Genomic DNA, 56,381 nt, shown 5'->3' with positions numbered 1-56,381 from the left:
AAAGCGCGCCAATATCTTGGACGCAGAAGGCGCCCGCGCTTCCGAGATCCTGCGGGCGGAGGGGCAAAAGCAGGCGCGCATCCTGGAAGCCGAAGGACGCCGCGAGTCCGCATTCCGCGACTCGGAAGCACGCGAACGCGCCGCCGAAGCTGAAGCTCTGGCGACCCGCGTCGTCTCCGAAGCGATCGAGAACGGGGGAACCCAGGCGATCAATTATTTCGTCGCGCAAAAGTACGTGGAGGCGATCGGCAAGTTCGCGACCAGCCCCAATGCCAAGACGATCCTGTTTCCGGTAGAGGCGACGCAGCTGATCGGGACGCTGGGCGGTATCGGCCAACTCGCCAAGGAGGCGCTGGGCGACGTTTCCGCCAACGGCCCCGCTTCGGCCAAGCCGCAACCTGGCGTGACGGTGCCGCGGATCACCCGCGACCTGCCCGAATCGTGACGCTGGACGGGGTCGGCGGCGCGGGCGGGGCGTGGCTGATCGCCGCGCTCGCTCTCGGCATCGCGGAGCTGGTGGTGCCGGGCGTGTTCCTGGTGTTCCTGGCGCTTGCCGCCGCGATCACCGGTGCCCTCGCCTTTGCGGTGCCGGGCATCCCGGTGGCGGTGCAGCTCCTGTCGTTCGCGCTGTGGTCGACGGTGGCTGTGCTAATCGGCCGCCGCTGGTATCATGACTATCCCGTCGCCACCGACGATGCCTTGCTCAACGACCGGGCGGGCCGCCTACTCGGGCAGGTCGTGACGGTGGACGTCGCCATTGCCGACGGGCACGGCCGGGTGCGCATCGGCGATGGCTCCTGGGCGGCCGAGGGCCCCGACCTTTCCGTGGGTTCCCCCGCCCGCATTACCGCGGTGCAGGGCGGTGTCGTGATCGTGGAGCCCCTGCCTTCGCCCTCCCCGCCCCCAACGGCCAAAGGTTGAGGCCCGGGCAGCTTTGCCCTACCGCGACCGCCTGTGGAGGAGGATAGCGCAGGCATGACCGCAACGATTGCGCTGGTTGACGATGACCGCAACATCCTGACCTCCGTGTCGATCGCGTTGCAGGCCGAAGGTTTCCTGACCCGCGTCTATTCCGATGGCGAGACCGCGCTGAAAGCTCTGGTCGACAACCCGCCCGACCTCGGCATCTTCGATATCAAGATGCCACGCATGGACGGATTGGAACTGTTGCGCCGCCTGCGTGAGCGGAGCCAGATCCCCGTTATCTTCCTGACCAGCAAGGATGACGAGCTGGATGAGGCGCTCGGCCTCGCCATGGGCGCGGACGACTATATCGCCAAACCGTTCAGCCAGCGCCTTCTGATCGCGCGCATCCGGGCGATCCTGCGCCGGACGGAAGTGCCACAAGCGCCCGGTGACGCCGGCTCGGGTGACGGCACCCTCACCCGCGGCCAGCTTGCCATGGACCCCGCCCGCCATCGGACGATGTGGAAGGGGGAGCCCGTCACCCTCACCGTGACCGAGTTCATGATCCTCGAAACGCTGGCCCAGCGCCCCGGCATCGTGAAAACGCGCAACCAACTGATGGACGCGGCCTATTCAGACGACATTTATGTCGACGACCGCACCATCGACAGTCACATCAAGCGCCTGCGCCGCAAGTTCCGCGCCGTTGACCCCAGCTTTGACGCCATAGAGACGCTGTATGGCGCCGGCTACCGATTCTCCGAGGAATGAAACCCTGAGCGAGCTGCGGGAGGTCGGCCGCGACCTGGCGCTGCGCTGGTCGGGACAGATCTCGCTCACTCGCCGCATCCTGGCGATCAACATCATCGCGCTGCTCATGCTGGCCGGCGGGTTCTTCTACCTCGACTCGTACCGTTCGCGCGTTCTCGACGCCCGCGCCGCGCAGGCCGGGCGGGAAGCGCGTCTGATCGCAGAGGCTGTCGGCACCGTACCGCCGTCGGATCGCAACACCCTGCTGGCGAAGCTCGCCCGCGACACGGGCACGCGCATCCGTGTCTACGCTCGAAGCGGCGCCTTGCTGGCGGACAGTCGTGCCCTCGGTGTCCGAACCATGGTGCTGATGGATCCCGACAAGGACCCGGCGGGGCAGCGGATCGCGCGCTGGCTGGATGCCGGCATCGACATCGTGGTCGGGGCCGCCCGCGCGCCCTTGTACCGCGAACGCCGCAACGGGCGGCGCTGGCCGGACGTGGCGGGGGCGCTCGGGGGCGCCGTTTCCACCACCGTATGGCGGGCGCCCGATCGCACCCCGGTCATCACCGCCGCGGCCCCGCTCGACGGCGGCGCAGCGCTGATGACGGCCGTGAACGCGCGCGAGGTGACGAAGATCGTGCGTGTGGAGCGCTTCCGCCTGTCGGTGGTCCTCCTGATCACAACCCTTGTCTCCGTGCTGCTGTCGCTCTTCCTCGCCCGCACCATCGTCCGCCCGATCCGCCGCCTGGCACGCGCGGCCGTGCGGGTGCGGCTCGGCCGCGCGCGAGAGGTGGTGGTCCCCCGCCTGCCCGATCGCCGTGATGAGATCGGGATGCTCGCCCGCGCCCTGTCCGACATGAGCCTCGCCTTGCGCGCGCGCATCGACGCGACCGAGTCCTTCGCCGCCGACGTGACGCATGAGCTGAAGAACCCGCTCGCCTCGCTCCGGTCCGCCGTGGACGCGCTCGGCCGGGTGGAGGACCCAGGCCTTCGCGAACAATTGCGCGCGGTGGTCCGCGATGACGTTCGCCGCCTCGACCGGCTTATCACCGATATCTCGGACGCGTCGCGCCTCGACGCCCAGCTCAGCCGCGCACATTTCGACCCGCTGAACCTCGTCGCCCTGCTGCGCGGGCTGGTGGACCAACGCCTCGCCCGCGGGGTGGAACGCGGCATCCGGCTACGCTTCGACAGTCCGGGCGAGCCGGCGCTGGTCCCTGCGGAGGGCATGCGCCTCGAACGAGTGTTCGAGAACCTGATCGACAACGCCCTGTCCTTTTCCCCCGACAATGGCGTTGTCGCAATCGGCGTCCGGGTACAGGGCGACCAGGTCACCGTCAGCGTGGAGGATGACGGCCCGGGCGTGCCGGAAGAGGCGCGCGAAGCGGTCTTCCAGCGCTTTCATTCCATCCGCCCCGCCACGGAGATATTCGGCCAGCATTCCGGCCTCGGCCTTTCCATTGCGCGCACCATCGTCGAGGGGCATGGGGGAACGGTAATGGCCGAGTCCCGCGAAGATCGATTGAGCGGCGCGCGTTTCGTGGTGCGCCTGAGCCGCACCGAACCGGCGAGCGATCAATGATGGAGCCGCAGACTCTTCACCTCACCACCGTTGCCATTGATGGCCGTGCAGTGCTGATCGAGGGGCCTTCCGGGGCCGGCAAGTCGGACCTCGCTTTGCGGCTGATCGACCGGGGGGCAGAGCTGGTCAGCGACGATTACACCGTTCTCGCTCGTGACGGCGCGACCCTTGTCGCCAGCGCGCCACCCCGCATTGCCGGCGCGATCGAGGTTCGCGGCGTCGGCATCCTGACCTTGGCCTATCGCCTCAGCGCTCCTGCAGCCTTGCTGGTCAGCCTGCGTCCCGATCCCGACCGCTTGCCCGAGCCACGCTCGCGAGAGCTTCTTGGCGTCACGCTGCCCGAACTGACGCTCGCCCCCTTCCCTGCTTCGGCGCCGATCAAGGTCGAACTTGCGCTGTCCCATATTGGAACAGCCCCGTGAGCAACCGCCCCGACATCCTGCTCGTCACCGGCCTGTCCGGCGCCGGCAAGTCCACCGTGCTGAAGACGTTGGAGGATCTGCGGTGGGAGGTGGTCGACAACCTGCCCCTCAGCCTCCTCGAACGGCTTCTCGACGCGCCGCGCCCGCGCGGGGTGGAGGACGCCGCCCAGCCGCTCGCAATCGGCCTGGGGCCCAGAACGCGCGATTTCGACCCCGAGCGCGTCGTCGCCAGCGTGCGCGCCCTTCAGGAACGGCACGGGTGGCAGATCGGCACCCTGTTCCTGGACTGCAGCGATGCGGAGCTTGAGCGTCGCTACGCCGAAACGCGCCGTCGCCACCCACTTGCCGCCGATCACCCTGCCAGCGACGGGATCGCCGAGGAACGCGAACTGCTCGCGCCCTTGCGCGCCTGGGCCAGCCGGCTGATCGACACCACCAACTTGTCCGCCCACGCCCTCGCAGGGGAGATCCGTACCCTGTTCGGTGGAGAGGATGGGGGCGAATCGACGTTGCAGGTCATGAGCTTCGGCTTTTCGCGCGGCCTGCCCCGCCATGCTGACCTGGTGTTCGACATGCGTTTCCTGCGCAACCCTCACTGGGACCCGGCGCTGCGGCCGGGCACCGGCCTCGACCCAGACGTCGCCGCCTATGTCGCTGCGGACCCGGCCTATGAGGCGGCGGTTTCACGGATCGAGGAACTGATCGGGCTTCTCCTTCCCCGTTATCAGGCGGAGGGAAAGTCGTACGTTACCGTCGCCATTGGCTGTACCGGCGGGAGACACCGGTCGGTTCACGTCACCGAACGGATCGCGCAATGGTTGCGCGAACATGGTTTTTCGCCCACGGTTCTGCATCGCGATCTGGCCACCGCGCCTCAGGACTCGCGAGAAGGATTTGTTGCCGGCCCATGATGGGAAAACTTTACCGATGATCGGCCTTGTTCTGGTGACCCATGGTCATCTCGCCGATGAATTCGTCACTGCCATGATCCATGTGGTCGGCCCTCAAGAGGGCGTGGCCACCATTGCGATCGGGCCGGATGACGACATGGACCGACGTCGCGCCGACATCGCCCAGGCGATCGCTCGGGTCGACACCGGTCGCGGCGTGATCGTGCTGACCGACCTGTTCGGCGGCACGCCCTCCAACCTCGCGATTTCGTTGATGCAACGCGGGCGCGTCGAAGTGATCGCGGGCATGAACCTGCCCATGCTCATCCGTCTCGGTTCCGCCCGCAAGTCGATGAAGGTGGTGGAAGCTGTCGCCGCCGCGCGCGAAGCCGGTCGCAAATACATCTCCGTCGCTTCCGAGGTTCTGGGAGAAGCCGCCGCGTGACCGCTTCGCGTACCGTGCTGGTGAGCAATCGCCGTGGCCTTCACGCCCGCGCCTCCGCCAAGTTCGTCACCCTCGCTTCCTCGCAAAGCTGTGAGGTCAGCGTTGAAAAGGACGGCAGCGCCGTTGCCGGCACCTCCATCATGGGGCTGATGATGCTGGGCGCCGCCATGGGCGACTCGATCACGATCAGCGCGGCGGGCGATGGTGCCCCGGCTGCGGTGGACGCCTTGGCCGAACTGGTTGAAGCGAAGTTCGGGGAGGACTGATCCACCCGCGCGAACGCCTTGCGAAACGGATCGGCACGGAGCGGCGATGCTGGAGGTGATCCGTCAGGCGCTGGCCGCCAACAACAACGTGCTGATGGCACGCATCTGTTCGGCAGGGCAGAAGATCCCCAACGAACGCGCCATCATCGCCGCCGATGAAATCGGCATCGTGGTCTATGGCGGCACCGATGGTGAGTTCTACGCGCAGCCGTGGACCAGCATAGCTTGGATAGCAGTACCCTGATGTCCTAGGGGCTGCGTCATGCCCCGTCAGATCACCGCCTATTCCAACCCCTTGGTAAAGCAGGTCCGCGACCTGCGCGACAAACGCCACCGCCGCGAATCGGGCCAGTTCCTGGCCGAGGGGCTTCGCATCCTGACGGAGGCGCTGGAGACCGGCCGTGTTCCCGCGCTGCTGTTCTTCGCAGCCGCCAGCGCCGGCCATGAACGGGTGCGTGCCCTGGTCGATGCGGTCGAGCGGTCGGGCGGCGAGGCGATCGAGACCACGCCCGACATCCTGTCCAAATTGTCCGGGAAGGAAAACCCACAGGCAGTGGTGGGCGTGTTCGACGAATTCGATACCAACCTTTCCCACCTCGACCGGAACGCCTCGGGGATCTGGCTGGTCGCCGAACGCCTGCGCGATCCGGGCAATCTCGGTACGATCCTGCGGACGGGCGACGCGGTCGGCGCGGGGGGCCTGATCCTGATCGGCGAATGCGTCGACCCCTTTTCGGTCGAGGCTGTGCGCGCCAGCATGGGCGCGCTGTTCACAATCCCCGTCGTGCGGACCGAGTGGCAGCCCTTCCTCGACTGGCTTCGTGCGGGGCCAGGGCAACTGGTCGGGCTCAGCCTCGATACCGATATCGACTACCGCTCCGCCGCGTACCGAGGGCCCACTTTCCTTCTGACCGGCAACGAGGCGCAAGGCATGCCCGCCGACTATGCCGCCGCCTGCGACCTGCTGGTCAAGATTCCCATGCTGGGCAAGGCCGACAGCCTGAACGCCGCCGTCGCAACCGCCGTCATGGCCTATGAAGTCCTCGCCCAGCATCGCCGCTGACGTTGCGGGGCCCGTTTCGGGACAGCATGAACTTGGTCGCTTGGCGCAGGGGCCGAGAGATCCTCGTCCAGCAGAATAGCTGACGGTATCCGTTCCGTTCTTGAAAAGAGCGAGCGCGGTGACCAGCCGCGAGGGCCTGTAGCATTACGCACAGCTGAAGCTTGCGCTGCCAGAGCCGCCTCCTGAGACGGCGTGAACTTGGCCATCACCGCGATGCTTCGGCTAGTAGAGCATCACCAGCGGCGGCGGGCCTAAGAGTCAGTGCCCGCCGGCGCGGCTGAAATTCGAAACGTCTTCTTGATTGCCGCAAGAGCGATCGCCGACAGCGATGGCCTTGGACAACTCGCACAGCGGAAAAACTCAGGTCGCCAAAGCCGCATCCTGGAACGATGCAAACCCGGCCAGCAGCTGCAATGCGTCGCCGAGCAGGCAACCACCAGCTGGCTGGCCTTGAAACTCCTCGCCCGCCAGCGTTGCTGACGTCACCCGAGCCTACCGTCGAGCTCCCAGAGCTTGGCGCCTGCGGCGATGGCGCGTCCTCAAAGACCAGCGAAGCCAACGTCGCGGAGCCGCACCCTAGGATTGCGCGAAATCCAGACACCGATCGCCGGACCCTCGCGCAGCAGGGGTCATCGCCGGTGACAGCCTTTGGCCTCCCAATAACCAGCGCAGTGGATGTACCCGAGCGGCAATCTCGACCAGCGAGCCTGGTCACCAGCGGCGTTGACCTATGGGCCACTCGCGCGGCACCGCCGCTCAGATCGTCGGGCCGCATTCTCGAACAGCGCGGACCCGGCCCACTGACCGCGAGCTTTCACCCAGCGCCTCCGCGAGGCATTACTCCGCCGCGTCCTCCAGCAGCGCAAGCTTCGTCACCGGCCGCGCGCTTTGCTCGCTGACCGGCGGTGCCTCGATAGACTTGCCCGCCGTGTCGATGTCCAGCGCCTCGAACCGGCGAGCCTGGGTCAACACCTGCGACTCCAGGCTGCCCACGAAGCTGTTGTACGCGCCCATTGCCGTATCCAGGTTCTTGCCCAGCCGCGCGACATGGCCGCCCATGACTGACAACCTAGCGTACAGGTCCTTGCCGAGCGTGCCGATCTCGCGTGCCTGCTTTGCCAGCTTCTCCTGCCGCCACACAGCCGAGACGGTGCGGGCGATCGCAACGAGGTTGGTGGGGGTTGCCAGCAACACCCGCTTGTCAAAGGCGTATTGCCAAAGCTCGTGGTCATGCTCCAGCGCGGCGGACAGGAAATGCTCGCCCGGAATGAACATGATGACGTAATCGGGCGCGTCGTCGAACTGCGACCAATAGCTCTTCGCCGACAGGCCGTTGATGTGCGCGCGGATCGACGCCGCGTGGGCGCTCAGGCCCGAAAGCCGTGCCGCATCGTCGATCGCGCCGAACGCGTCCTGATAGGCGTTGAGCGACACCTTGGCGTCGATGATCAGCGACTTGCCGCCGGGCACGCGAACGATCGCGTCGGGGCGCAGGCGACCACCTTCCCCGTCCGCGACACTTACTTCCATGGCAAAGTCGGTGTGTTCCGACAGGCCGCACGACTCGAGCACGTTGCGCAATTGCTGCTCGCCCCAGCGCCCGCGTGCCTTGGGCGCGTTGCGAAGCGCGTTGACCAGCTTGGCCGCTTCGCTACGCACCGACTCCTGCCCGACGCGCATGTGCTCGATCTGACCCTTTAGCTCGCCAAAGGCGTCGCGGCGCTCCGCCTCGACCTTTGCGACCCCCTCCTCATACCGCTGAAGCCGCTCGTTGACCGGGGCCAGCAGTGCGGAGAGGCGTTGACCCTGCATCTTTTCGGCTTCGGAAAATCGGGCCTGGGCGCGCTCCAGAAACTGCGACTGCGCACCTTCCAGCGCCTTCGCCGCAGCCGCACCGAACTGCGCGTTCATTGCCTCGCGCGCTTCGTGAAGCTGCTGCAGCGTGGTGCGGTGCGCTTCGTCCCGCGCGGTCGCCTCGGCACGCAGCGCGGCCAGCTCGCGCAATTCCTCCTGAGCCGTCGCCAACTGCGCCGCTAGCGCACGCTGGGTCTCGCCCGATTGGCTCGACTGGGCGCGAAGTCCTGCCAGTTCGCGCAGCTCTTCCTGCGCCGTCGCCAGCTGCGCCGCCATAGCGCGCTGGGTCTCGCTTAGCTGACTAGATTGGGCGCGGAGCCCGGCCAGCTCGCGATGCGCCTCGTTGCGCTCGCGCTCCACGGCATCGCGGGCCTGGCGGATTAGTTCGGCGTCGGCTGCGCGGGTCTGCGCCACCGCCAGATCGCTCGCCAGGGCGGAATGGCGGCGTGACGCCACCAGCCACCCGACCAGCAGCCCTGCCGCAACGGCGAGCAGTGCGACCAGAACGAGCTCAGCCACCCCTACGATTCCGGCAAAACGACACTAGCGACGACCCCTTCTCACGCCGGGTATAATGCCCGGCAGAAAAGGAACATAGCCCGAACGCGGAGTGTAGGACAGCCTTTTTGTGAGCGCCGCGCGCTCAGGCTGCCTTGCGCTGTTTGTCGAGCTTCTTCAACAACATGGACCGTTTCAGCCGGGAAATGTGGTCGATGAACAGCACACCGTTCAGGTGATCGATCTCATGCTGCATGCAGGTCGCCAGCAGCCCCTCGAGCTCCTTTTCGTGAGACTCACCCGTTTCATCCAGCCAGCGGACGCGGCAGCGGGCGGGGCGGGCGACCTCCGCATACTGGTCCGGGATCGACAGGCAGCCCTCGTTGTAGACCGACAGCTCCTCTGAAACCTCAAGCACCTCGGGGTTGATGTACGCGCGCGGATCGCGGATCGGCTTGCCTTCCTCGTCCTCCTGCTCCTGCAGGTCGATGACGAGCACGCGGCTCTCGACGCCTACCTGGATGGCGGCAAGGCCGATGCCATGGGCGGCGTACATGGTCTCGATCATGTCGGACACCAGCTGGCGAACGGAGTCGTCCACGACGGGAACGGGTTGCGAAACGGCGCGCAGACGAGCGTCGGGCACCTCAACGATGGGAAGAACGGCCATGGCGCCGAGCTAGGTGGCGACGCTGGGAGCGTCAAGCAACCCGGCATCTGTTGCGGCCCGCCCCGGTGATGGCTAGGCGCGCCCGATGCGCTCTGCGTACCTCCAACCGGTGTCGGATTCGGGTTCGGGCGGAGTGCGCCGGCGGACCGTCTCGATTGCCCTCACGATCGCCGCGCATCTGTTGCTGCTCTGGGCCCTGCTGCGCCTTGGCCCGTCGCTCGACGAACCGCCCCGGGCGAAGACGCAAACGTCGTTCCAGTTGCTCCCCGATGCGGGGGAGCAGCCACAGGCGACCAAGCGCGCAACGCAAAAGCCGGCCAAGCGCAGCACGGCAAAGGCGGCGTCCGCTCCACCCCGCACGGCCGCCCTGCCTCCTCCGCCGATCCCCGTCACGGTTCCGACCCCGGCGCCGGCGACAGAGCCCTGGACCTACCTGCGCGAGGACTTCGACCTGGCAAAGGTGCCAAAGCGGGCCCGCGACTCCGATGACGATGCACAGGGCACGGCGGTGGCCGGCACCGACTCGGGCAGCGCGGGCGCGGGCTCCGCGGCAGTGGCGGGTCCCGGCGAAGGCCCTGGCGGGCAGCGCCTCTATCCGGCCGACTGGTATCGCGAGCCGACCAGCACGGAGATCAACGGCTACATCCATCGCGCCGTCGCGCCGGGCAGCTGGGTCACGATCGCCTGCCGCACGGTAGAGCGCTACCATGTCGAGGATTGCCGATCGTTGGGCGAATCGCCTGTCGGATCAGGGCTGGGCAACGCCATGCGTCAGGCGGCGTGGCAGTTCCTGGTGATCCCGCCGACCATCGGCGGCCGACGACTGGTCGGCACCTGGGTACGGATCCGGATCGATTTCACCGAACGCGGCGCCATCGCCAGCCGCTGAGTGGGTCAGGCGACCGGCCGCCGCGCTCTCAGTGCCTGTGCCAACGTTCCCTCATCAAGATAATCAAGCTCGCCGCCTACGGGCAGCCCATGGGCAAGCTGGGTGACACGCACCGGAAAACGCTCGATTCGCTCCACAAGGTAGTGGGCGGTCGTTTGCCCCTCAAGCGTCGCGTTCATCGCCAGAACGACCTCATCGATCCCGCCCGACTCGATCCGGCGCACCAGCGCATCGATGCTGAGATCCTCCGGCCGCACACCTTCCAGCGCCGACAGCCGCCCGCCCAGCACATGGAAGCGCCCCGGGAACAGCCGCGCCCGATCCAGCGCCCACAGGTCCGCCACTTCCTCCACGACGCATAGCGCACGGGCGTCCCGGCGCGGGTCGGCGCAGATCGCACAAGGGTTCGACGTGTCGACATTGCCGCACGTCGCGCAGGTCTCCAGCCGCTCGTCCACCGCCTCCAGCGCCGCACGCAGGGGCCCAAGCGCCCCTTCGCGCTTCTTGAGCAGATGCAGCACCGCGCGCCGGGCCGAACGGGGCCCCAGGCCCGGCAGGCGCGACAGGGCTTGGGTCAACGCCTCAATCTCGGGTGATGCCATGGGGAACAGATAGGGGGTTGCGCGGGGGTTCGCCAGCGTGGACAGCATTCCCGATGCGGATCGTCTTCATGGGAACGCCCCAGTTCGCGGTGCCGGCGTTGTGCGCGCTGGTCGATGCAGGGCACCAGGTGGTCGCCGCCTACACCCAGCCGCCCCGTCCCGGCGGGCGTCGTGGGCGCGAGCTGGTTCCCTCCCCGGTCCAGGTTCGGGCCGAGGCGATGGGCATCGAGGTTCGCAGCCCCGTTTCGCTGAAGGGCGCCGAAGCACAGGCGGAGTTCGCGGCCTTGGCTGCCGATGTTGCCGTGGTCGCCGCCTATGGCCTGATCCTGCCCCGCGCGGTGCTCGACGCGCCGACGCATGGGTGCGTGAACATCCACGCCTCTCTCCTGCCGCGCTGGCGCGGCGCGGCGCCGATCCAGCGCGCGATCATGGCGGGCGACGCTGAAACGGGCGTGTGCATCATGCAGATGGAGGCGGGGCTCGATACCGGCCCGGTGCTGCTCGATGGCCGAGTGACGGTGGACGGAAAGACGGCCGGTGACCTGACGGGCGAACTCGCATCGCTCGGCGCGGCGTTGATGGTCGAAACGCTCAGCCGGCTGGACCTTACGGTCGCAGAGCCGCAGCCGGACGAAGGCGTGACCTATGCCGCGAAGATAGACAAGTCAGAGGCACGGATCGACTGGTCGCGCCCGGCGGTCGAGCTTGAACGGCTGGTCCGCGCGATGAACCCGGCACCGGGTGCCTGGTTCGAAGTAGCGGGAGAACGGGTAAAGGTGCTGGCGGCCGAGTTGGTCGACACCGCTTCGGACCGCGCAGGTATTGTCATCGACGACCATTTGCTGATCGCCTGCGGTGAAGGAGGGCTCCTCCCGACCCAGGTCCAGCGTGCGGGGCGCGGGGTGACCTCTGCCGACGACCTGCTCCGCGGCTTTGCGATTGCGCCAGGAACGCAGCTGGCGTGACGCGCTTTTCCCTGCTGGTCGAATTCGATGGCCGGCCGTTCATGGGGTGGCAGCGTCAGGCGCATGGCCCCAGCGTACAGCAGGCCTTGGAGGAGGCGGTGCAGGCCGTCACGGGCGAGCAGGCTGTGTTGCACGCGGCCGGTCGCACCGATGCAGGGGTTCATGCGCTCGGAATGCGGGCCCATGTCGACATCGGCAAACCGATCGAGCCCTTCCGCCTCAGCGAAGCCCTGAACGCGCTGCTGCGGCCGGCGCCAGTCGCCGTGCTCGCTTGCGAGGTGGTGCCAGATGACTGGCACGCGCGCTTTTCATGCCGGGGTCGGGCTTACGAATATCGGATCCTGAACCGGCGCGCGCCGCTCACCTTTGAGAAGGGGTTGGTGTGGCAGGTGGGCCGGCCGCTAGATGCGGCCGCGATGCACGGGGCGGCGCAGCGCCTGATCGGGCGGCATGACTTCACCACCTTCCGCTCGGCCCATTGTCAGTCAGAAAGCCCGATCAAGTCGCTCGACCGGCTGGAGGTGGTGCGAGAGGGCGAACGCGTGCTCATCCGGGCGGCGGCGCGATCTTTCCTGCACCATCAGGTGCGCTCCATGGTAGGCGCGCTGGCGCAGGTCGGACTTGGACGCTGGACAGCCGATGACGTTACCGCCGCGCTGGAAGCGCGCGACCGGCAGCGGCTGCCGCTCAACGCACCGCCGGACGGGCTGTTCTTCGTGGACGCTATCTACTGAAGCGCGCGGCAAGTTCGACATGGGTGGACCAGCGGAACTGGCCCACCGGCTGAATCCAGTCGAGCCGCCAGCCGCCCTCAACCAATATCTGCGCATCTCGTGCGAAGCTGCTGGGATTGCATGACACATAGGCGATCACGGGCGCGCGCGTCACGGTGAGCGCTTCCATCTGATCGCGCGCGCCGGCACGGGGCGGATCAAGGACGACCGCGTCGAAGCGGTCGAGCTCGGCGGGAATGAGCGGCCGGCGGTACAGGTCACGATGCTCGCCAAAGATCAGCCGCTGGTTGGCATTCGCCGCCGCCTTCAGCGATCCGATCGCGTCGCGTGCGCCTTCTGCGGCATAGACCCGGCCGGGCAGCGCCAATGCAAAGGTGCCAAGGCCCGCGAACAGGTCCGCGGTTGCAGCAGGCGTGCCAACCGCCTCCAGCACCGCCGCGACCAGCGCCGCTTCCCCTTCCGGTGTCGCTTGCAGGAAGCCGCCGGGCGGAAACGGCACGGGTACGCCGCCCAGGGTCACGGTCGTCGGCTCGGGCTCCCAACGCGTTTCCGGGCCCAGGCCGTCATCTACCGACAACCGGGCAAGGCCATGGGTGCCGGCAAAGGCTGTGATCGCCTCCGCCGCTGCCAAGCCGTCGGGCGAGAAGCCCGCAATCAGAACATCCGCGCCGCGATCGGTCATGGTCAGCTGAACGTCGGCCCGTCGGCGCAGCCCCAGCCGCGCGAGCAGGGAGCGTAGTGGCGCGACCAACGCGAACAGTTCAGGCGCAAGGATGTGGCACTCGCGCATGTCGACGATCGCGTGGCTCTTCTCCTCCGTGAACCCCAGCGCTACGCGGCCGCCCTTGCCATCGGCGTGCAGCGTTGCGCGCCGACGCGTGCGGGGGAGCGACAGCGCAGGCGCGCGGATCGTGGTCGCGATGCCATGTGCATCGAGCGCGCTGGCGACACGGTCGATAATGAAGCCGCCCCATGTCTCATCGTCCAGGTGCTGCAACTGGCAGCCGCCGCATTCGGGGAAGTGGCGACAGGGCGGCGTCTGGTGGTGAGGACCGGGCACGACCCCGCCCGTTTCGGTCAGGGTGTCGCCGGGCGCGGCGAAGGCGGCGTGACGGCCGTCATCAGTAACACCGTCGCCACGGGCGGCAACGCGAACGATCATGCTCATGCGCCGGCCTGCGCGATGGCGGCCGGGAGCGCAAGGGTGAGATCGTCGGCGATCAGCGCCGGCCCTGCGATCCGCGCGGCTTCGGTATGAAGCCAGACCGCGCTGCTGGCGGCGGCCAGAGCCGTCGTGTCCGGTCCGGCAAGCAGGGCGCCGGTCAGGCCCGCGAGCACGTCGCCGCTGCCCGCCGTGGCAAGCCAGGGAACATGACGGGCAGCCAGGCGGACCTCTCCGGTCGGGGCGGCGATGATCGTGTCGGGACCCTTCAGCACTACCGTCGCCCCCGACTCTCCCGCAGCTGTACGTGCCCGGTCGATCTTGCTTCCCTTTACGTCAGGGAAAAGGTGCGCGAACTCACCCTCATGCGGCGTCAGGATCGCTGGCGACGCGCGCGATCGGAGCCGGGCCGGGTCAAGCAGGCGCAGGGCATCGCCGTCGATCACCAGCGCATGGTCGCTGGCCAGCGCGGCATTGAGCTTCGCCCTCGCCTCCTCGTCAGGGCCCAGGCCAGGCCCGATCACGACGGCGCCGATGCGCGGATCGAACAACGCGTCCTCCGCCCAGCGTCGGCGAACGATCGCATGCGGCAGGCGATCGGTCGCGCTGCCGATCAGGAGAACATAGCCCGCGACGCGCGCTGCGGCGGAGGCGGCAAGCGCACTCGCGCCGGGCATTCGGCCCGCGACGACCGCGACCATGCCACGGCTGAATTTGTGGGCATCCACCGCGGGTGAGCGCAGGGAAGCAACCGGCAGGACGGACGCCTGCGATCGGGCCGCTATGCCGATGTCCAGCACGCGCACCGTCCCACATAGCGGCGCGGCGGGGAGCAGGAGGTGGGCTGGCTTTGGCGCGCCCAGCGCCAGCGTGAGCGCCGCGCCGGGATAGGCCGACAGCAGCGCGCCACTGTCCGTCGCCACCCCGCTCGGCAGGTCGACCGCGATGGTCAGCACGGCCCGGATCGAGAGGGCGTGCAAGGATTCGACCACAGGTTCGTCGAGGCCTCGCGACAATCCGGTTCCGAACAGCGCATCGAGCAGCACGGGCGCGGCGCTCGCCTCGGCGATTGGCTCTACCGGGCCAGCCCACCCTGCCCTCGCTCGTCGCGCCAAGTCGGTACGCGGGTCGGACAGGGCGGCGACGCGAACCGGGATGCCGGCCTGCCTCAGCGCCGACGCCGCAACATAGCCGTCCCCGCCATTGTTGCCGGGACCGCACAGCACCAGCACTTCCTGTCCGCCACCGATGCGGCGAACGACCTCTGCGATGGCGGCGCCTGCCCGGTCCATCAACGCCGCTTCGTCAACGCCGCTCGCCTGTTCCGCAGTGCGCATCTCGGCCGCGGTCAGGACAGTCAGGCCGTCGATCGGTCTCAAACGCTCGTCCTCTCAGTCGTCTGGTAGGCGGTAATGCTCGTCCCCGATTACGACATCGTCGCCCTCACTCCGCAACGGCTCGGCACCATCTGCGGCTCCGATCTCGTTACCTTCGGCCCGCAGCCGGCGAAAGCCACCATCGGGGAAGCGGACCGTCCAGATCTCGCCCTGGCCACTCCGCTCCCGTGTCAGGGTGCAGACGGGCGCGAGCGAAGCCGCGCCACGTGCACAGGGAAGCTTGGGTCCGGCGACCGCCTCTGCCGACACTTCGGACGACTGACTGGTGGGACCGCAGGCGGCGATGGCCCCCGCCAAAGCGGGCGCGCAGAGCCACAACCCGCGTCGCCTTAAAACTTGGACAACCGCCGGTTCAGATATCCGCATACACGTGGCGTTCGGCCTTTGCGCCCGGATGAGTGACGGCGCCCTGATAGGCTGGCCCGACATTCTGGGCATAGCGCCACAATGCGCCCGAGCCATAGCCGTTATCGCGCCGCTTCCAGCGCGCGCGCCGCTCCGCCAGCACCTCCTCAGCAACGAGCAGGTCGATCGTTCCAGCTTCCGCATCGATGCGGATCGGGTCGCCGTCTTGCACCAGTGCGATCGGGCCGCCCTCTGCCGCCTCTGGTCCGACATGGCCGATGCAGAAGCCGCGCGTCGCGCCCGAAAACCGGCCGTCGGTGATCAGCGCGACCTTTTCCCCCATGCCCAGGCCATAAAGCGCGGCGGTGGTGCTCAGCATTTCACGCATGCCGGGGCCGCCCTTCGGCCCTTCGTACCGGATGATGACAACCTCACCTTCCACGATGGAGCGGCTCTCCACCGCGGCAAAGGCGTCCTCTTCGCAGTCGAAGCAGCGCGCCGGCCCTTCGAACTGGAGCCGGTGCATCCCTGCGACCTTCACGATTGCGCCATTCGGGGCCAGCGTGCCGCTCAGGCCGACCACGCCGCCGGTCGGGGTGATCGGGGTTGAGATATCGTAGATGACCTTCTGGTCGGGGTTCCAGGTGACCTGGTCGATGTTCTCGCCCAGCGTGCGACCGGTCACCGTGAGACAGTTGCCGTCGAGCAGCCCACCCGACATCATGGTCTTCATCAACATGTAAACGCCGCCAGCCTCATGCATGTCCTTGGCGACATAGCGGCCGCCAGGCTTGAGGTCGGCGAGGTAAGGCGTCTCCGCGAAGACCCGAGCGACATCGTGCAGGTCGAACTCGATCCCCGCCTCGTTCGCCATCGCGGGCAGGTGCAACGCCGCGTTGGTGGAGCCTCCGGTCGCCGCCACCACGCGGGCAGCGTTTTCGAAGGCCGCGCGGGTGCAGATGTCACGCGGCCGCAGCTGGCGCTCGACCAGCTCCATCACCTGCGCGCCGGCAGCGATCGCGATCTGTTCGCGGCTGGTATAGGGGGCCGGCACCATGTTGCTGTTGGGCAGGCTTAGCCCGATCGCCTCACCGACACAGGCCATGGTATTGGCGGTGAACTGGCCCCCACAGGCACCATGGCCGGGGCAGGCGACCTTCTCCAGCGCATGCACCTCTTCCAGCGGGCAGGTGCCGGCGGCATAGCGACCGACCACCTCGAACACGTCCACCACCGTCACGTCGCGGTTCTGATAGCGGCCGGGCAGGATAGACCCGCCGTAGACGAAGACCGACGGGATGTTCAGCCGCAGCATCGCCATCATCATGCCGGGCAGCGACTTGTCGCATCCCGCAAAGCCCACCAGCGCGTCATAACAATGCCCGCGGACTGACAGCTCGACCGAATCGGCGATCACTTCGCGGCTGACCAGCGACGACTTCATGCCCTGGTGACCCATGGCGATGCCGTCGGTCACGGTGATCGTGTTGAACCGGCGCGGCATGCCGCCGCCCTGGATCACGCCTGCCTGAGCGGCGTCGGCCTGTGCATCGAGCGTCGTGTTGCAGGGAGCGGAGTTGTTGCCGGCGGACGCCAGCGCCACGAACGGCTTGGCGATGTCCTCTTCAGGAATGCCCATCGCGTAATAATAGGAACGGTGCGGCGCCCGCTCTGGGCCAACGGACACGTGACGCGATGGCAGGCGGGACTTGTCGAAGCGAGGCTTGTCGATTGTGAGGTCGTTCATGACCGACAGCCTATGTCGTCACCGACCCCGTTTGCGCAAGCTTATTGCGAGGCGGTCAGTCAGAGACTGTCGAGAGCCTTGGCAACGCCGTCCATGGTGAACGGCTTTTGCAGCCGAGGCCGGTCGCGAAACCGCTCATCCACACCGTCATCGCTGCCGCCGGTCGCGAAGATAAAGGGAATGCCCTTGCTCGCCAGCGCCTCGGCAACAGGCGTGCTCTTCTCGCCAGCGCGCAGGTTCAAGTCCAGGATCGCCGCGCCGACATTGCCGCCGTGGACCAGCGCCAGGGCGGATTCGACACTGTCAGCCGTTCCCGCCACCTTTTTGTCGAGAACTTCGAGAAAGTCCTCCAGCATCATCGCGATCAACGGCTCGTCTTCGACGATCAGGATTTGGCTTGGCGAAGTCATCGTGAATGCGTCTTAGAGAGCGTTTCGTTGCGATGCCAGTGTCTTGTTCATCGCCCGGCCAATGCCTCCCGCGTTGCCTCGGCAAGCTGCTGGACGGAAAAAGGCTTTGGGAGGAACGACACATTGTCGAGGTCGATCGATCGGCGCAGCTGTTCCTCCGCATAGCCGGACATGAACAGGATCGGCAGGTCGGGGTACTTGGCTCGGGCCTGTCGCACCATGGTAGGGCCGTCCATCGTCGGCATCACCACGTCGGAGATCATCAGGTCCGGCTTGCCGTTCTGTTCCAGCACTTCCAGCGCGACCTCGCCGTTCTCGGCCGTGAGCACGCTGTAGCCCTGTCGCACCAACGCGCGCTCGGCGACCGCGCGCACCATGTCCTCGTCCTCGACGAGCAGGATGGTGCCGGAACCCCAGCTTTCGGCCGGCTTTGGCGCGGGACGAGCCGGCGTGGTCCGGGCCGTCGCCGGTGCCGCATGGACGGGGAAGTAGATGGAGAATATCGCGCCCTCACCCGGCGGGCTGTCGGCAAAGATATAGCCCCCGGACTGTTTGACGATGCCGTACACCGTGGACAGGCCAAGCCCCGTGCCCTTCCCCACCTCCTTGGTCGTGAAGAAGGGTTCAAAGATCTTGGGCAGCACCTCCTGCGGGATGCCAGTACCAGTGTCCGTCACGATCAACGCGGAATAATCGGCTGGCGGCATGATGTCGCGACCCATGCGCCGGACCTCCGCAGCCGAGATCGATCGCGTCTGGATGGTCAGCGTGCCGCCCCCGCGCGGGTTGGCCTGCAGCATCGCATCGCGTGCGTTGACGGCAAGGTTCACCACCACCTGTTCGAGCTGGCCGGGGTCGGCGCGCACGGGCCCCAGGTTGCGGCCATGGCTGACGTCGAGCTTCACCGTCTCGCCCAACAGTCGCTTGAGCAGATTGGACACTTCCGACACGACGTCGGGCAGCTGGAGGATCTGCGGGCGCAGCGTCTGCTGGCGCGAGAAAGCGAGCAACTGGCGTGTCAGGCCCGCCGCACGGTTGGAATTTGTCCGGATCTGCTGAATATCATCATAATCGCTGTCGCCTGGCGAATGGCGCATCATCATCAAGTCGCAATGGCCGATGATGGCAGTCAGGATGTTGTTGAAGTCGTGGGCGACGCCGCCCGCAAGCTGGCCGACAGCCTGCATCTTGGTCGCCTGCGCCACTTCGCGTTTCAGGCGGGATTCCTCGCTATTGTCCTTCAGCGACAACAGCACGGCCGCCTCCCCTAATCCGCGCGCGCCGGCGATGGTCAGCGCCACCGGCTCCTCGGGATTTGACCTCAGGCGCACGGCCATGTCGGCGGAATGAGTGGCGCCGCTGGCAAAACGACGGATCGCATCCGCGACCGCGGCCTTGTCCTCACGCACCATCAGGTCGCCCGGATAGAGCGGCGGCGCGGCGGCATTCACGCCTGCCGCCCGGATGAACGCGTCGTTCATCTGCACGAACCGGCCGTCGCGATCGACCAGGGCCAGCCCAAGCGGCAGCAGGCTCACCAGGCTTCGCACGTGCGCCGCGGCGCTCGCGCCAATCGCGGGAGTGACGCTTTCCTCGTCGTCGAGCAAGGCCACCAGCACGGGTGCGTCATCGGCGTCGCTGAAGGGAACCTGGACGATGCGCAGGGGATTGCCCTCCAACCCTTCGCGTTCGAACCGGACCAGGCCGCGGCTGTCGGTTATCAGGAACCGCGTGAAATCACGCCCTTCGACGGTGCCGTCCGAGCTGCCGAGCGCGCGCATCGCAAGCACGCGGTTGGCGGCGCGGACATGGCCATCCGGCGCGATCAGCGCTGCCATGATGCCGCCACCGCCCAGCCGGTCGCCAAGCGGGCCGGACACGGCGCGGGCTACCAGTTCGGCCGAGTCCTCTTCCTCGATGGGGGCAAAGCGCCAGACCAGCATATCGCCCTCGTCGCCCGCCCGGACCACCTCTGCCGACAAGCGAAGCTGTCCAAGTATGAGTCGGGCTGCATGCCCCGTGCCGTCCCGCCACGCGGCTCGCCCCGCCGCACCTAGTTCTGCCGCCCCATCCGCGTCGAGCGGCAAGCCCGGCGGGGTAGGAAGGCCTGCGAACAGTTCCTCATATCGGTCATTGGCGCAAACCAGACGGCCAGCCCGATCGGTGATCGCGACTGCGTCCACGCTCGCTTGCGATACCGCATGGGCAAGGCTCCAGTCGACTCGCGCTTCTGCCGCCGGCGCCGGCCGGGCGAGCATCCGCCAGGCAAGCACGCCGCCACCGATGACCAGGGCGGCACCGAGGAAGCCGGATGCTGCCACCGCGCTCTTCGACAGCCAAAGCACGAGCAGAGCAGCAACCAGCCCCGTCCCGACCGCGACCAGCGCAGCCGAGCGAGTTGGGGTCAGGCCGCCGGGTACGGGTTGGGTCGCCATTCGCCTGAGTGGTCGCACCGCCGCCTTCGCGTCAAGCGGGGTTAACCAAAAGGAGCAGGCGCGGCACAACGCCGCGCCTGCCGATCGTTCACCAGATGCGAACGCGCTGGTCCGGCTTCAGGTACAATTTCTGTCCTGGGGTCGGCTTAAAGGCCGAATACCAGGGGTCCATGTTGCGCACGATGTTGCCGCGCTGCTCGGACGGCGAGTGCGGGTCGGTCAGCAACCGCTGACGCAGCGTCGCTTCGCGATAGTTGCGCCGCCACACCTGGGTCCAGCCGAGGTAGAAGCGCTGGTCGCCAGTCATCCCGCCCAGTACCGGAGCCGCCTTGCCACCGAGCGACGCCTTGTAAGCGTCATAGGCCGCCGACAAGCCGGCGAGGTCGGCCGAGTTCTCACCCAGCGTCAACCGGCCCTGCAGGTGCATGCCAGGCAACGGCTCATACTGGTCGTACTGGGCGACCAGCTTCTCCTCGAGCGCGTTGAAGTTCTTGACGTCCTGGTCGGTCCACCATTGCGACAGCTTGCCCGTGGCGTCGTACTTGGCGCCCTGGTCGTCGAAGTGGTGGCTCATCTCGTGGCCGATCACGGCGCCGATGCCGCCATAATTCACCGCCGGATCCGCCTTCGGATCGAAGAACGGCGCTTGCAGGATGGCGGCCGGGAACACGATTTCGACCATGCCGAAATTTGCATAAGCGTTGACCGTCATCGGGGTCATGCCCCACTCCCAGCGCTGCAACGGCTTGCCGAGATGGGAGATATTGTACTCGTGCGCCCAGTGCGCGGCGCGCAGCTTGTTGCCGAACGCGTCGCCTGCGGTGATCGTCAGGTTCGAATAATCACGCCAGCGCGAAGGGTACCCGATCTTTGGCGTGAAAGCCGCAAGCTTCGCATGCGCCTTCGCCTTCGTCTCGGGCGCCATCCAGGCCAGCGCGTCGATGCGCTTGTTCATTGCCGCAATGACGTTGCGGACGAGCTGGTCAGCCGCCGCCTTGGTCGCGGGCGGGAAATACTTGGCGACGTAGACCTTGGACACCTCGTCCGACACCGCGCCGCTGGTGAAGCTGACGGCACGCTTCCAGCGGTCCTCCTGCTGCGGCGTGCCCGACAGGACGGTGCCGTAGAAAGCGAAACGCTCATCATCGAATCGCTTGGGCAGAACGTCTGCGAAACCGTCGAGCGAGCGGACCAGCAACTGATCCTTGAGCACATCGAGCGGCGCCGCAGCGATCAGCTTGGCGATACCGGTGACCGCCGTGGGTTGCGCGACAATCAGCGTGTCGACGGGCGTGCCGAGGCTGCGCAGATAGGTCGCGAAGTCGAAACCGGGCGCCGACTGGATCAGCTGCGCGGTGGACATCTTGTTGTACGTCTTGTCCGAATCGCGGCTGTCGATCCGGGTCCAGCTGACCTGGGCGACCTGCGTCTCGATATCGACGATCGCCTTGGCTCGCGCGTCCGCATTCGGTTCGCCGGCCAGGGTCAGCAGCTTGGCAAGATGCGCCTGGTAGCCCGCCTTTGCCTCTGCCAGCTTGGCGTCAGGCTTCAGGTAGTAATCACGGTCGGGCAGCCCTAGGCCCGCCTGGCTCAGGCCGACGATGTAGGTCTCGGGATCCTTGTCGTCCTGGCCAACCCCGGTGCCGAAGGGAGTGCCGACGCCGTTGCGGTCTGCCTCTGCGGCAAGCGCGGCATAGCCGGCCTTATCGTTCAGGCCCTTGATCTTGGAAAGCCAGGGCTGGATCGGCGCCAAGCCCTTTGCCTCGATCGCAGCGGTGTCGAGATAGGTCGCGTAAGCGGTGCCGATCTTGGTGCCCTTGGATGCCTCCAGGATACCCCGCGTCCGCTCGCGCGACAGGTCGGCAAGCGTGTCAAACGCGCCATAGCTGGACTTGTCGGCCGGGATCGGCGTGTTCTTGATCCAGTTGCCGCCGCCGTACAGGTAGAAATTGTCACCGGGCGCGACTGACTTGTCCATGCCGGCCTCGTCCAGCCCGAAGCTGCCATAGCTTTGCACCTGGAGCGACGGGGTAGCAGGCGCCGTGCCAGCCGGCTGGGCGGTCTGCGCATGCACCGCGGCGACGCCGGCCAGGGTCGTGGCGGCAAGCAGGCTGCCGATAACGAAACGCTTCATATGTCGAGGCTCTCCATCGAAGAACGATCCGCCAGTCAAAAGCGGGCGGCATCGGACGCGGCGTGTTGTACTCGACCGATACGGTTCGTCAATTCGCCCGCGAACTCGCGCGGTTACGCCATCTCCATGCCACCCGCCACCGCCACGCAAGCGCCGCGACGGCATAGCCGCTGATGGCCAGCCCAACGGCGATCACCACCAATCCGACGAGGGTCGCGGGACCACCTTGCGCGACTAGCCAGTGAAGCCAGCCAGCATGTGCCTCCACCCCACGGGCGATCGGGTGCCCCGGCACGTCACGGTCGAGCCGCAGCATCCAGCGCCCGATACGGTACGCCGCCCAGAACAGCGGCCCGATGGTAAGCGGATTGTTGATCAGCGTCGTACCGACCGCGGTTGGTACGTTGGCGCGGACCGGCAGTGCCAGCGTCGCGGCCAGCGGCATATGGGCGAAGGGAAACAGGATGCCGGTCAATGCCCCCAGCGCGACACCCCGCGGGACCGAGCGGCGGGTGAACCGCCACAAGGCAGGCGCGAGCACCCGGTGAGCGACCGGGCGCAGCAACACGCTCTTCTCCATCGAAGCGCGCGTCGGCACCTGGCCGCGAAGCCACCCCCCCGTGCGCGCCATCCATCCGGCCGCGTCCGCGGTCGGCTCAGCCACGCTCACGCAAGATCCTGCCCGCCTCTTTCTTCCATTCGCGTTCTTTGATGTGCTCGCGTTTGTCGTGCGCCTTGCGCCCCTTGGCGAGCGCCAGTTCCACCTTCGCTCGCCCGCGCGAGTTGAAGTAGACCATCAGCGGGACCAGCGTCATGCCGTCCCGCGCGACGGCGCCGTGCATCTTGTTGATCTCGCGCTCGTGCAGCAGCAGCTTGCGCGGCCGCTTGGGCTCGTGGTTGAAGCGATTGCCGTGGCTGAACTCGGGAATATTCGAATTGACCAGCCACACCTCCTCGCCCTTCACCTCGGCATAGGCCTCCGCGATCGAACCTTCGCCGAAGCGGAGGGATTTCACCTCCGTGCCGGTCAGGGCAATGCCGGCCTCGAACGTCTGCTCAACTGCATAGTCGAACCGGGCACGGCGGTTTTCGGCGACGATCTTCTTCTTGTCGAACGTGGCGGGTTTGGGACGCATCGGGGCGATGTAGGCAAGGACGGGGGTGGAGGGAAGCGGCGCGTGACCGGGGCCGGTATGATCAGCCCCTCAAACCAGCCCGGCATGGGCCAGCGCGGCATCCACTGCGGCGCGAGATGCCTCCCCTGCTGGCGTCATCGGCAGGCGCAGGGTGCCGGGAAAACCGGGCCGAACGCGGGTAAGCGCGTATTTGACCGGGCCCGGCGAGGCATCGGTGAACAAGGCGTCATGCAATGGGTAGAGCTGATCCTGCAGCGCGAGCGCTCGTCGGTAGTCACCCCCTTGGCAAGCTGCCTGGAACTCCGCGCACAGCCGCGGGGCGACGTTGGCGGAGACCGAAATGCAGCCTGTGCCGCCCATCGCGTTAAAGGCAAGCGCCAGATCGTCGTTGCCCGACAGCTGGGTGAAACGATCACCGCAGCTTAGGCGGTGCTGGGAGACGCGGGCCAGCGCACCACTTGCATCCTTGATGCCGACGAAGATGTCGGGGGCGGCCCGCACGATCCTGGTTACCGTTGCTGGCAGGATGTCGGTCACCGTACGCGCCGGCACGTTGTACAGGATGATAGGCAGCGGCGCGTCGGCGGCGAGCGTGTCGAAATGGCGAAAGATGCCTTCTTGCCCGGGACGATTATAGTAAGGTGGCACCATCAACGCGGCGTCCGCCCCGGCGTCCTTTGCGGCACGCAAATTGTCGCGCGCAACCCGCGTGTCGTTGGAGCCTGCGCCGGCAATGACCGGCACTCGCCCCCGCGCCTGTTCGACGCAGACCCGTACGACCTGGAAATGCTCGTCGAACGTCAGGGTCGCCGCCTCCCCCGTCGTGCCACATGCGACCAGCGCCGTGGAGCCTTCCTCGATCTGCCATTCGATCAGGTCGCGATAAGCTGCCTCGTCAACCGAACCGTCGTCGGAGAATGGCGTGACCAGCGCGGGAATGGAGCCGTGGAACATGGCAGCGGGTTTCCTGTGTTCGCGTCGAATAAACCGGCCGGCACGGCAGTTCGTTCAGGACAGATACGGGTCGAATCGCTATCCTGTCCACATGGTTGCACCCCTTCTCCGTCCCTATCTTCTCATCGCCGGTGCCGCTGGCCTTTCAAGCTTCACCGCGCAGGACCGTGCGCCCACCCAGTTGCTGCCGATGGGCAGCTACAACACCGCTGTCGTGCAACAGCCTGGCCAGCCCGATGGCGCAATCGCCGCCACGCTGGCCCAGTGGAAGGCGATCCGCCAGACCGACGCTTTGCCGTTCGACAGCTATGCCGGCTTCCTGCTCGCACATCCGGGCTGGCCCGACGAAGCTGCCAACCGGCGTGCGGCCGAGCGGCAGGCGGGAATGGCCGCGCCCGCGAATGTGATCGCGTTCTTTCGTCGCTATCCGCCGCAAAGCACCGGCGGCGGGGTCGCCCTTTCCCGCGCCTTGCTGGCGAGCGGCCAGCCGGTCGAGGCAGCGGCCACGGCGCGCGATGCGTGGCGCCGTGGCGCGATGGCGCCCTCCGATGAGAGCTATCTGCTGACTAGCTTCTCGGGCCAGCTGACGCCCGCCGACCACGACGCGCGGATGGACGCGCTGTTATGGGCGGGCCTAACGGGATTGGCGGCACGGCAGCTTGGCTGGGTCAGCCCCGCACGCCGGCCCGGCTTTGCCGCGCGCCTGTCGTTCCGGACCAACGCGTCCGACGCGTCATCGCTGGCGTTTGCCGAACCTGGCGCGCTGGGGGGCGACCCCGGCTATGTCGCGGACCGGGCGACCTGGCTGCGCAACAACGGTGCATCCCCGACCAGTCGGACCTGGCTGGCCCAGGCGCGCACGCTGACCAGCTATCCCGGAAATCCTGAAGAGTATTTCGAAGTTCTCCTGGCCGCCGCCAGGGGTGCGGCTAACGACGGGCAGTACCAGGCGTCCTACGACATCGCGCGCCAGATCGATCAGGCCTATCCGCCTGCGACAGACATCTCGATCAAGCCCTATGGGGAGCGTGACGATTACACCAGCCTCGCCTGGCTAGGCGGGCAGGTCGCGATGAAGCGGCTGAACCGGCCGGGTGACGCCATGACGCTGTTCGACCGCTACGCGCATGGATCGCGTGCGCCGCAGACAAGGGCAAAGGGTTTTTATTGGGCTGGCCGCGCGGCCGAGGTTGCTGGCCGCAGCGTGGAGGCCGCCGCGTACTTCACCACGGCGGCGGGCTATCGCGACCAGTTCTATGGCCAGCTTGCCGCCGAGCGGACCGGGCGCAGCCTGTCTGCCCCACCGGCGCTTGGCACGCCCATGATCGATCCCGCGACACGCGCCGACTATGACCGGCGGGAAGTGGTGCGCGCCGCCCGCTTCCTGGGACAGATCGGCCAGTGGCAGGACCAGACCGCTTTTGTTCGTCAGATCGCCCTCAACGCCAAGAGCGACAGCGATCACCTGCTCGGCGCCGAGCTGTCGCGGTCGATCGCGCGGCCCGACCTTGCAGTGATGATCGGCCGCAGCGCGATGCAGAACGGCCTGTCTGATTACTCCGCAGCCGGCTTCCCCACCATGCCGGTGCCGGTCGGCTATGAGCGAAACTGGACAATGATCCATGCGATCGCCCGCCAGGAAAGCCAATTCGACCGCGCCGCGATCAGCCACGCGGGTGCGCGCGGCCTGATGCAGTTGATGCCCGGCACCGCGCGCGAACAGGCGGGCAAGATCGGCATCAGCTACGATCCGAGTGCGTTGACCACCGATCCGTCGCTGTCGATGCAGTTGGGGTCCAGTTATTTCGAGCGCGTCTATGGCGGCTTCTCCAGCTATCCGCTGGCGATCGCGGCGTACAATGCGGGGCCGGGCAACGTTCGCAAATGGCTCGCTGCGAACGGCGATCCGCGCATGGGCACGGTGGACGTGATCGACTGGATCGAGGCGATTCCGCTTTCCGAGACGCGCAACTATGTGCAGCGGGTGCTGGAAAACGCCGTGGTTTACGACCTGATGATGCCGTCCCGTGCACTCAGTGCGGGACGTCCAGCACCCCTGTCCTGGTACCTCGGCAAGAGCCGGCCTGGCTAAGCGGCGACGAGGCGGTCCGGCCCATCCTTCGCGTCGTTAGCGGCGGACGGGCGGCTCGCGCGGGAGCGGCGCTCCCTGCCCGTGGCGCGACGTCGAGGCAGGCGGAATACCTTCGGTGTGCGACCAAGGCGCCAGAGCGAGGATGCCGACACGACCGCGACCAGGGCATCCAGATAGCTCGTGACCTCAAACATCGTGATCCACCCGGCGATTTCCGGCGTGGCAGTTCCGATGAGGCGTGTCGATTCTTCACCGATGAGGACGACGCTGATGGTGACGACGGTCAGGACCAGCACGGTGAGCAGGACCTGTCCGGGCCGGATCGCGGCCAGCCGCGCAGCCGGCACCACCACGGTCCAACGGTGAAGAAAGCGGCCGGTCGGGGTGTCGGGCGCGATCACCCGTGCCAGCCACATTGAAGCGAACAGCAGTGCCAGCGTCATCGGGTCCCCCTGTATCCAGAGCTAAGGTGGCGCGCTTCGCGGCCCGGCGCCAGGGGTGGACCGTTCTTGTCGGCCCGGCCTAGAGACGCGGGATGGACCGACCCAACTACATCACCCCTGCGGGATATGCCGCGCTGCGGGCGGAATATGAGCAGCTGTTCGGGACCGAGCGACCCCAGATCGTGGAAACGGTATCCTGGGCCGCGGGCAATGGCGACCGGTCGGAGAATGGCGATTATCTATATGGCAAGAAGCGGCTGCGCGAGATCGACCGCCGCCTGGGCTGGCTGTCACGGCGGATGAAAGCGGCGAAGGTGGTCGACCCTGCCCAGGCGGGTGACCGTGGCCGCGTCTGGTTCGGCGCTACGGTGACCCTGGTGGACGAGGATGAGCGCGCGCGCGTGCTGACCCTGGTCGGCGATGATGAGGCGGACGCAGGCAAGGGCCTGGTCGGCTGGAACGCCCCGATCGCGCGGGCGCTGCGCGGGGCCGCGCTGGGCGACCTTCGTCGCGTGGTCCTTCCGGTCGGGGAGAAGGAATATGAGGTGACTGCCATCGCTTACCCGTCAGCTTGAGGAACGCTCCTCCCCGCCCGGCCGTTCATTGCCGCGAAGGAGAGAGCATATGGCCGAGAACCCACGCACGACCGCCGCGCGCGACACGGACGATCACGAATTGATCGATGCCGCCGTGGCGGATGCCGATTCCGACATCGTCCCCGGCAGCGCTGGCGGTGGCCTGCAGACAAACATCGGGAGTCAGGCCGACCTGACCGAGGCGGTGGACGAGCCCGACGCGAGCACGCGCCCCATGAAGAGCGACGCCATCGCAGCCGGTGAAGCACGGCCGAGTGATCGTGGTCCCAACCGCCAGAACGGTTGACGCACGCCCAAGCGGGTTGGAGGGTGCCGCCATGGCTGACGACACCCCCACCCAAAACATCGCCCTGCTAATCGACGCGGACAATGCCAGCTGGCACGCGATCGACCCGGTGCTGACCGTGCTTGCCGAACTGGGCACCGTCAATGTTCGCCGTGTGTACGGAAATTGGACCAAGCCCGCGCTGAAGGGCTGGCGCGACATGACCGTCAAGCACGGGATCGAGCCGCAACAGCAGTTCGACCTGACCAAGGGCAAGAACGCGACCGACATGAAGATGACGATCGACGCCATGGACCTCCTGTTCAGAGGCCGCGTCGAAGGGTTCGGCATCATGTCGTCAGACAGCGATTTCATGCCGCTTGCGATGCGGATCCGGCAGGATGGCCTGCCCGTCTATGGGTTCGGCGAGAGCCGCACGCCCGAAGCGTTCAAGCGCGCCTGCACCCGCTTCATCGACGTTGCCGCGCTGATGGCGGAAGAAAGCCCTGCCCCATCGCCAACGCCGGCACGCGGGCGGGCGCGGGCCGACACGCAAGCGGCTAGTCCGTCCGAAGGGCCGGAAAGCTCGATCGAACAGGCGCTGCCCCCTGCGATCGGACGGCGTCAGCGCCAGGAGCAAGTGACCGAAGACCCTGAGCTGCTGAAACTGCTGATCGACGCGTATGATGCCGTAAAGCGAGACGAGCGGGGCTATGTGAACCTGTCCGCGATGGCGCAGCTTGCCGGCAACCGGTCGAGTTTCGACGCGCGCAATTACGGGTACCGTCGCCTGTCCGACCTGATCGAGGCGGTACCGAACTTCCAGGTCGAACGGCGTGAAGGTGGGCGTTTATACGTCAGGCGCCTACGCTGACGGGTTGATACACACGGGCCATGCTCCGATGTGACAGCAGGGGTAGCTCTCAGTTGCCCCGACAGCTTTCATTTCGGAGATAAGCATGGCCACCAAAGCCTATGGCGCGACTGCCGCCGACCAGCCACTCGAGCCAATCACAATCGAGCGTCGCGAGCCTGGTCCGCGCGATGTGCAGATCGCGATCGCCTATTGCGGGGTGTGCCATTCGGATCTGCACCAGGTCCGTGCCGAATGGGAAGGCACCCTGTACCCCTGCGTCCCTGGCCACGAGATCGTCGGCCATGTGACAGCGGTCGGCGGTGAGGTGACCCGGCACAAGGTCGGTGACACCGTTGGCGTCGGCTGCCTGGTGCAAAGCTGCCAGCATTGCGGCTCCTGCGCGGAAGGTCTGGAGCAATATTGCGAGAACGGCTTCACGCTGACCTACAATTCGCCAACCGCGGATGCGCCGGGGCACACGCTGGGCGGTTATTCCGAGCAGATCGTCGTCGACGAGAAGTTCGTGCTGAAGATCAACCATGCAGACGAAGACCTTGCCGCCGTCGCGCCGCTGCTGTGCGCCGGGATCACCACCTACTCGCCACTGAAGCATTGGGGTGCCGGGCCGGGCAAGAAGGTCGGCATCGTCGGCATTGGCGGCCTGGGTCACATGGGCATCAAGATCGCGCATGCACTGGGCGCGCACGTCGTGGCGTTCACGACCTCCGCGAGCAAGCGACAGGATGCGCTCGACCTAGGCGCCGACGAGGTCGTGGTGTCGCGTGAAGCGGACGAAATGGCGGCGCACGTCGGCAGCTTCGACATGATCCTCGACACGGTTGCGGCCAGCCACAACCTGGACGACTTCACCTCGCTGTTGAAGCGCGATGGCACGCTGGTTCTGATCGGGGTGCCCGAGCATCCGCACCCTACCCCGAATGTCGGCACATTGGTTTTCGGTCGACGCTCCATCGCCGGCTCATTGATTGGTGGCCTGCCCGAGACGCAGGAGATGCTCGATTTCTGCGCCGAGCACGGCATCACCGCGACGATCGAGATGATCGATATCGCGGAGATCGACACAGCCTATGACCGGATGCAGCGCAGCGACGTGAAGTACCGCTTCGTGATCGACGGCCGCTCGCTCGCGAACGCCTGAACGAGAAAGCGCGGCTTGCCGTGATGGCGAGCCGCGCTTCTCATCGACTACGACCAGTCTTCTCGACCGGCTTAGCGGGTCAGCTTCTTGTACGCGAGGCGGGTCGGACGATCGGCCGCATCGCCCAGGCGACGGCGCTTGTCCTCCTCGTAAGCCTCATAGTTCCCCTCGAACCATTCGACATGGCTGTCGCCCTCGAACGCAAGGATGTGGGTACAGAGGCGATCGAGGAAGAAGCGATCGTGGCTGATCACCACGGCGCAGCCGGCGAACGTCTCCAGCGCTTCTTCCAAGGCGCGCAGCGTTTCCACGTCCAGGTCGTTGGTCGGTTCGTCGAGCAGCAGGACGTTACCGCCCTCCTTCAGCATCTTGGCCATGTGGACACGATTGCGCTCACCGCCCGATAGCTGGCCGACCTTTTTCTGCTGATCCGGGCCACGGAAGTTGAAGGCACCGACATAAGCGCGCGTGCCAAGCTCCTGCTTGCCGAAGCGGAACACCTCTAGCTTGTCGCTGATCTCCTCCCAGACATTCTTATTGGGATCGAGGTGATCGCGGCTCTGGTCGACATAGCCGAGCTTCACCGTCTGACCGACTTCGATCGTGCCGCCATCTGGCTGTTCCTGGCCGGTGATGAGCTTGAACAGAGTCGACTTGCCCGCGCCGTTGGGACCGATCACGCCGACAATGCCGCCCGGCGGCAGCATGAAATCGAGGTTCTCGAACAGGAGCTTGTCGCCGTACGACTTGGTCAGCGCCTTTGCCTCAATCACCTTGCCGCCCAGGCGTTCGGGGATCTGGATAAGGATCTGCGCCTTCCCGGCGATGCGGCTTTCCTGGCTCTCCATGAGCTGTTCGAAGTTGCGGATACGCGCCTTTGACTTGGTCTGGCGCGCCTTCGGGGTCTGACGCATCCAGGCGAGCTCGTCCGCGATCGCGCGCTGCTTGCCTGCCTCCTCGCGCTCTTCCTGCTCCAGGCGCTTGGCCTTTTTCTCGAGGTAGCCGGAGTAGTTCGACTCGTAGGTGTAGTAGCGGCCGCGATCGAGCTCGAGGACCCAGTTCACCACGTTGTCGAGGAAGTAGCGATCGTGGGTGACGAGGATGACGTTACCGGCATACTCCTTCAGGTAGTTCTCCAGCCAAGACACGCTTTCGGCATCCAGGTGGTTGGTGGGCTCGTCGAGCAGCAGGATGTCGGGCTTTTCGAGCAGCAGTTTGCACAGCGCCACGCGACGCTTTTCACCGCCGGACAGCTTGGCCACGTCGGCATCGCCCGGCGGGCAGCGCAGCGCTTCCATCGCCTGTTCGAGCTGTGAATCGAGGCTCCAACCATCGACAGCGTCGATCTTGGCCTGGAGTTCGCCCATTTCCTCCATCAGCGCGTCGAAGTCGGTGTCGTCCTGGGGGTCGCCCATCTCAGCCGAAATCGCGTTGAATCGGTCAACCAGGTCGGCAATCGGACGAACGCCGTCCTTCACGTTGCCCATGACATCCTTGGTGGGGTCGAGCTGGGGCTCCTGCGCCAGATAGCCGACGCGGATGCCGTCGGCGGCCCACGCCTCGCCGGTGAAGTCCGGATCGATGCCGGCCATGACCTTCATCAAGGTCGACTTGCCGGCGCCGTTCGGGCCGATAATCGCAATCTTTGCACCGTGAATGAACTGCAGGTGGATGTTGTTCAGCACCGGCTTGTTCGCGCCCGGGAAGGTCTTCGTCAGACCCTTCATGACGTAGGTATACTGGACGGCCATGGGTCGCCTTATGATCTGGAATGGGTGGAAATACGCTGTTCAGATAGGCGGTCGGGGGGCGGAACGCAATTCGAACGGCACGGTCGCTCTCCGTGCGGCTCATCGCAAGGTGCATTTACCGCATTGACCCACTGATCCGGTCGGGTATTCAGGACCCTTCGCGGCGGCATGTTGCCGGGCGCGACGGTTTTCCATGCTTGGGGAGCATTCATCATGAAGAAGTTCGCTGTGATCCTCGCGGCCGCCGGCCTGGTGTCGGTTGCTGCCTGCAACCGCACGCCGACCGAAGCGGCTGCTGACAACGTTTCCGACAACCTGGAAGTCCAGGCCGACAACTTGCAGGACCTGGCTGACAACGCCTCGACCGAGAACCAGGCTGCGGCGCTGACCAACGCGTCCGAGAACGCAGAGGACCAGGCTGATGCGGTCGAGAATTCGGTCGAGAACACCTCGCTCTAATCTGGTCTCCGGACCCACTGTACGATCAGGATTACCTGCATGAAGAAGATCGCCATTATTGCAGTAGCAGCCGGCCTCATGTCGGTCGCCGCCTGCAGCAAGTCGCCCGAAGCGGCCGCGGTGGAAAACAACGCGGATCTGCTCGCCGACAATCTGGAGATGCAGGCCGACAACATGGAAGACATGGCTGACAACACCGCCAATCAGGCTTCGGCCGAGGCGCTGGAGAACGCGTCGGACAATCTTGAAGGCGCCGCTTCCAACGTCCGCGACGCGGGCGAGGCACAGGCCGACAACGTGCAGTGACCCTGTGTTCGGGCGTTCGCGCCTGAATGCATGTCGAATTGAGGGCGCTTTTTCCATCACGGGAAAGCGCCCTTTTTCGTTGCGCTCTTTTCGTTGCGCGACGGGTGCGCTAACCGCGCTCGGGTGGGCCTGTAGCTCAATGGTTAGAGCTGGCCGCTCATAACGGCTAGGTTGCGGGTTCGAGTCCTGCCGGGCCCACCATCCACCTCGCACGCGGTAACACCCTCCTCCGCTGGACGCTCCGGTCCTAACCCGTCGGATCGCGAACCGGATGCTAGCATGTCGGCCGCGGCACACCCGTTGGCGGGGCCGTTGGTGGCCGCAATTGTTCGGTCCCTCACCGGCATACGCACGCCAGAAGTCAGGACACACGGTCCCATTCAGCCCGGGCCGCAAGTGCACCCAATGATTGCGTCCGGGGACGCGTCCTCGCGTTGAGCCATGCCCGAGCAGGTTCATCGATGAAGCGCGCGACGACGTAGCTCGCTGCTATCGTGGAGACTATCAGGGCCCAGCCCAACCAGGATGCGTTAGCGAGCGATTCCTGCCGCGTGACGAACTTGAATATCCCCGTACCCCAAAGGAACATGGGCGTATGGAGCAGGTAGACAGCGTAGGACACCCTGCCCAGCTCATGAAATGCCGTTTCCATGACGCCAGTCACTGCGCGTCCTTCCGCGCTCAGGATAAAGGCGGGAAACAGCAGGTAGCAGCAGAGCCCGATCACCAGAAAACTCGGACTGGTCACCAGAACCAGCACGCCGGTTACCCCTGCCAGGAGAACCGCTGGTGAAAGCCACCGCTTCGCCGACGAGTAGGAGGAGAACCGGTAGAGCAGGATGCCGATCGTGAACTCAAACAGGGTGCGGAAAATGCCCGGAACGAAATTCGCCAAGCCCCAGCCCAGATCAAAGCTGCCGAAGGCGGCTACATCGGCCAGGAACACGGCCCCGAACACAACGGCAAAGCCAACCAGAAGCGTCGTGCTCGCGCGGGCGAGAAACATGCCATAAAGAATGCTCGCGATCACCTCCGTGGCGAGCGACCAACTGCTGGGCGCCAAGGGGTACATCCCGGTGGGAACAACGGTGCCAGCCGTGACAGGCAGGAAGAACAGGTTCCTGCTCAGGATCGAAAGCAGGGCGCTTAGGTCGGGCGCGTCCGAGGTTCGTAGAATGATCTTGCTGCCGTAATAGGCCGCGCCAAGCGCAAGTGCGATCAAGAAGGTCGGATATAGTCGGATAGCGCGGCTGAGCATGTACTTACCCGTCGGCAGCCGACACGAGCGCAGCTTGGCTTCATAAGAATGGCTGAGCACGAAGCCGCTCATCATGAAGAATAAATCGACGGCCAGATAGGCTGAACTGAGCAGCGGCCCGACGTGCACCAGCTCTTCGTAGTGGTAGCACATGACGGCGATGGCGGCGATGCCACGAGCGCCGTCAAGCCAGAGCAGACGGCCAGACCTGGAGGGGCGAGGCACGGTGATGCGCGTAAAACTGGTGATCGTGGTAACTCCGGATTGAACCAGGCAGAGGAAAGGATTGTGCCCGCACGGAGCAGCTCGGCTCGGCGGGCCTTTGATGCAGTTCAGTCGCCGCGAGCAGGGCAGCGGGGAGAGGTCGATCAAACGCGGCCGCGCAGGTCCGTCATTTCACGTCCCAAGCAGATCCGGCGCGCTTCTGGTGCGGCGATTGCTTGGCATGGCCGATGCGCTCGCTGACCACGCTAAAGCTTGCTCCCCGTGACGGCCTGGATCTTGCGTTTCGCGCGGAACAGGAATGAGTACGTTTTGAATGAGACGTCCGTCGCCACGCTGCGGGCGCTCACCACTGAGTCGGCTCGATGACGGTAGTGGGACTTGCCGAGGGAGTGGTGATGCCCCGCTTGCTCGAAGATCGAATACCTCAGGCCCAGATCGGCGTTTGTCCTCACTAGCCTATGCGGGTGTAGTGGGAGGATCGGCAGTATGGCGTTGGTGTAGCAGATTGGGCCGGTGGTCCTGAACGTACCAACCTTTCCGATCCCTGCTTTCCACGGACTATAGGTCCTGATGTTGGCCAGCGTCTTTTCGATCACCGCCTGCAGAAAGGGGTGGCGGGGCGCGGCGATCACGTGCCACTGCTGAAACTCGCCTTCGGGCAGCCCGGGATAGCGCACATCCTCGTTACCCCAGCCTTCGTGCTCCTCACCCGGCCTGTTGGCCCAGTGGGAGAGAAGGAACCGGTCGTCCGGGCGTAGCACTTCCTCAAGCGGCCTTGTGGTCGTGCTTTTGACATCAAGGTACACGCCACCACGCGCATAGATCAGCAGGTAGCGAAACAGGTCAGCACGTGCGGCCCCGTACTCAGGGCGTATCCGCAGGAATCTCTCAAGTATGTCGGTGCCGAATTCATCCCGGATAAAGTCGTTGGCGTCAGCATCATCATATAATCGCAGCTCGAAGGACGGGTTCTGACCTTTCAGGTGAGCAATGTTCTGCCTGATACTCTTGGGCAGCTGCTTACTATAAAAGGTTTGATGAATGACGCGAGGGATCGCAAGGCGAGCGGCGGACATATATGCCCCATTGTTGTGTTGTATGAACATCGAGGTGCGGGCGACTTGATGGGCGCCCTATCAGGCCCCGGGGTAAGCTACTGCCGGATACAAACAGCTCTTCCGAACCGCGCCTTGCTGATCCCCAAGGCCGGCAGAGCCGACATCAAAGGTTCGTCGTTCGAAGCTGACATTGCCCGCTGTGCTGGTCCTGAGTGTTTTTCACTATCGGAGCTGCTATATCATCCGCTGGCGGCCAGCCAGATTGGTAGGGCGCAACAACGTCCATAGTCGAGCTAACTCCTACGACCGTTCCCGGATAGGCGCCGTCTTGAGAAGCTCTATGGTGAACAAGTCGGATCGGTCGACTTGGCTAAGCCTGTCGATCCATAGCGCCACGAACAGTCAACTGCAGAAGGCAGTGGTAAGGCGCACGCCTATGTCGCTCCCGACTGGCCTCGATCAAGTCTACTGTACTTTGGGCTTGGTATCGTTTGCCAAGTCACACTCTGCACGGTGGAGGTCGCATGATTGGGCGACTCAAGTTCAATCGTACCAGTACGCGAACCAAGTCTGACCATGGATCACCGATGGTCAATCAAAGCTCGAATGGCTAACTGCCTCCTGTTTTCGGATACGGCCGAAGTCTCACGCCAGCCAGCCAATCAGTTCAGCAGGCGAGCACGGAGCAGCGCGCCATGGTTAACAGAATTCTGTGGATAAATCCGGTTGCGTAATTTCGGGCTCTGGTTGCTCAGGGTCGGTGCGAGTAGATCGTACTGGCTACCAACCAGAGGCGGTCGTGAACGAACACTGGAAAAAGCCTGCGCGCTTATGGAGGCGCCGCGGCGCCGATCAGGCGCCGCTTGGACCGGCAACGGTGACCCAGGTCGACAGCGGGTCTTTGGAGGCAATGGTGCGCGCCGCAATCGAGGCGGATGAGCAATCGCCCGAGCACCATGACACGCTGTTTATCGATGTTGAGGCCAAGCGGATGCTGGGCTGGCCACAGATAAAGGAGCTCCACCGCTCCCCCGACTTTCCGGTCGACATCTAACCGCGGCGGCGTTGAGGGTCCGGAACGAGCGGGTTCGCGTCGACCGGCTCCACATCTTCCAGCAAGAGCAAAAAGCTTGAAAAGGTCCCATCCCTCACGACCGGGTGCGCGCGCCGGAGGTTTTCACCTATAATCGTCTGCTCACGCAGTTCAGGGCCATTCGAATGACGCGTGGTCATGGGCTACAACCAACGTCGGCGCTCACGCCGATCATCATGGCGCGTGAAGCGGCGATTAACTCATTCAGATGTGGCTTCCAGTCAACGCTGCAATAAATGATGCGTCTCCCCTCTAACGCTAGCCTATCCGCTTTGACGACATGAACAAGTGTTGGGCCATTTCTGACGTTTCCATGAATGCATAGCGCTGCCGCGACTGGCGACCACCCGGACGGAACGTGCGCGCTGCCAACTCGTTGGCCGGATATTCAAGGAGCGAGAAGATGCCCGACCGCGCCAGCCCCCAAGCCGAGATCCCGAAGGACAACGGCCAACGTTCCAGCTTTGACCCAGCAACTGGCGAGGTCAGGGGGAGCGGCGTTGGCGCGGGTGGCGGTCAGTCGGGCGAGGATTTCGACAGCGACGAAATGACCGGCGATGGTTACCCCGTGACCGGCGGTGAAGGCACCGACCATACGGTCGCCAGCAAGGGTCCGCCTCATTTCAAGGAATAGGTGGCGGTAAATGCGTTCTCTTGGTTGCGGGCGGGCGCACACCCGCCTAAGGACGGCGTCGTCGGGGAGTGGCGCAGGCTGGTAGCGCATCTGGTTTGGGACCAGAGGGTCGCAGGTTCGAATCCTGTCTCCCCGACCATCTGTTCGACCCAAAGTTAGACGCGTCTAAGTATCACGTGAGGAAGACGCTGTTCCACAGAGTGTCCCCCTCGTTGTCCACGGACGTGCATGCGATGAAGCATCCTAATCTCTCCCGACGCTGACACTTATCCTGGTGGCGCGGAAAGATTGTCGTTCATGGCGCGATGATCCCGATCGAGATGCCGCTGGGTACAGCAAGTCTTTACTAAGCCCGTGCATCGCCGAACGTCTCGGCGGCGCCTAGGAGTACTTGCGGCTGGCGTATAAACAACGGAGATCTGAACTTGACGCTGCGGCGCGCAAGCGGAACCTCCGGCATGCCATGCGGTGGCAATTCGACCGCATTTTGCAGAGCCAGATCGGAAGCACCTTACCAGTGGCCGCGCATCGGCAAACCAACCGCACCTATGCCGAGCTCTGGCGCTATCGTTCGAACCCCGGTCAGGACGCGAGTTGGTCGTACGAGAACCAACGGCGGCTTATCCCCAAAAAATGTTCTTCATGCGCGGGCCGCGGCACGCGACGTCGCCAGCGCTCAACTTGGAAGCCAACCCGGTGATGCAAGGAACAAGCAAGGACTGAAGTTCTTCAGCGTCACGCGCACATCGCCGAGGCGATAGCCGATCGCGACACAAATCGTGCTTCACCGCTAATGGAGGCGCACTTTTGACGAGTTCATGCGTGAGGTCCTCTGATCTTGGCGTGAAAGTAGGTTCGGCACAAGCGATTAGGACAGCTCTGCTTTCGGCGCGGTCTCCAAACCCAGGAACAGACGGTTCTGTTCGTGACCCAGCTCGCCATCGCCGGCTGCGCCCGTCGGACTTAACCTTCGACCATAAGTCCTGAAAAGCTGCTATGCCAGCGGCCGACTAGGACCGGTCTGCCGCACCTTGAACCACGTCTGTTTAGACCCGTTTCCGGCCATTCAGGGGAATAAGAGCGCTGTCCAGAAAGCGGACATCCGTTCACCGGCCCATGCGGGCGGTATCAAGCTCCACAGTACCGTTCGATTTCGTCCAGCCGGAGCGTGATAGCCCTACTAGGTAGATGGATAGCCGCTGTCTCGGTTCTCGAGAATCACAATTGCCGCCAGCCGGAAATGCCCATTTTGAGAAAGCGTTTCGCGACAAGCCAAGCAGCCTTTGCGGTGTCGCATATGGCTAAGCGTCAACATTGATAATCCGCCAGACAACGCTGATCTGGCGCTTAGCTCGTCGCTAGTCGCCTGAGCAGACTGCGAGCTTTGTAGCCCTCTCACCCACTCCGCTCATCCTCCCCGCGCGCAACCGCACGTGATTGGGTCACCCCGCGCGCGCTTGGCCTGGCTTCAGCAGATCGAGCACCGCCGCGGTCATGGCGGTGGCCCCGGTTGTCACCACGGCACGCGGGTCAACCTTGAACAGTGGTGAGTGGTGCGAGGGAACCGGAGGGCCGCCGCTCGCGGCCGCATCGAACGCCGACTGCTGCGTGCCGCCCACCGTGAAGTAGTAGCCTTTTACGTTCAGATCGCCCTGCACGAAGGCGGCAAAGTCCTCAGCGCCCATCCCTTTCTGCTGAAATGGGACCACCCTGTCCGCGCCGAGCGTCTCGACCATGACGGCGTTGAGGCGACGAGAAAGCGGCGCATCGTTCCTTGTCGTCGGCGTGCCTTCTACCACCTTGACGACGGGCACCTTGTCAGCCGGCATGCCGTTGAGCTCGCCGATGCCCCGTGCCACTCGCTCGATTCCTTCGAGAAGCTGCTTCCGGGTCGCCTCATCGTTGGCACGCACCGTCACCTGAAGCTTAGCTTCGTCCGAGATGATGTTGTGCTTTAGTCCGGCGTGGAAGCTGCCCACTGTAATGACGCCCGGGTTAAGCGGCTGGCGCTCGCGGCTGATCAGTCCTTGCAACGCGATAACGAGTTGGCTCGCCATATACACCGGGTCCTTGCCCGTGTGCGGGCTGGCTCCGTGCGCGCCGACGCCAGGTACGACGATGTCGACACTGTCGGACGAGCTGTACTGAATATCTTCCGAGGCCGAGACCGTACCCGCCAGTCCCTCGGAGTTGGAGTGATACGCAAGCGCGTACTGCGGTTTAGGAAAACGGGTGTAGAGCCCATCGCGCAACATTGCAGCAGCGCCCTCCACGCGCTCCTCGGCGGGCTGGACGACGAACACTACCGTGCCGGCCCAACGATCCTTCAGCGCGGCGAGCCGGCGCGCTGTGGCGAAAAGCCCGACGATATGGGTATCATGCCCGCAGGCGTGCATGACCGGAGTGTCGACGCCGTCGACTCCGATTTGGCGCGCCTTGCTCGCGTTGGGCAGCCCAGATTTCTCCTCGACCGGCAGCCCATCCATGTCGGCGCGCACCAGCACCACGGGTCCATCGCCATTACGCAGCACGCCGACCACGCCGGTGCCGCCGACCTTCTCCGAAACCTGCATGCCTTTAACGGAGCGCAGCGCCGCTGCCATCTTTGCCGCCGTGCGTACTTCCTTAAACGAAAGCTCGGGGTGACGGTGGAAGTCGTCCCACATCGCCCCCAGTGTCTGGTCGTAATCCGCACGGATCGCCGCGGCATATTCGGGCTCGGCAAACGCGGGCGTGGCGATGAATAGCAGCGCCGTCGCCGCAAGCAGGTGACGCATATAAGGTGGCCCTTTTTCGCCGAGCTTAGCGTCGCGCTTCTACGACGCAACCGCAGGACAGGTGCAGGCGGCGTGAGAACGGCTTCCGGGCCGGCATGCCGCCCTTCTCGAGACCGCGCAGGTCGTCGATCGGTTGCGACGGTGCTGTTTGGAAACTGCACTGGACGTTACCGAGGCGAGTTTCTGCCCCATCTTAAAGCAATGCCGAGCAAGTGCGCAGCACTGACAGCACATACGGAATGCCCGAACACTCCCAATGACCTGCTAGCCGCGCACGCGGGAGCGTGGGTGCATTACGTTTTGACAGTTCTCGACGCGGTCATGGCGGCGGAGCCAGGCTGTTGTGCAGTGGCTCTGGCCGGCGCCGCAGCATGCGCGCAAGGATCAACGACTGTTTTCGTCAGTGTTCGACAAACGTCATGAGCTGATCGGCTATTCCGCTTGATGCGTCCAAGACCCTCTCCTGACTGCTACTGGCGCGCCTTTGTACATCAGAGCCGCGCTTGTCTGCAGGTCGGGACGCACCGAATTACCGAGCAGCGGGGAAACGGCAGAGTTCAAGAGTAACGTTCCTCCGACCAAGGATCACCGCGCATATGATAGCCGTTACGTTCCCAGAAGCCGGCCTGGTCGGCGGCCAGGAAGTCGATCCGCCGCAGCCATTTGGCGCTTTTCCACAGATAAAGGTGCGGGATCAGTGCGCGTGCTGGGCCTCCGTGAGCACGGGTCAGCGGCTTGCCGTCCCACCCGTGCACGATCATCGCTGCTTCCGACGCAAAGTCTGCGACCGGTACGCTTGTCGTGTAGCCGTCGTAGCTATGGAGCAGGACGAACGATGCGGCGTGCTTTGGCCGGACGAGGTCGAGCAGGTCGTGCGTCGTCACCCCCAACCAGTCATTGTCGTAGCGGGACCAGGTCGTCACGCAGTGCATGTCCGACCGCGTCCGTGTTTGGGGCAGCGCCATGAACGCCTTCCAGTCGAGCCTCACCGGGTTGTCGACAAGGCCAACAATCTCCAATTCCCAGCGCTCCGGCGCGACATCAGGCTGGCGGCCAAGATCAAGCACAGGCCAGTCGCGTACTAGATGCTGGCCCGGCGGCAGGCGCTCAGTCACGCTTCGGTCGACTGCCCCGGTGATGAACTTGTGCTCGCTCGCCCAGCGCTGCTTGGAGCGGGTCAACTTGCTATCAGGCGGCGGATCGTCGGTCATGGCGTTCTCCAGCCTCGCATCATCTCGTAGCGCTCCTCGTAGCACAAGCAGTTGCATGGCGATCCAAACCCAAGGCTGCGCGTTTCAGCATCATGAAGACACTTACTCTTCCCGACGGCACGGCAGTTCCTGCGCTTGGCCAAGGCACATGGATGATGGCGGAGGACGCCAATCATCGTGCCGATGAGATCGCAGCGCTGCGCACGGGGATCGACCTCGGAATGACTCTGATCGACACGGCGGAAATGTATGCGGACGGCGAGGCAGAGCGCCTCGTGGGCGAAGCGATCACCGGGCGGCGGAAGGGTGTGTTCCTCGTCAGCAAGGCCTATCCTCAGAACGCGTCACGTGCCCGCCTGCAAGGAGCATGCGAAGCGAGCCTGCGTCGCCTCGGTACCGACCGGCTCGACCTCTACCTTCTGCATTGGCGCGGGGGCGTCCCGCTGGCCGAGACGGTCGAAGCCATGGAGCGGCTGGTCGAAGCCGGCAAGATCCTGCGCTGGGGTGTCAGCAATCTCGACATCGGCGACATGGAGGAACTGACCGCCGCCAGCGGGGTGGCATGCGCGACCGACCAGATCCTCTACAACCTGACGCGGCGCGGGCCCGAGCACGACCTGCTGCCGTGGCTCGCCACGCACGCAATCCCCGCCATGGCTTACAGCCCGGTCGAACAGGGTAGGCTGGCCGCGGACGTCGAACTGCGCGTGCTTACAGCAGATATTGGCGCGACGCCGGCGCAGGTTGCGCTGGCGTGGCTGCTCGCGCAGGACAATGTCATCGCGATCCCCAAGGCGGGCCGCAGCGAGCACGTTCAGGAGAATCGTGCCGCCGCCGATCTCATACTCAGTCCCGACACGCGCACGGGGCTCGACCGGCTTTATCCCCGCCCGAAAGGGCGCGTGCCTCTCGAGATGCTCTAGCGGAAGCTGTAGTCGTCGTCCGCTTTCATCGCGTTGTCACAAGAGCCACCGCGGCCAGAGGAACGGCGGCTCATGTCGAGCCCTGCTATCGAAAACTCAGAGCATTGCCTGAAGCGGCTTGGTTGTTGTCGATCGCTAAAACCCAGTTCCGGCCGTTCAGGCCAGCCTCGTGATGTTCAAAAGGGGCCGCCTACTCATGTCCGAACGGAACGAGTGATCCCTTTCAGCAGGCGCTTGGTAGCCCTGCTCGGTGGATGACCGATGGTCGAACCAGCGAGCGAGGGCCGAGGGTCAGGCGGCCGCGAGCGCTGAGTAGTCCATCATGGCGAGGTCGGTGAGGAGATCGGGCCCGGTCGGCTCCCATCCAAGCCGCGCACGGGTCCAGGCGTTTGACGCGGTCATATCAAGACCTGCGAAGGGTGCCATCCAGCCGAAGTATTGCTCGACCTCGCCCACCGGGACCGAGCGGACCGGCAGCCCGGTGCCCGTCCCGATCGCCTCGGCCATGGCGCGCGCGGGCACGCCCTCTTCCGCCGACGCGTGGTAGCGCGCTCCTGGCTGACCCTTCTCGAGCGCCAGGACGTAGAGCTCGGCCACATCGCTGACATGTGCCGCCGACCAGCGCGCCTGGCCGTCGTCCAGGTACGCCACCGCGCCCGCCCGGCGTGCTTCGGCGATCAACGGCGTGATCAGCCCGGCTTTGGTGGTGTTGTGCACCTGCGGCAATCGGATGGTTCGAACGTCGATGCCGCGCGCAATCAACGCCGCGCCAGCAAGTTCGGTGGCGATGCGCGGATTGGCGTGGCGCGGGTTGAGCACGTCTTCGGTTGCCGGCCCCCCGTTCAGCGGCGTGCCGATGCCGACACCCGACGTGATCAGGACCGGTTTGTGCGTTCCCGCCAGCGCTTCACCAATGAAGGCGATGTTGCGCTGGTCCTTCCTGGTGTTCTCGACGAAGTTCTCGAAATTGTGGTCGAACGCGCAGTGGATCACTGCATCGGCCGACGCTGCGCCACTCGCCAGGGTTTCCGGCCCTTCCAAGTCGCCGCGATGAACGTCGGCTCCGGCCGCCTCGAGTCGGTGAGCACCGGCATCAGAACGGGTGAGGCCGAGCACCTGATGACCCCGGTCCAGCAATTTTGGGATAATGTGAGAGCCGATGAACCCGGTCGCACCGGTCAAAAACACGCGCATAAGATAGCTCCTTCTAACCGAAGCATCGCATCGCGCCTTGTTGCACCCTATTAAAGTAGTGAGCATATCCTAATATAGTCCTCAACAGGATCGATGATGACTAGCGAAGCGCCCATTCAACTCGGCACCTACCTACGCGATCGCCGCACCCGGCTTGATCCGGCGGCATTTGGATTTGGCGGTAATCGGCGGCGCACGCCTGGACTGCGCCGGGAGGAAGTGGCGAACCGCGCCAATATAAGTACGACTTGGTACACCTGGCTTGAACAGGGGCGCGGGGGTGCGCCGTCAGCGGACGTGCTGGACCGGATCGCCAAGAGCCTGATGCTGACCGAGCCGGAACGCGAGCACCTCTACATGCTGGGCCTGGGCCGCCTCCCTGAGGCGCGCTATCAGCCGGTCGATGGGATCACGCCCCGGCTGCAGCGCGTGCTCGACGGAATGGCGCTGAGCCCGGCAATCATCAAAACGGCGATGTGGGACGTCGTAGGCTGGAACCGGGCTGCGGCGGTGCTGCTAACCGACTATGCCAAGCTGCCGCGCGAGGGCCGCAACATCCTCCGCCTGATGTTCGCGAGCGACCACGTCCGCAGCCGAAATGAAGATTGGGAAAGCATCGCCCGCTTCGTTGTAGGCGCCTTCCGCGTTGATGTGGCGCGAGCGGGAGCGGCCACCAGCGCCGAGGTCACGAACCTGGTGACAGAGCTATGTGGGATCAGCCCCGAGTTTGCGACACTTTGGCAGGACAACGATGTGGTTGCGCATGGTGTCGAAGCGCAGGAGCCGACTGTTCGAGATCGCGATATGGTGCGTGTAGCGCGACAGGGGCTCAGCCGGCCGCGTTCTCCCGTCCAATGCCGTCAGCCGGTCGAGCGGGCTGCTCACGGTGGGCATCGTGCGGGTCGCTACTTGATGTAGAAGTCGGTGTTGTCGAGCCGGGCATAGCCGAGCAGCACCTGGATGACGCGGACGTCGACATTGTCCTCGAGCAGATGGGTCGCGAAACATTGCCGCAGGGTGTGCGGGCCGACGTGCTTGCCGATGCCCGCCGCTTGGCCCGCCTCGACGACGATGCGGTGGAACTGACGCGTGCTGAGCGGCTTGAGGTAAGACTGGCCCGGGAAAGGCCAGCTGTCAGGATGCATCACGCCCTGTTATCGCCCGGCCTTCCACCACTGCCTGGGCAGCGCGAGCAGGCCAGCCGGGAGCCTAGCGTTGCGGTACTGCCCACCTTGGCCGCGCTCGACCCGGAGCAGCATGCGCTCGCTGTCGATGTCGCGCACCTTGAGCGCGGTCAGCTCGGATGCGCGCAGACCTGCGCCGTAAGCGACCGACGGCACCCCCTGGTGCTTGAGGCAGGTGGTCGCGCCGAGCTGCCGCGCGACCTCGTCCTGGCTCAACACGACAGGAAGCTTGCGGACGGGCCCCGTCCGGACCAGTTTGCGCGCCAAGTCCGGCTGATCGACCAGTTGAGTAAAGAAGAACCACAGCGCAGACACCATGCTGTTCATGGTCGGCATCGTCGCAGCGCCGCGCGTTTCCGGTGGTTGCGATCGTGCATCGAACCGTTCACCAACCTGGAGCACAAGACTGTTCGGACGAACAAAGATCCGCGATTTCTCGTGGTCTGGCGCGCTTCAAACATCGGATCGGGATCCCTTCGTCGACTTAGGGTATGTACGTACACCATGGTCCGCGATGCCGCTCAGGATCCGGGCCCTGAGTTACTGCGGGGCCGCATCGATTGAGCCGGTTTGGCGCCTCCACCGTACGCATCATTGTACTCCAGGCAAAAAAACGGGGTGATACCGCCACCGTGTGTTAGATAACTTGCGGCAGACCAAAACCGGTCGGATATCCTGTCTCCCCCAACGATGTCGTTCCAGACAAACGGCGACAACCTCTCCACGCGCGTGTTCGCGCCCAAGATTGCAGCCCAGGCACGCTCAGCAGTTTAGCGTCAGCTCGTCGTCGCCTCTCAGCGTCACTTCTGGGCGGTGGCCTACTGCATTGAACGTGGGCTGCGACCCTCACCGTTCTCCGAGAGGGTACGGAACGTCACTGACCAGCGCGTTTCATCCATCGCTGCGATGCTGTGTTCCCATTCGTGCCGGACCTCGCCGATCATGCTGTAGATACCGCGCGAGGGAAGCGGCACACCCGTCCGCTCGAAGCGGTCCCCGCGCCGGCGACGGAAGCGCATGGTGGTTGATGCACCGAGCGAGATGCCGATTACCTGCTCGAACGCGGGGCGATCGCGATGCCAGCCGATGCTTGCGCCGGGATCATAGCGGGTCACCAATGCATGGACGAGTTCGTCCTCGGCCAATCTTCCAAAGACGGCGGCGCGGCTGCGAAGCGGATGGAGCCACTCGGGAATAGGCTCCCCGCGCTCCAGCCGGCCGCGAGTGAAATCATACGTGAACCCGAACGAGACCGTGAGGCGTCGGCCCTCCCACCCCTGAAAGCGGAAAGGTGTAAGCCCGGCCTCGTCGATCCGGGCGATCAGAGCGCGCTCCTCGTCCGCGTCTACAATCCCTTCCGCGGTGGTCAGACCCGGCAGGATCGGGAGGCCGAACAGGTCTGCCATCGCGTTCAAGCCCGCCCTGGCGCTGTGCTCCGGGCGGGCGGCTCCCATCCGAACACACTGCGGCCGCCATATTGGTGTGAGTTGCCTCGCTCGTCCGCGAGCACTGCTGCGACCGACGGCCCCGTCGCCCTACCTTCAAGCATTCGAGCCTGCTGATCGAGGCGGCGTATCGCCGCGAGCTCTTCCTCCTGCCCGAGCTTCGCCTTGACGACTGCCGCCTTCATCACTGCGATCGATCGATCATAGACCTTGGTCGGGACTGGATAGGGGTGCCGATCCTTGCCGCCATGGGCTAGTGAGAAGCGTGCGGGATCGGTGAACCGGCACGGGGCGCCGTGAACCACCTCAGCGATCATCGCCAAGGCGCGAACCGTCCGTGCTCCGATGCCGGGCACCAACAGCAGTTCGGCAAAATCCGCAGGCCCGCGATCCGCCGCAGCAGCGAGCGCGCCGTGGAGCCTTCGCTCGACGACGTTTTCGGGCCGAACCTCGTGGTGGTGAGGCATGACGAGGTGGGGCAGCATCGCCTGATCCTGATCCTGATCCTGAACCGGGGGCGACGACCGGCCTGCCCTGTCAAGCATCCTAAGCTGGTCGACGATGCCGTCCGGCCCCTCGGTCCCGAGCAGGTCAAGTTGCGCCGATCGCGACGCGTTCGCTCGGGTATCGGCCAAGTTGACGATCATGCCCTGCCCGCGACCTTCGATCGCGGCGTGTGGTGCGTCGACGAAACTGCCCAGCGCCTCGGACTCCCAGTGATAGCGTCGTGCCTCCTTGCGGCCGCCGTTCATACCCTGCTGGACCACGACCCAGCGTCCGTCGTCGGCGACAATGAATCCGTGCAGGTACAGATCGAAGCCGTCCTGCACTGCTGCGCTGTCGACCTTCGCGACCAGCCGGCTTGAGCGAGCAAGGGCGATGCCGTCCAGGCCGGTCCGCTCACCAACCGCGAGCAGTTCCTGCGGGGTCGCGCGACTGTGCCGGCCTCGCCCCCCGCAGACGTGAATACCCAGTTCGCCCGACAGGGGCGCGAGCCCGCGCTTCAGCGCACCCAGCACGCTGGTCGTAATGCCGGACGAATGCCAGTCCATGCCCATCACCGCTCCGAACGACTGGAACCAGAACGGGTGCGCCAGCCGGCGGAGCATTTCGTCGCGTCCGTATTCCAGGAGAATTGCCTGCACGATGACAGCGCCCAACCTCGTCATCCGCTGGCCCAACCAGGCTGGCACGCGCCCGCCATGAAGCGGCATGTCGGCGCTTCCCGCGCGACGGGTCATCAAATAGGCACCTTTGAGCGCTCAGGGCTGCTGCGGACGGAGCCTAGCATGACTTCAAACCCGGCCACCCGCGTGCGCCTGAACGCACGCGCATCATAGCTGGCGCTCGCGGCCACTTCGCGCTTGATCACGGAAGCACATTGCAGGTCCATGTCGGCAGGCATCACATCCGGACAGCGTCGGCAATCATAAGGACGGGTACCACGATCCGAACGGAAGGGGAACAGGCGAGACATAAGGGCCCTCCCCGCACGCGCTTTCGTGAACCACATCATCCTGCAAGGTGCAGTGCCGAGCTGTCAGGGCTTAGACCTTACGGCCAACTAGAACGCGGCGGACAGTCCGGCAAAGGCGGTCACGCTGTCACGCCCGTCTCGTAGAGCATAGCCCGAGACACCGCCGCGCAGGGACAGCCCCCCAGCGAGGTGGCCATCCACCCCCAATGCATAGCTCATATAGCTGCGATCGGCACGCTCTACCGCGCCGGTGAAACTGATCGGGGCGCCGGTGGGCGTGATCGTCAGCAGGCGCGGGTCGTCGTCGAACTCGCGTTCATATCCCGCCCTGGCGAACACCCGCACCGGTTCGCCCGGCAGTGAGCGCACGACAGCGCCGAAGCGGCCGGTAAGGCTTTCCACCTCCTGTCGCCCAAAGCTCGCCGCGGTTGACAGGCTACCGGCCTCGGTGAAACCGCCGAGGCGTACCCTGTCATATTGGACGGCCAGGTCCGGGCCGAACGCAAGGCCCGCTCGCGTCAGCAGATCGAAAGCTGCCGTGATGCGGCCGGCCACATAGTTGCCGTCTGTCGTACCCTGATGATCGCGGACAGCTGGCCCCAACTGAACCGTACGCTGGATCCGACGATAGTCGATCTCGCCATAGGTGCCGTCAGCCAGCAGGCGTACTGGCCCCAATTCACCGCGCGCATAGCCGCTCACTGTCCAGGCGCGCGGCTTATATCGCCCCGCTCCTGCGTGGAAGTCGCCGGTCCCGTCGGAATACCCGGCCGCGACTCCTATGCCTGACGCGTTGCCGATCCCCAGATCAACACCGGCTGTGCCGCTGAAGCTGCGCTCATTGATCCCGATCCGCTGGGCCGAGCCTCCGCTGGAGTAATAGTGGTAAGCCGCCCCGCCAAAGAAGGACAGGCCGCGCCCGGCGCGCTGCGATCCGCCGCGCTCCGGCCCTTCCAGCAGGTCGCGTTGGGAGCGAAACATGGCCTGTGCCGCATAGCTGAGCCCTGCGATCTGCTCGGGCGCCTGCACCAGGCTGGCGACGGCCTGCCCCTGGATCCGCTGCGTGATGCCCGCCGGGTGAACGCTGTCGGCGAGGATGTACGTCTCGTTGGCGTGGGGCGCCATCAGCGTCGCGCGGGTACACGCCAGCGAGGACGGAACGGTACAGGCCACCCCCGTGATATTGGTGTAGCCATAGGTCGTGGGACTCGAGACGAGCTCGTTGAATAGGCGGTCAGTGTCGAAATAAAGTGCGTTGATGTTCGCGGCCGCGAGCGCCGCTGCATAGGTCCGATTGAAGAGCTGAAGCCCCGGAGCGCCGCCCGACTGGACGGCCAAGGTTACGATCCTGCTTGCTCCTGCTGCCTGAAGGCGGCTTACCTGCGTGGCAAGTTGCGATGCCGCTGTGGTCAGGATCGACGTGTCGGTGCTGCCCAGCGCTTGAAAGGCGAAATAGTCGTTTCCGCCACCCTGGATGTAGACAAGATCGCGCGGCCCGAATGTCCCTCCCGCGCCAAGGAAGTTGCTGACCTGCGTCGCCACGGGGATCGACAGCGCGTTGGCGGCAGTGACGCGCGCGCCGCCAACCGCAAAGTTCGTACCGCCCTGACCGTAAACGGGCGTCAGCGGCAGGCCGAGCCGGGCGGCAAGTACCTCTGGCGAGACGGGGTCGGGATTGGTCGTGAAGCTCCCCGCGTCACGGGGCAGGCGCGGATCCAGCGTCAGATAATACCCGCCGTCGGACAAGCTGTCCCCGAACACGACCATGCGGGTAACTGGCTCGCTCACGGGCGGACTGTTGGCGGTTTGAGCTTGGGCCTCGGGCGTCAGGGCGAGCCCGGCGGCCAGCAGGACAACTGCAGCATAGGTGGTTTCCACGAAACTCCTCCCCTTTTGCAGCGGAGGTCCATGCCCTCGCTTGCAGCCGATCGTGTGTCGATCGCGGGGGTAGGTCAAGCGGTTCGCGATTACGGCCGTTATGGTGCGCCGCCAAACCGGCAAACCACGCCAGCACTGGTCGGCTGATACGTCACAGGTGGTCGGGAAACTTCAAGGATCGCAAACTGTTCCTAAGCGGATGACGATCCTCTTCGACAATAGCTACGCTCGGCTTCCTGACCGCTTCTTCGCATCGGCGCAGCCGCTGCACAGCCCCGAGCCAGCCCTGATCCAGGTCAACGAGGAACTCGCGTCAGAGCTGAACATCGACGCGGAGTGGCTGCGAAGCCCGTCGGGTCTTGATGCAATTTCGGGCCGCACGATCCCGGATGGGTCAGAGCCGATCGCGCAGGCCTATGCGGGGCACCAGTTTGGGAACTTCGTCCCGCAGCTCGGCGACGGCCGGGCGATCCTGCTGGGCGAGGTTGTGGATCGAAACGGCCGGCGTCGCGACGTCCAGTTGAAGGGCGCAGGGCGCACAGCCTTCTCTCGAGGTGGAGACGGGCGGGCAGCACTCGGTCCGGTCCTACGCGAATACCTCGTCAGCGAGGCTATGGCAGCCCTGAACGTTCCAACGACCCGGGCGCTGGCCGCGGTGAGCACGGGCGAGCCGGTGATGCGCGAGACGGTGCTGCCTGGCGCCATGCTGACTCGTGTCGCGTCCAGCCACATTCGCGTTGGCACCTTTCAATACTTTGCCGCGCGGGACGATGTGGAGGGGCTCCGGCTGCTCGCCGACCATATCATCGCCCGGCACTATCCGGGTGCGGCAATGGAGGACCGACCCTATCGCGCGTTGCTGGAGGCGGTCACTGCCGCGCAGGCCAAGCTGGTCGCCCGTTGGCTGCTGATCGGCTTCATCCATGGGGTGATGAACACAGACAACATGTCGGTGGCCGGCGAGACAATCGACTACGGTCCCTGCGCCTTCATGGACGCTTATGACCCGGCGACCGTGTTCAGCTCAATCGACCGAATGGGACGCTATGCGTACGGCAATCAGCCGCGCATCGCCTACTGGAACCTGACCCGGTTCGCAGAAACGCTCCTGCCGCTGCTCGACGAAGACCAGGACGCGGCGGTAGAGGAGGCGCAGCAGGCGCTTGCGGGCTTCGGCGCCGTGTTCGAGCACAGCTATTTCGGAGGCCTGCGCCGGAAAGTCGGTTTCATATCCGACGAGGATGGCGACGTCGAGCTCATCAACTCCCTCCTGACGCGCATGACTGAAAATCAGGTGGACTTCACCCTGCTCTTCCGTGCCCTCGGGCAAGCCGCAATCGGGAAGGACGAGCCCGCCCGCTCGCTCTTCATTGATCCCACGGCCTTTGATGAATGGGCCGCAGAGTGGCGCGTAAGACTTTCGCGTGAGGATCTGGATGCTGAGAGCCGCCGGTTGGCGATGGATCAGGTCAATCCCGCTTTCATCCCCCGCAACCACCAAGTCGAAGCCATGATTGCAGCCGCAGTGAACAGGGCTGATTTCGCGCCATTTCGCCGATTACTCGACGTCCTTTCACGCCCCTTCGAGGACCAGCGCGACGCGCAGGATCTCGCCCAGCCGCCACTGGCCCATGAGCGCGTGGCGGCAACGTTCTGCGGCACCTGACCCGCAGAGCCGAAGCGACCCGAACTGGTCTGTGCGGCAAGGACCCCGCCGCCCCTGGCCACTTGGCCGACTGTATGCGGAGCCTCACCCCTGAGCCTCCAGAGCCATTGCACGACCGACGACTGTGACGGCTTCGTCGAGGCGCTCGCGCAGGAGATGTTGCAGGGGCGGCGGGGCAGCAACCGACGATGGCGAATGGCTGAAGCTCCAACCCCGGCGTCCGGTCCAGGTTCGTGAAGCTCACTGCCGAAACGCTTAGCATCGCGCTTCACAGATTGGTTCGCCGCCGTTACGACCACGCCCGAAGCAGCGCCGGGGGCAACATGAAACGGCAAACGTTTTTCGCAGCGGCATTGGCCGTATGCTTGTCGGCGGTGCCAGTCGGTGCACAGTTTGGCGGGCTCGGGCTGGGGGATCTGGCGAAGCGTGTTGGTGTCTCGATGCCCAGCTTGCGCAAGGAACCAATCTCCACCAGCTTGCCCGACGCGCGCTGGGGCGACCCGAGCCAGGACAGCTTCGTTCCGCCCGTAGCCGCGCGCGCGCTGGTGGTGCTGCAGCGGACGGCGAATGGCGGTTTCATGCTGCAGGCCGGCTATTACCGCTTTAACGACCAGAGCTATTGCCTTCATGCCGGCACGCATGGTCCGGGCGGTGGCGATGGGTACCTCTACGCACCCCCGATTGGCGCGGCCAAAGACGCGGTGATCACCATCGTGCGCAATTCGGTTGCGCACCCGGAGATCGACCAGCACACCATCCAGGCGCTGTTGTGGGCGATCCTGTCGCGCGCGAAGATCGAGGACTTGTCGAACGATCAGCGGATGGCTGCGGCGCAGCTGCTGACCCCGAGGCAGCTCGCCGGGCTGAACCGCAACGTGCTTGATATGCTGTCCACCGGACCGATCGCAGACAATCTGCCGCGCGAGGTCAGGACTGTGCTGCAAGCGGAAGCGGACCTGCGTCGTATGCTGACCACGCCGGGAACCAGCTATGGCGAGCTGGAGCGGGTAGCCGTGCTGGCAGGCCTGGCGCCGGCGGGGCCCGGCAGCATCGGCGTCCCGACGGGGCGATGGAGCCACCATCCAGACGGGTACTGGATCCGCTACCTGCCGAACAGCTATTCCAACACGGTCGTGGAGATCTGGGTGCCTGAAGGGTCGCCCGGCATCGGCAAGGAATATGACCCGGCGACGCATATCGCCGTTCCCGGCAACACCTCTCGCCAGCGACTGATCCAGTCGGGCCGCGCTTACGGCACGACCTGACGCGGCCTCTCACTTAAAGACCCTAGGGGGCGCTTGTGCGATGAGCGGTCGACGACGATCACGGCTCCTGGAGTGCGCGGAACTGCTCTCGCCCCTCCGCACCGATCAGATTCTGTAACACTGTCCAGAAGCCGGCCACCGCCTGGCCGCCGGACGCGGCATAAGCCTGAGCCACGTTGCCGTGCATCTCGTCAAACAGCTCTCGTTCCAGGTTGCGGCCTGCTTCGGTGAGATAAAGCAGCCGTTGTCGCCGGTCGCGTTCGCTCTGACGTTGTTCCAGAAGCCCTTTGCCCAAAAGGTCATGGGAGACGCGCTGGTAGGACTGCTTGGTCACGTCAAGTATGGCAAGCAGTTCGGCCACCGCGAGACCTGGCCGCCGGCTGACCACGTACATCAAACGGTGATGAGCACGACCTAGCCCAACGCTGACTAGTTTCTCGTCAGCACTCTTGAGGTGACGGATGTTTGTGAGAAGAAGCAGGTCCATTCCGCCGCGAATTGTTTCCTCGCGCAGGAACTGTTCTTTGGGTGGAACTAAAGTGTCAGCCATGCTGCTGTGTATGCCGGTTACCGCAGTGCCGCCAACCCTGCGTGGGCGACGTCGAAAGGCGGAGATTGCGTTCTGACAAGGAGACTTTGACCGCCATAAGGTTCAGCGGCGCTGATCGACGGTCGCTGCACGCACCGCGGCGAAAGGCTCCGACGCGTTCCAGCCCGGCCACCGGTCGCCTTGGGCAATCTCGCGTCCGAGTGCATAGGCGACACTGCCCTCCTGCGCCGCGCCGGTCATGTCCCACTTGGCATCGAACTCGTCGCAGGTCTGATGGTAGCATTCCGCGTTGTAGCGGGCCCGCTTTCGTTCCCCTGCTGCGATCCCGCCCTGCACCAGGTCGCGGCCAGCGCGGAAATAGACACCGGGCACCCCCTTTTGGGCAAGGGCATAATGGTCGGAGCGATAGTACCAGCCCGCCTCGGTATTCTCCTCGGGTGTCAGCCGGAGCCCCTGTGCGGCCGCAACGCGACCGAGATCCGCCTCCAACGGCGTGCGGCCGACGCCGATCAGCTCCAGATCACGGGTACGGCCAAGCACGACGTGCGGGTCGAGGTTGAATTGGGCGGCAGTGGTCGCCAGCGGCAACACCGGATGGTCAGCGTACCAGCTTGCGCCCAACAATCCCTTCTCCTCCGCGGTCCACAGCGCGAACACCACTGACCGGCGCGGACGCGGCGCCGCGGTAAAGGCGCGCGCGATCTCAAGCAGCGTCGCGGTGCCGGTGCCGTTGTCGATCGCGCCGTTGCGGATACGATCGGCGGGCGGATCGAAGTCGTTCTCGCCGTAAGCATCCCAATGAGCGCCATAGAGGATGCTGCCCGCAGCCGGATCGGTGCCAGGCAGGATGCCGACGATGTTGTGGCTCACTGCCCGGTCTAGCGCGACCGTCGTTGATGCGGAGAAGGTTGCGCCCTTGATTTCGACGCCCCGGAAGTCAGCAGCCTGCGCAGCACGCTTGGCGGCGGCATAGTCCAGCCCGCCCTGCCGGAGCAGAGCGACGCCAATGTCGTTACGCAACGTGCCGCGTACACCAAAGGCGGGCGGAACAATGCCCGTGTCGAGCGCAAAGCCGGGCACAGCGTCGCTCTTAGCAAGCTGAAGCCAGGGGTAGCTCGACGGGAACGTCTCGTGGATCTGCAGGAAGGCAGCTGCGCCGTGCTTCTGCGCTTCGGACAGCTTGGTCCGCGCTGCCGGGCTCAATGCGCGACCACCAAAGCCGAGGTCGCGTCCCGCTTGCACATCGGGGTCACCCGCCAGCGCCACCACCAGTTTGCCGCGCACGTCGACGCCACGATAGGGATCGTACCCAAGCCGCGGTTCAACAACGCCGTAGCCGACGAACACCACCGGCACCCGGGCCACCGTGTCCGCACCGATGATCCGCGAGGTCGCGGCGATCTCCGTCCCGGGCGTAAGCGTTCTTCTTGCCCCGCCCAACTCCAGCTCGAAGCTCGCGTGCTCACGGGTCCAGCGCAACAGCTTTACGGTCTGACGATAGCCCCGGTCCCCCGCAGGCCTGAGCCCCAGCGCCGCGAAGCGCTGTTCCAGGAAGTCCAGTGTCTTGGTCTCGCCCACCTGCGTCGGCCCGCGCCCATGAAAGTCGTCCGCGCTCAAGCTTTGCACGTCCGCCTTGATCCGCTCTGGCGAGAGGATCGGCGAGGCCGGGTCGGCTGCGGCGGTCAGTAGGAAAAGCAGCGGGAGGATGCGGTTCATGCCTTCAGAGTGGCTGCACCCGCGGCCATGCACAAGCCTCGAACAGCTAGGAAGGCACAGTCCTGGAGATCAAGCGTTCGCAGGCGGAAGTATCAGACGCGAGGACGACCATGGATTACAGGAAGCTCGGCAGCACCGGACTCGACGTGTCGAGGCTTTGCCTCGGCTGCATGACTTTGGCATACCAGATCGCGGCAACCATGCCTGGACGCTGGATGAAGAGGCGAGCCGCCCCATCCTACGCCGCGCAATCGAGGCCGGGATCAACTTCTTCGACACTGCCAACGTGTATTCCGACGGCACCTCGGAAGAGATTGTTGGCCGTGCCCTGAAGGAGTTTACCAGCCGCGATCAGGCGGTGATCGCGACCAAGGTGCATGGGCGGATGCGCCCTGGCCCCAACGGAGCGGGCCTGTCCCGCAAGGCGATCATGGCCGAGATCGACGCCAGCCTGCGACGGCTCGGGACCGACTATGTCGACCTTTATCAGATCCATCGGTTCGATCCCGACGTGCCGATCGAGGAAACGCTGGAGGCGATTCATGACGTCGTGAAGGCCGGCGAGGCGCGCTACATTGGCGCCTCCTCGATGTACGCCTGGCAGTTCGCAACCATGTTGCACGTGTCAGAGGCGAACGGCTGGACGCGCTTTGCCACCATGAAGAACTACCTCAACCTTCTCTACCGGGAGGAGGAGCGGGAGATGCTGCCGTTATGCGACGCTGAAGGAATAGGCGTGATCCCGTGGAGCCCGCTCGCGCGGGGGCGTCTTACACGCGAGTGGGACGCCGCAACCGAGCGGTCACGCACCGACGAGTTCGGGCGCAGCCTTTATGAACATACCGCCGACGCGGACCGTCGGGTGGTGGAGGCAGTTGCCACGATCGCTCGAGAGCGGGGCGTACCCCGCGCGCAGATCGCGCTTGCCTGGGTTCTCGCGAAGCCGGAAGTGTCAGCTCCGATAGTCGGCGCATCGAAAGCCGCGCATCTCGACGATGCGATCGCGGCGTTGAGCCTGATCCTGTCGGATGATGAGATCAGGCGACTGGAGGAACCCTATGCTCCGCACCCGGTCATCGGTTTCTCGTAACCCCGCGCACGTGCATACAAACGTCGGGGAGCGCTGGCGTTGGCACCAGCGCTCCCCGAGCAAGTTGCGATCAGGGCACCTTACGCTGCCCGATATGCTCCTGCGCATGGGCACACGGCCCATGCGCAGAGCCGATCAGTAATCGCTGCGCTTGGTCCCGCCGCCAAGGATCCCCCGGTCGTCGGTTCCGGCGGTACGGTTCCTCGACACGTCGTTGTCGACTTCCACATCGGTCCGGCGGACGGTATCGTCGATGTCACGCACCTCTTCGTCAGCCGTCTTGCGGACCACGACTTCCTCGACGACGCGTGCTTTCTTTTCGACCATGGCCTCCTCGCCACGCGCGGTCATCTCAACCGTGCGTTCGCGGAATGGGTCGCCGTCCGTGGCGGACAAGGGCTGGTCAACCGCGCGACGTTCGACGTCCACGCGCTCGTTTCGGAGCCGCAGTTGCTCGTGAACCGGCGTTTCGGTCACATAGGAGCGCACGCGCACGCCGCCCCGGTCGACCTCACGCTTGCCAACCTGAAGGCTTTCCTCGACCACCGGAAGCGCTTCTTCTTCCACCGTGTTTCCGCTGGCGGAGGCGGTGTCGCGGTCGCGGCCGCGGAAGGCTTCCCGCCCGCTGGTGTCGCGGCCTGTTGCAGCACCAAAGGCGCCGCCACTGGCCAAGCCTAGCCCGGGTTCCGAACCTACCCTTCTAGCCGTGCCTAGGCCAGATCCCGTGGCGGTATCGGCGCCCGAGCCCGTACCATAGTCCCACCCCTGTGAACGCCACTGCTGCGATCGATCGTCGACGTCGATCGAATTCGAGTCTTCCAGTACCCGAACTGCATCGTCGATCTGATCCTCCTCGACGTCGGCGGTCAGCAGCGCCCCGCCCCGACGGACGCCCTCTTCATATGCATGACGATCCTCGTCAGGCAGGAGTGCGTTCTTGATCGAATCCCACATGCCCCGATCCTGATGGTCCGAGTAGGCGCCTTCCGAACGGAAGCCCGGGCTCGACTGGTCGTGAACATGGACATGGTTGGCATCGATGTTTGCCATATGCAGCCGGTTCTTGGCCGCCTCGGCATCAGAACGGCTGTCGAATAATGCGGTGATGGTGCGTGACATGGTAACTCTCCTGCGTCTTGGTTTTATCGTGAGGTGACGACCAACTCGGTACGGCGGTTCTCGAAGCGACCGCCTTCGGTGGCGTTGCTAGCAACCGGGTCCTTCTCGCCGCCGGAAACAGTCTCGATGCGGCTGGCTGCGACACCCTGGGCGACCAGGGCTGCCTTGATCGCGTCTGCGCGAGCCTTGCCTAGCGCCATGTTGGCGGGGTCCGGGCCACGGTCGTCGGCATAGCCAGCGATGCGGATGCGGGCTTTGCCGTACTGCTTCAGTGTCGCTGCGACCTGGTTTACTTCGGCCGCGTCCGCCGGGCGCACGATGCTCTTCGCCGTATCGAAGTTCAGCTTCTCGAACTGGAAGGTTCGGGGCGTGGGCTCGGTACCTGCAAGAAAGCCTCCCACCGCCGACGTGCCCGCCAGCGCCTCGGCCGAG

Annotated in this window: 56 protein-coding genes, 2 tRNA genes and 2 pseudogenes (2 of these 60 cut by a window edge); 31 read left to right on the top strand and 29 right to left on the bottom strand. The window is 65.2% G+C overall.

All coding sequences use genetic code 11. The features are described from left to right. From FHS94_RS07180 to FHS94_RS07130, 11 genes are all read left to right on the top strand, one after another. Positions 1–445, top strand: partial view of an SPFH domain-containing protein gene (locus FHS94_RS07180; RefSeq protein ID WP_246348421.1) — the end only. The gene continues 545 nt to the left of window position 1, outside the view; only the last 445 of its 990 coding nucleotides appear in the window; the start codon falls outside the window, past its left edge; it ends in the stop codon at positions 443–445. Continuing rightward, the gene (locus FHS94_RS07175; RefSeq protein WP_184056164.1) at positions 442–921 is read left to right on the top strand and encodes an NfeD family protein; all 480 of its coding nucleotides are present in this window, start codon (positions 442–444) and stop codon (positions 919–921) included. The genes FHS94_RS07180 and FHS94_RS07175 overlap by 4 nt, the downstream gene beginning before the upstream one ends. 54 nt (positions 922–975) lie before the next feature. Next, complete coding sequence (locus FHS94_RS07170) at positions 976–1,677, top strand: response regulator transcription factor (protein WP_184056162.1); 702 nt, start codon at positions 976–978, stop codon at positions 1,675–1,677. Further along, on the top strand, positions 1,646–3,241 hold the full coding sequence (locus tag FHS94_RS07165) for a sensor histidine kinase (protein WP_184056160.1): 1,596 nt from the start codon (positions 1,646–1,648) through the stop codon (positions 3,239–3,241). Before FHS94_RS07170 ends, FHS94_RS07165 begins: the two co-directional genes overlap by 32 nt. Beyond that, positions 3,241–3,663: an HPr kinase/phosphorylase gene (locus FHS94_RS07160; RefSeq protein ID WP_184056158.1), complete on the top strand. Its 423-nt coding sequence runs from the start codon at positions 3,241–3,243 to the stop codon at positions 3,661–3,663. Before FHS94_RS07165 ends, FHS94_RS07160 begins: the two co-directional genes overlap by 1 nt. After that, a complete protein-coding gene (gene rapZ, locus FHS94_RS07155) occupies positions 3,660–4,574 on the top strand; it encodes an RNase adapter RapZ (protein ID WP_184056156.1) in 915 nt (304 codons plus the stop codon). The genes FHS94_RS07160 and rapZ overlap by 4 nt, the downstream gene beginning before the upstream one ends. 16 nt (positions 4,575–4,590) lie before the next feature. Then, complete coding sequence (locus FHS94_RS07150; protein WP_184056154.1) at positions 4,591–4,998, top strand: PTS sugar transporter subunit IIA; 408 nt, start codon at positions 4,591–4,593, stop codon at positions 4,996–4,998. After that, complete coding sequence (locus FHS94_RS07145; RefSeq protein ID WP_184056152.1) at positions 4,995–5,264, top strand: HPr family phosphocarrier protein; 270 nt, start codon at positions 4,995–4,997, stop codon at positions 5,262–5,264. Before FHS94_RS07150 ends, FHS94_RS07145 begins: the two co-directional genes overlap by 4 nt. Positions 5,265–5,310: 46 nt before the next feature. Beyond that, on the top strand, positions 5,311–5,508 hold the full coding sequence (locus FHS94_RS07140; protein WP_184056150.1) for a hypothetical protein: 198 nt from the start codon (positions 5,311–5,313) through the stop codon (positions 5,506–5,508). An 18-nt stretch (positions 5,509–5,526) separates the two neighbouring features. Beyond that, positions 5,527–6,327: a TrmH family RNA methyltransferase gene (locus FHS94_RS07135; RefSeq protein ID WP_184056148.1), complete on the top strand. Its 801-nt coding sequence runs from the start codon at positions 5,527–5,529 to the stop codon at positions 6,325–6,327. Between the two features lie 261 nt (positions 6,328–6,588). Continuing rightward, positions 6,589–6,807: a hypothetical protein gene (locus FHS94_RS07130; RefSeq protein WP_184056146.1), complete on the top strand. Its 219-nt coding sequence runs from the start codon at positions 6,589–6,591 to the stop codon at positions 6,805–6,807. Between the two features lie 357 nt (positions 6,808–7,164). Here the strand turns inward: FHS94_RS07130 and FHS94_RS07125 are convergent, their stop codons facing one another. Together FHS94_RS07125 and def are read right to left on the bottom strand one after the other, a co-directional pair. Further along, on the bottom strand, positions 7,165–8,700 hold the full coding sequence (locus FHS94_RS07125) for a DNA recombination protein RmuC (RefSeq protein ID WP_184056144.1): 1,536 nt from the start codon (positions 8,698–8,700) through the stop codon (positions 7,165–7,167). A 124-nt stretch (positions 8,701–8,824) separates the two neighbouring features. After that, positions 8,825–9,349, bottom strand: coding sequence for a peptide deformylase (gene def, locus FHS94_RS07120; protein WP_184056142.1), 525 nt, complete (start codon positions 9,347–9,349; stop codon positions 8,825–8,827). 85 nt (positions 9,350–9,434) lie between these two features. Here def and FHS94_RS07115 point away from each other — a divergent pair, with 85 nt between their 5' ends. After that, entirely contained in the window at positions 9,435–10,238 is an 804-nt protein-coding gene (locus FHS94_RS07115; protein WP_184056141.1) for a hypothetical protein, read from the top strand. Between the two features lie 5 nt (positions 10,239–10,243). Here FHS94_RS07115 and recR read toward each other — a convergent pair whose 3' ends face one another. Then, complete coding sequence (recR, locus tag FHS94_RS07110; protein ID WP_184056557.1) at positions 10,244–10,840, bottom strand: recombination mediator RecR; 597 nt, start codon at positions 10,838–10,840, stop codon at positions 10,244–10,246. 53 nt (positions 10,841–10,893) lie between these two features. Between recR and fmt the strand changes: the two genes are divergently transcribed. After that, positions 10,894–11,805, top strand: coding sequence for a methionyl-tRNA formyltransferase (fmt, locus tag FHS94_RS07105; protein WP_184056139.1), 912 nt, complete (start codon positions 10,894–10,896; stop codon positions 11,803–11,805). Next, positions 11,802–12,539 (top strand): tRNA pseudouridine(38-40) synthase TruA, encoded by a 738-nt coding sequence (gene truA, locus FHS94_RS07100; RefSeq protein ID WP_184056137.1) that lies wholly within the window; start codon positions 11,802–11,804, stop codon positions 12,537–12,539. The genes fmt and truA overlap by 4 nt, the downstream gene beginning before the upstream one ends. Here truA and FHS94_RS07095 read toward each other — a convergent pair. The 10 genes from FHS94_RS07095 to dapA all read right to left on the bottom strand — a co-directional run bounded on the left by FHS94_RS07095 (position 12,529) and on the right by dapA (position 24,259). Beyond that, complete coding sequence (locus tag FHS94_RS07095) at positions 12,529–13,707, bottom strand: class I SAM-dependent RNA methyltransferase (protein ID WP_184056135.1); 1,179 nt, start codon at positions 13,705–13,707, stop codon at positions 12,529–12,531. The genes truA and FHS94_RS07095 overlap by 11 nt on opposite strands. Further along, the gene (locus FHS94_RS07090; protein WP_184056133.1) at positions 13,704–15,080 is read right to left on the bottom strand and encodes an NAD(P)H-hydrate dehydratase; all 1,377 of its coding nucleotides are present in this window, start codon (positions 15,078–15,080) and stop codon (positions 13,704–13,706) included. Before FHS94_RS07090 ends, FHS94_RS07095 begins: the two co-directional genes overlap by 4 nt. Before the next feature lie 12 nt (positions 15,081–15,092). Next, positions 15,093–15,395 (bottom strand): hypothetical protein, encoded by a 303-nt coding sequence (locus tag FHS94_RS07085; protein ID WP_184056131.1) that lies wholly within the window; start codon positions 15,393–15,395, stop codon positions 15,093–15,095. 55 nt (positions 15,396–15,450) lie between these two features. Beyond that, positions 15,451–17,190: a dihydroxy-acid dehydratase gene (gene ilvD / locus FHS94_RS07080; protein WP_184056129.1), complete on the bottom strand. Its 1,740-nt coding sequence runs from the start codon at positions 17,188–17,190 to the stop codon at positions 15,451–15,453. 59 nt (positions 17,191–17,249) lie between these two features. Further along, on the bottom strand, positions 17,250–17,600 hold the full coding sequence (locus FHS94_RS07075; RefSeq protein WP_184056127.1) for a response regulator: 351 nt from the start codon (positions 17,598–17,600) through the stop codon (positions 17,250–17,252). A 47-nt stretch (positions 17,601–17,647) separates the two neighbouring features. Continuing rightward, positions 17,648–20,035, bottom strand: a complete 2,388-nt coding sequence (locus FHS94_RS07070; protein WP_184056125.1) for a hybrid sensor histidine kinase/response regulator — start codon at positions 20,033–20,035, stop codon at positions 17,648–17,650. 88 nt (positions 20,036–20,123) lie between these two features. Continuing rightward, entirely contained in the window at positions 20,124–22,169 is a 2,046-nt protein-coding gene (locus FHS94_RS07065; protein WP_184056123.1) for a M13 family metallopeptidase, read from the bottom strand. Between the two features lie 88 nt (positions 22,170–22,257). Beyond that, complete coding sequence (locus FHS94_RS07060) at positions 22,258–22,839, bottom strand: DUF2062 domain-containing protein (protein ID WP_425506168.1); 582 nt, start codon at positions 22,837–22,839, stop codon at positions 22,258–22,260. Further along, positions 22,826–23,305, bottom strand: a complete 480-nt coding sequence (gene smpB / locus FHS94_RS07055; protein ID WP_184056121.1) for an SsrA-binding protein SmpB — start codon at positions 23,303–23,305, stop codon at positions 22,826–22,828. The genes FHS94_RS07060 and smpB overlap by 14 nt, the downstream gene beginning before the upstream one ends. A gap of 69 nt (positions 23,306–23,374) precedes the next feature. Further along, positions 23,375–24,259, bottom strand: a complete 885-nt coding sequence (gene dapA / locus FHS94_RS07050; RefSeq protein ID WP_184056119.1) for a 4-hydroxy-tetrahydrodipicolinate synthase — start codon at positions 24,257–24,259, stop codon at positions 23,375–23,377. Positions 24,260–24,350: 91 nt separating this feature from the next. On the opposite strand from dapA, the gene FHS94_RS07045 reads away from it, so the two are divergent. Next, positions 24,351–26,351 (top strand): lytic transglycosylase domain-containing protein, encoded by a 2,001-nt coding sequence (locus tag FHS94_RS07045; protein WP_184056117.1) that lies wholly within the window; start codon positions 24,351–24,353, stop codon positions 26,349–26,351. On the opposite strand, the gene FHS94_RS07040 is transcribed toward FHS94_RS07045, so the two are convergent. Beyond that, positions 26,348–26,794 carry a hypothetical protein gene (locus tag FHS94_RS07040; RefSeq protein WP_184056115.1) on the bottom strand — a complete coding sequence of 149 codons (447 nt, stop codon included), beginning with the start codon at positions 26,792–26,794 and terminating at the stop codon, positions 26,348–26,350. The two genes, FHS94_RS07045 and FHS94_RS07040, sit on opposite strands and share 4 nt — an antisense overlap. Before the next feature lie 92 nt (positions 26,795–26,886). Between FHS94_RS07040 and greB the strand changes: the two genes are divergently transcribed. From greB to FHS94_RS07020, 4 genes are all read left to right on the top strand, one after another. Beyond that, the gene (greB, locus tag FHS94_RS07035) at positions 26,887–27,369 is read left to right on the top strand and encodes a transcription elongation factor GreB (RefSeq protein WP_184056113.1); all 483 of its coding nucleotides are present in this window, start codon (positions 26,887–26,889) and stop codon (positions 27,367–27,369) included. Between the two features lie 49 nt (positions 27,370–27,418). Next, a complete protein-coding gene (locus FHS94_RS07030; RefSeq protein ID WP_184056111.1) occupies positions 27,419–27,676 on the top strand; it encodes a hypothetical protein in 258 nt (85 codons plus the stop codon). Between the two features lie 31 nt (positions 27,677–27,707). Beyond that, entirely contained in the window at positions 27,708–28,529 is an 822-nt protein-coding gene (locus tag FHS94_RS07025) for an NYN domain-containing protein (protein ID WP_184056109.1), read from the top strand. Positions 28,530–28,614: 85 nt separating this feature from the next. Next, on the top strand, positions 28,615–29,670 hold the full coding sequence (locus FHS94_RS07020) for an NAD(P)-dependent alcohol dehydrogenase (RefSeq protein WP_184056107.1): 1,056 nt from the start codon (positions 28,615–28,617) through the stop codon (positions 29,668–29,670). 71 nt (positions 29,671–29,741) lie between these two features. Here the strand turns inward: FHS94_RS07020 and ettA are convergent, their stop codons facing one another. Continuing rightward, a complete protein-coding gene (ettA, locus tag FHS94_RS07015; protein ID WP_184056105.1) occupies positions 29,742–31,421 on the bottom strand; it encodes an energy-dependent translational throttle protein EttA in 1,680 nt (559 codons plus the stop codon). Between the two features lie 213 nt (positions 31,422–31,634). On the opposite strand from ettA, the gene FHS94_RS07010 reads away from it, so the two are divergent. The 3 genes from FHS94_RS07010 to FHS94_RS07000 all read left to right on the top strand — a co-directional run bounded on the left by FHS94_RS07010 (position 31,635) and on the right by FHS94_RS07000 (position 32,387). Beyond that, entirely contained in the window at positions 31,635–31,880 is a 246-nt protein-coding gene (locus tag FHS94_RS07010; protein WP_184056103.1) for a hypothetical protein, read from the top strand. A gap of 39 nt (positions 31,881–31,919) precedes the next feature. Beyond that, complete coding sequence (locus FHS94_RS07005; RefSeq protein ID WP_184056101.1) at positions 31,920–32,186, top strand: hypothetical protein; 267 nt, start codon at positions 31,920–31,922, stop codon at positions 32,184–32,186. Between the two features lie 125 nt (positions 32,187–32,311). Then, positions 32,312–32,387, top strand: a tRNA-Ile gene (locus FHS94_RS07000). Between the two features lie 160 nt (positions 32,388–32,547). Here FHS94_RS07000 and FHS94_RS06995 read toward each other — a convergent pair. Together FHS94_RS06995 and FHS94_RS06990 are read right to left on the bottom strand one after the other, a co-directional pair. Then, a complete protein-coding gene (locus FHS94_RS06995) occupies positions 32,548–33,669 on the bottom strand; it encodes an acyltransferase family protein (RefSeq protein ID WP_184056099.1) in 1,122 nt (373 codons plus the stop codon). A gap of 245 nt (positions 33,670–33,914) precedes the next feature. Beyond that, complete coding sequence (locus FHS94_RS06990) at positions 33,915–34,745, bottom strand: glycosyltransferase family 32 protein (protein WP_184056097.1); 831 nt, start codon at positions 34,743–34,745, stop codon at positions 33,915–33,917. Positions 34,746–35,604: 859 nt separating this feature from the next. Here FHS94_RS06990 and FHS94_RS06985 point away from each other — a divergent pair. The 4 genes and pseudogenes from FHS94_RS06985 to FHS94_RS19905 all read left to right on the top strand — a co-directional run. Continuing rightward, positions 35,605–35,781, top strand: coding sequence for a hypothetical protein (locus tag FHS94_RS06985; protein ID WP_221234619.1), 177 nt, complete (start codon positions 35,605–35,607; stop codon positions 35,779–35,781). Positions 35,782–36,223: 442 nt separating this feature from the next. Continuing rightward, positions 36,224–36,454, top strand: coding sequence for a hypothetical protein (locus FHS94_RS06980; protein WP_184056093.1), 231 nt, complete (start codon positions 36,224–36,226; stop codon positions 36,452–36,454). A gap of 62 nt (positions 36,455–36,516) precedes the next feature. Then, positions 36,517–36,593: transfer RNA gene (locus tag FHS94_RS06975), tRNA-Pro, on the top strand. Between the two features lie 579 nt (positions 36,594–37,172). After that, positions 37,173–37,265, top strand: a pseudogene (locus FHS94_RS19905) (hypothetical protein); the annotation flags it as partial. Between the two features lie 631 nt (positions 37,266–37,896). Here the strand turns inward: FHS94_RS19905 and FHS94_RS06970 are convergent. Together FHS94_RS06970 and FHS94_RS06965 are read right to left on the bottom strand one after the other, a co-directional pair. After that, positions 37,897–39,231 carry an amidohydrolase gene (locus tag FHS94_RS06970; protein WP_184056091.1) on the bottom strand — a complete coding sequence of 445 codons (1,335 nt, stop codon included), beginning with the start codon at positions 39,229–39,231 and terminating at the stop codon, positions 37,897–37,899. 557 nt (positions 39,232–39,788) lie between these two features. Beyond that, complete coding sequence (locus FHS94_RS06965) at positions 39,789–40,442, bottom strand: sulfite oxidase-like oxidoreductase (protein WP_184056089.1); 654 nt, start codon at positions 40,440–40,442, stop codon at positions 39,789–39,791. A 92-nt stretch (positions 40,443–40,534) separates the two neighbouring features. Here FHS94_RS06965 and FHS94_RS06960 point away from each other — a divergent pair, with 92 nt between their 5' ends. Beyond that, positions 40,535–41,365 (top strand): aldo/keto reductase, encoded by an 831-nt coding sequence (locus FHS94_RS06960; RefSeq protein ID WP_184056087.1) that lies wholly within the window; start codon positions 40,535–40,537, stop codon positions 41,363–41,365. 291 nt (positions 41,366–41,656) lie between these two features. Here the strand turns inward: FHS94_RS06960 and FHS94_RS06955 are convergent, their stop codons facing one another. Then, positions 41,657–42,559 carry an SDR family oxidoreductase gene (locus tag FHS94_RS06955; protein ID WP_184056085.1) on the bottom strand — a complete coding sequence of 301 codons (903 nt, stop codon included), beginning with the start codon at positions 42,557–42,559 and terminating at the stop codon, positions 41,657–41,659. A 96-nt stretch (positions 42,560–42,655) separates the two neighbouring features. Here FHS94_RS06955 and FHS94_RS06950 point away from each other — a divergent pair, with 96 nt between their 5' ends. Then, a complete protein-coding gene (locus FHS94_RS06950) occupies positions 42,656–43,477 on the top strand; it encodes a helix-turn-helix transcriptional regulator (protein ID WP_246348419.1) in 822 nt (273 codons plus the stop codon). On the opposite strand, the gene FHS94_RS19785 is transcribed toward FHS94_RS06950, so the two are convergent. The 5 genes from FHS94_RS19785 to FHS94_RS06930 all read right to left on the bottom strand — a co-directional run bounded on the left by FHS94_RS19785 (position 43,465) and on the right by FHS94_RS06930 (position 48,543). Further along, positions 43,465–43,704: a tyrosine-type recombinase/integrase gene (locus FHS94_RS19785; RefSeq protein WP_343055217.1), complete on the bottom strand. Its 240-nt coding sequence runs from the start codon at positions 43,702–43,704 to the stop codon at positions 43,465–43,467. The two genes, FHS94_RS06950 and FHS94_RS19785, sit on opposite strands and share 13 nt — an antisense overlap. Positions 43,705–43,713: 9 nt before the next feature. Next, complete coding sequence (locus FHS94_RS19780; protein ID WP_343055205.1) at positions 43,714–44,079, bottom strand: tyrosine-type recombinase/integrase; 366 nt, start codon at positions 44,077–44,079, stop codon at positions 43,714–43,716. A gap of 482 nt (positions 44,080–44,561) precedes the next feature. Further along, positions 44,562–45,149, bottom strand: a complete 588-nt coding sequence (locus tag FHS94_RS06940; protein ID WP_184056083.1) for an alpha-ketoglutarate-dependent dioxygenase AlkB — start codon at positions 45,147–45,149, stop codon at positions 44,562–44,564. Positions 45,150–45,154: 5 nt separating this feature from the next. Continuing rightward, the gene (locus FHS94_RS06935) at positions 45,155–46,429 is read right to left on the bottom strand and encodes a DUF763 domain-containing protein (RefSeq protein WP_184056081.1); all 1,275 of its coding nucleotides are present in this window, start codon (positions 46,427–46,429) and stop codon (positions 45,155–45,157) included. Between the two features lie 323 nt (positions 46,430–46,752). Beyond that, a complete protein-coding gene (locus tag FHS94_RS06930) occupies positions 46,753–48,543 on the bottom strand; it encodes an autotransporter domain-containing protein (RefSeq protein ID WP_184056079.1) in 1,791 nt (596 codons plus the stop codon). 199 nt (positions 48,544–48,742) lie between these two features. Between FHS94_RS06930 and FHS94_RS06925 the strand changes: the two genes are divergently transcribed. Together FHS94_RS06925 and FHS94_RS06920 are read left to right on the top strand one after the other, a co-directional pair. After that, on the top strand, positions 48,743–50,209 hold the full coding sequence (locus FHS94_RS06925; RefSeq protein WP_184056077.1) for a protein adenylyltransferase SelO: 1,467 nt from the start codon (positions 48,743–48,745) through the stop codon (positions 50,207–50,209). 323 nt (positions 50,210–50,532) lie between these two features. Then, positions 50,533–51,474, top strand: coding sequence for a hypothetical protein (locus tag FHS94_RS06920; protein ID WP_184056075.1), 942 nt, complete (start codon positions 50,533–50,535; stop codon positions 51,472–51,474). Between the two features lie 58 nt (positions 51,475–51,532). Here the strand turns inward: FHS94_RS06920 and FHS94_RS06915 are convergent, their stop codons facing one another. Together FHS94_RS06915 and FHS94_RS06910 are read right to left on the bottom strand one after the other, a co-directional pair. Further along, on the bottom strand, positions 51,533–52,024 hold the full coding sequence (locus tag FHS94_RS06915) for a MarR family winged helix-turn-helix transcriptional regulator (RefSeq protein ID WP_184056073.1): 492 nt from the start codon (positions 52,022–52,024) through the stop codon (positions 51,533–51,535). A gap of 102 nt (positions 52,025–52,126) precedes the next feature. Further along, positions 52,127–53,740 carry a M28 family peptidase gene (locus FHS94_RS06910; protein ID WP_184056071.1) on the bottom strand — a complete coding sequence of 538 codons (1,614 nt, stop codon included), beginning with the start codon at positions 53,738–53,740 and terminating at the stop codon, positions 52,127–52,129. Positions 53,741–53,850: 110 nt separating this feature from the next. On the opposite strand from FHS94_RS06910, the pseudogene FHS94_RS06905 reads away from it, so the two are divergent. Then, positions 53,851–54,830, top strand: a pseudogene (locus FHS94_RS06905) (aldo/keto reductase). Between the two features lie 135 nt (positions 54,831–54,965). Here FHS94_RS06905 and FHS94_RS06900 read toward each other — a convergent pair. Continuing rightward, positions 54,966–55,949: a YsnF/AvaK domain-containing protein gene (locus FHS94_RS06900; protein ID WP_184056069.1), complete on the bottom strand. Its 984-nt coding sequence runs from the start codon at positions 55,947–55,949 to the stop codon at positions 54,966–54,968. Between the two features lie 23 nt (positions 55,950–55,972). Continuing rightward, positions 55,973–56,381: the 3' portion of an OmpA family protein gene (locus FHS94_RS06895; protein WP_184056067.1), read on the bottom strand. It continues 269 nt past the right edge of the window; 409 of the gene's 678 nt are visible here — the last part of the coding sequence; its start codon lies beyond the right edge, outside the window; it ends in the stop codon at positions 55,973–55,975.

This window comes from Sphingomonas aerophila (assembly GCF_014199305.1).
Lineage (GTDB): Bacteria > Pseudomonadota > Alphaproteobacteria > Sphingomonadales > Sphingomonadaceae > Sphingomonas > Sphingomonas aerophila.
The sequence above is the reverse complement of the archived record's forward strand: the minus strand, read 5'-3'. Positions and strand labels throughout refer to the sequence as shown.

Bases quoted from the DNA above. Each gene is read 5' to 3' on its own strand.
- FHS94_RS07170 (WP_184056162.1), top strand. From the start codon at position 976: ATGACCGCAACGATTGCGCTGGTTGACGATGACCGCAACATCCTGACC.
- FHS94_RS07165 (WP_184056160.1), top strand. From the start codon at position 1,646: ATGGCGCCGGCTACCGATTCTCCGAGGAATGAAACCCTGAGCGAGCTG.
- FHS94_RS07160 (WP_184056158.1), top strand. From the start codon at position 3,241: ATGGAGCCGCAGACTCTTCACCTCACCACCGTTGCCATTGATGGCCGT.
- FHS94_RS07150 (WP_184056154.1), top strand. From the start codon at position 4,591: ATGATCGGCCTTGTTCTGGTGACCCATGGTCATCTCGCCGATGAATTC.
- FHS94_RS07140 (WP_184056150.1), top strand. From the start codon at position 5,311: ATGCTGGAGGTGATCCGTCAGGCGCTGGCCGCCAACAACAACGTGCTG.
- FHS94_RS07135 (WP_184056148.1), top strand. From the start codon at position 5,527: ATGCCCCGTCAGATCACCGCCTATTCCAACCCCTTGGTAAAGCAGGTC.
- def (WP_184056142.1), bottom strand. From the start codon at position 9,349: ATGGCCGTTCTTCCCATCGTTGAGGTGCCCGACGCTCGTCTGCGCGCC.
- FHS94_RS07115 (WP_184056141.1), top strand. From the start codon at position 9,435: ATGCGCTCTGCGTACCTCCAACCGGTGTCGGATTCGGGTTCGGGCGGA.
- recR (WP_184056557.1), bottom strand. From the start codon at position 10,840: ATGGCATCACCCGAGATTGAGGCGTTGACCCAAGCCCTGTCGCGCCTG.
- fmt (WP_184056139.1), top strand. From the start codon at position 10,894: ATGCGGATCGTCTTCATGGGAACGCCCCAGTTCGCGGTGCCGGCGTTG.
- FHS94_RS07095 (WP_184056135.1), bottom strand. From the start codon at position 13,707: ATGAGCATGATCGTTCGCGTTGCCGCCCGTGGCGACGGTGTTACTGAT.
- ilvD (WP_184056129.1), bottom strand. From the start codon at position 17,190: ATGAACGACCTCACAATCGACAAGCCTCGCTTCGACAAGTCCCGCCTG.
- FHS94_RS07075 (WP_184056127.1), bottom strand. From the start codon at position 17,600: ATGACTTCGCCAAGCCAAATCCTGATCGTCGAAGACGAGCCGTTGATC.
- FHS94_RS07070 (WP_184056125.1), bottom strand. From the start codon at position 20,035: ATGGCGACCCAACCCGTACCCGGCGGCCTGACCCCAACTCGCTCGGCT.
- FHS94_RS07065 (WP_184056123.1), bottom strand. From the start codon at position 22,169: ATGAAGCGTTTCGTTATCGGCAGCCTGCTTGCCGCCACGACCCTGGCC.
- smpB (WP_184056121.1), bottom strand. From the start codon at position 23,305: ATGCGTCCCAAACCCGCCACGTTCGACAAGAAGAAGATCGTCGCCGAA.
- dapA (WP_184056119.1), bottom strand. From the start codon at position 24,259: ATGTTCCACGGCTCCATTCCCGCGCTGGTCACGCCATTCTCCGACGAC.
- FHS94_RS07045 (WP_184056117.1), top strand. From the start codon at position 24,351: ATGGTTGCACCCCTTCTCCGTCCCTATCTTCTCATCGCCGGTGCCGCT.
- FHS94_RS07040 (WP_184056115.1), bottom strand. From the start codon at position 26,794: ATGACGCTGGCACTGCTGTTCGCTTCAATGTGGCTGGCACGGGTGATC.
- greB (WP_184056113.1), top strand. From the start codon at position 26,887: ATGGACCGACCCAACTACATCACCCCTGCGGGATATGCCGCGCTGCGG.
- FHS94_RS07030 (WP_184056111.1), top strand. From the start codon at position 27,419: ATGGCCGAGAACCCACGCACGACCGCCGCGCGCGACACGGACGATCAC.
- FHS94_RS07025 (WP_184056109.1), top strand. From the start codon at position 27,708: ATGGCTGACGACACCCCCACCCAAAACATCGCCCTGCTAATCGACGCG.
- FHS94_RS07020 (WP_184056107.1), top strand. From the start codon at position 28,615: ATGGCCACCAAAGCCTATGGCGCGACTGCCGCCGACCAGCCACTCGAG.
- ettA (WP_184056105.1), bottom strand. From the start codon at position 31,421: ATGGCCGTCCAGTATACCTACGTCATGAAGGGTCTGACGAAGACCTTC.
- FHS94_RS07010 (WP_184056103.1), top strand. From the start codon at position 31,635: ATGAAGAAGTTCGCTGTGATCCTCGCGGCCGCCGGCCTGGTGTCGGTT.
- FHS94_RS07005 (WP_184056101.1), top strand. From the start codon at position 31,920: ATGAAGAAGATCGCCATTATTGCAGTAGCAGCCGGCCTCATGTCGGTC.
- FHS94_RS06990 (WP_184056097.1), bottom strand. From the start codon at position 34,745: ATGTCCGCCGCTCGCCTTGCGATCCCTCGCGTCATTCATCAAACCTTT.
- FHS94_RS06980 (WP_184056093.1), top strand. From the start codon at position 36,224: ATGCCCGACCGCGCCAGCCCCCAAGCCGAGATCCCGAAGGACAACGGC.
- FHS94_RS06970 (WP_184056091.1), bottom strand. From the start codon at position 39,231: ATGCGTCACCTGCTTGCGGCGACGGCGCTGCTATTCATCGCCACGCCC.
- FHS94_RS06965 (WP_184056089.1), bottom strand. From the start codon at position 40,442: ATGACCGACGATCCGCCGCCTGATAGCAAGTTGACCCGCTCCAAGCAG.
- FHS94_RS06960 (WP_184056087.1), top strand. From the start codon at position 40,535: ATGAAGACACTTACTCTTCCCGACGGCACGGCAGTTCCTGCGCTTGGC.
- FHS94_RS06955 (WP_184056085.1), bottom strand. From the start codon at position 42,559: ATGCGCGTGTTTTTGACCGGTGCGACCGGGTTCATCGGCTCTCACATT.
- FHS94_RS06950 (WP_246348419.1), top strand. From the start codon at position 42,656: ATGACTAGCGAAGCGCCCATTCAACTCGGCACCTACCTACGCGATCGC.
- FHS94_RS19785 (WP_343055217.1), bottom strand. From the start codon at position 43,704: ATGCATCCTGACAGCTGGCCTTTCCCGGGCCAGTCTTACCTCAAGCCG.
- FHS94_RS19780 (WP_343055205.1), bottom strand. From the start codon at position 44,079: ATGCCGACCATGAACAGCATGGTGTCTGCGCTGTGGTTCTTCTTTACT.
- FHS94_RS06940 (WP_184056083.1), bottom strand. From the start codon at position 45,149: ATGGCAGACCTGTTCGGCCTCCCGATCCTGCCGGGTCTGACCACCGCG.
- FHS94_RS06935 (WP_184056081.1), bottom strand. From the start codon at position 46,429: ATGACCCGTCGCGCGGGAAGCGCCGACATGCCGCTTCATGGCGGGCGC.
- FHS94_RS06925 (WP_184056077.1), top strand. From the start codon at position 48,743: ATGACGATCCTCTTCGACAATAGCTACGCTCGGCTTCCTGACCGCTTC.
- FHS94_RS06920 (WP_184056075.1), top strand. From the start codon at position 50,533: ATGAAACGGCAAACGTTTTTCGCAGCGGCATTGGCCGTATGCTTGTCG.
- FHS94_RS06915 (WP_184056073.1), bottom strand. From the start codon at position 52,024: ATGGCTGACACTTTAGTTCCACCCAAAGAACAGTTCCTGCGCGAGGAA.
- FHS94_RS06910 (WP_184056071.1), bottom strand. From the start codon at position 53,740: ATGAACCGCATCCTCCCGCTGCTTTTCCTACTGACCGCCGCAGCCGAC.
- FHS94_RS06900 (WP_184056069.1), bottom strand. From the start codon at position 55,949: ATGTCACGCACCATCACCGCATTATTCGACAGCCGTTCTGATGCCGAG.